This window comes from Clostridium lacusfryxellense (assembly GCF_018861735.1).
GTDB classification, from domain to species: domain Bacteria; phylum Bacillota; class Clostridia; order Clostridiales; family Clostridiaceae; genus Clostridium_AD; species Clostridium_AD lacusfryxellense.
This window is the reverse complement of sequence record NZ_JAHLEB010000021.1, coordinates 1-57,671: the sequence shown is the minus strand read 5'-3', so window position 1 is coordinate 57,671 and position 57,671 is coordinate 1. Positions and strand designations below refer to the sequence as shown.

Annotated in this window: 55 protein-coding genes (1 of these 55 running past the window's edge); 51 read left to right on the top strand and 4 right to left on the bottom strand. The window is 31.4% G+C overall.

Annotated elements, in window-relative coordinates; translation table 11 throughout:
* From mmsA (KPL55_RS13380) to KPL55_RS13260, 25 genes are all read left to right on the top strand, one after another.
* Positions 1-96: the final stretch of a multiple monosaccharide ABC transporter ATP-binding protein gene (gene mmsA, locus KPL55_RS13380; protein ID WP_216307237.1), read on the top strand. Its footprint begins 1,452 nt before the window's first position; the window shows 96 of its 1,548 coding nt (coding positions 1,453-1,548); the start codon falls outside the window, past its left edge; it ends in the stop codon at positions 94-96.
* The gene (gene mmsB / locus KPL55_RS13375; RefSeq protein ID WP_216307230.1) at positions 93-1,256 is read left to right on the top strand and encodes a multiple monosaccharide ABC transporter permease; all 1,164 of its coding nucleotides are present in this window, start codon (positions 93-95) and stop codon (positions 1,254-1,256) included. Before mmsA (KPL55_RS13380) ends, mmsB (KPL55_RS13375) begins: the two co-directional genes overlap by 4 nt.
* Positions 1,257-1,295: 39 nt before the next feature.
* Positions 1,296-3,008, top strand: a complete 1,713-nt coding sequence (locus KPL55_RS13370) for a methyl-accepting chemotaxis protein (protein WP_216307236.1) — start codon at positions 1,296-1,298, stop codon at positions 3,006-3,008.
* 218 nt (positions 3,009-3,226) lie between these two features.
* The gene (chvE, locus tag KPL55_RS13365) at positions 3,227-4,309 is read left to right on the top strand and encodes a multiple monosaccharide ABC transporter substrate-binding protein (protein WP_216307235.1); all 1,083 of its coding nucleotides are present in this window, start codon (positions 3,227-3,229) and stop codon (positions 4,307-4,309) included.
* 373 nt (positions 4,310-4,682) lie between these two features.
* Complete coding sequence (gene araB, locus KPL55_RS13360) at positions 4,683-6,353, top strand: ribulokinase (RefSeq protein ID WP_216307234.1); 1,671 nt, start codon at positions 4,683-4,685, stop codon at positions 6,351-6,353.
* A gap of 25 nt (positions 6,354-6,378) precedes the next feature.
* A complete protein-coding gene (gene araD, locus KPL55_RS13355; protein WP_216307233.1) occupies positions 6,379-7,068 on the top strand; it encodes an L-ribulose-5-phosphate 4-epimerase in 690 nt (229 codons plus the stop codon).
* 45 nt (positions 7,069-7,113) lie between these two features.
* Positions 7,114-8,604 (top strand): L-arabinose isomerase, encoded by a 1,491-nt coding sequence (araA, locus tag KPL55_RS13350; RefSeq protein ID WP_216307232.1) that lies wholly within the window; start codon positions 7,114-7,116, stop codon positions 8,602-8,604.
* 335 nt (positions 8,605-8,939) lie between these two features.
* Positions 8,940-10,487 (top strand): multiple monosaccharide ABC transporter ATP-binding protein, encoded by a 1,548-nt coding sequence (gene mmsA / locus KPL55_RS13345; protein WP_216307231.1) that lies wholly within the window; start codon positions 8,940-8,942, stop codon positions 10,485-10,487.
* Positions 10,484-11,647 (top strand): multiple monosaccharide ABC transporter permease, encoded by a 1,164-nt coding sequence (gene mmsB / locus KPL55_RS13340; RefSeq protein WP_216307230.1) that lies wholly within the window; start codon positions 10,484-10,486, stop codon positions 11,645-11,647. The genes mmsA (KPL55_RS13345) and mmsB (KPL55_RS13340) overlap by 4 nt, the downstream gene beginning before the upstream one ends.
* Positions 11,648-11,703: 56 nt before the next feature.
* Positions 11,704-11,976 (top strand): hypothetical protein, encoded by a 273-nt coding sequence (locus KPL55_RS13335; protein ID WP_216307229.1) that lies wholly within the window; start codon positions 11,704-11,706, stop codon positions 11,974-11,976.
* Positions 11,977-12,009: 33 nt separating this feature from the next.
* Positions 12,010-12,657 carry a fructose-6-phosphate aldolase gene (gene fsa / locus KPL55_RS13330; protein WP_216307228.1) on the top strand — a complete coding sequence of 216 codons (648 nt, stop codon included), beginning with the start codon at positions 12,010-12,012 and terminating at the stop codon, positions 12,655-12,657.
* Between the two features lie 33 nt (positions 12,658-12,690).
* Entirely contained in the window at positions 12,691-14,673 is a 1,983-nt protein-coding gene (gene tkt / locus KPL55_RS13325) for a transketolase (RefSeq protein ID WP_216307227.1), read from the top strand.
* 71 nt (positions 14,674-14,744) lie between these two features.
* Positions 14,745-15,797, top strand: coding sequence for an aldose epimerase family protein (locus tag KPL55_RS13320; protein ID WP_216307226.1), 1,053 nt, complete (start codon positions 14,745-14,747; stop codon positions 15,795-15,797).
* A 278-nt stretch (positions 15,798-16,075) separates the two neighbouring features.
* A complete protein-coding gene (locus tag KPL55_RS13315; RefSeq protein WP_216307225.1) occupies positions 16,076-16,630 on the top strand; it encodes a DUF7010 family protein in 555 nt (184 codons plus the stop codon).
* A 291-nt stretch (positions 16,631-16,921) separates the two neighbouring features.
* On the top strand, positions 16,922-18,082 hold the full coding sequence (locus tag KPL55_RS13310; RefSeq protein WP_216307224.1) for a galactokinase: 1,161 nt from the start codon (positions 16,922-16,924) through the stop codon (positions 18,080-18,082).
* 63 nt (positions 18,083-18,145) lie between these two features.
* The gene (galT, locus tag KPL55_RS13305; RefSeq protein ID WP_216307223.1) at positions 18,146-19,657 is read left to right on the top strand and encodes a UDP-glucose--hexose-1-phosphate uridylyltransferase; all 1,512 of its coding nucleotides are present in this window, start codon (positions 18,146-18,148) and stop codon (positions 19,655-19,657) included.
* 124 nt (positions 19,658-19,781) lie between these two features.
* Complete coding sequence (locus KPL55_RS13300; RefSeq protein ID WP_216307222.1) at positions 19,782-20,786, top strand: LacI family DNA-binding transcriptional regulator; 1,005 nt, start codon at positions 19,782-19,784, stop codon at positions 20,784-20,786.
* A gap of 208 nt (positions 20,787-20,994) precedes the next feature.
* Entirely contained in the window at positions 20,995-21,633 is a 639-nt protein-coding gene (locus KPL55_RS13295; RefSeq protein WP_216307221.1) for an ABC transporter permease, read from the top strand.
* A gap of 27 nt (positions 21,634-21,660) precedes the next feature.
* Complete coding sequence (locus KPL55_RS13290) at positions 21,661-22,596, top strand: glycine betaine ABC transporter substrate-binding protein (RefSeq protein ID WP_216307220.1); 936 nt, start codon at positions 21,661-21,663, stop codon at positions 22,594-22,596.
* A gap of 32 nt (positions 22,597-22,628) precedes the next feature.
* The gene (locus KPL55_RS13285) at positions 22,629-23,603 is read left to right on the top strand and encodes an ABC transporter ATP-binding protein (protein WP_216307219.1); all 975 of its coding nucleotides are present in this window, start codon (positions 22,629-22,631) and stop codon (positions 23,601-23,603) included.
* Positions 23,600-24,238, top strand: a complete 639-nt coding sequence (locus tag KPL55_RS13280; RefSeq protein ID WP_216307218.1) for an ABC transporter permease — start codon at positions 23,600-23,602, stop codon at positions 24,236-24,238. The genes KPL55_RS13285 and KPL55_RS13280 overlap by 4 nt, the downstream gene beginning before the upstream one ends.
* 171 nt (positions 24,239-24,409) lie before the next feature.
* On the top strand, positions 24,410-24,886 hold the full coding sequence (locus tag KPL55_RS13275; protein WP_216307217.1) for a complex I 24 kDa subunit family protein: 477 nt from the start codon (positions 24,410-24,412) through the stop codon (positions 24,884-24,886).
* A 1-nt stretch (position 24,887) separates the two neighbouring features.
* Positions 24,888-26,762 carry an NADH-quinone oxidoreductase subunit NuoF gene (gene nuoF, locus KPL55_RS13270; RefSeq protein ID WP_216307216.1) on the top strand — a complete coding sequence of 625 codons (1,875 nt, stop codon included), beginning with the start codon at positions 24,888-24,890 and terminating at the stop codon, positions 26,760-26,762.
* 3 nt (positions 26,763-26,765) lie between these two features.
* A complete protein-coding gene (locus tag KPL55_RS13265; protein ID WP_216307215.1) occupies positions 26,766-28,463 on the top strand; it encodes a [FeFe] hydrogenase, group A in 1,698 nt (565 codons plus the stop codon).
* 244 nt (positions 28,464-28,707) lie between these two features.
* Entirely contained in the window at positions 28,708-29,463 is a 756-nt protein-coding gene (locus KPL55_RS13260; RefSeq protein ID WP_216307214.1) for a carbonic anhydrase, read from the top strand.
* 67 nt (positions 29,464-29,530) lie between these two features.
* Here the strand turns inward: KPL55_RS13260 and KPL55_RS13255 are convergent, their stop codons facing one another.
* On the bottom strand, positions 29,531-30,751 hold the full coding sequence (locus KPL55_RS13255; protein WP_246599476.1) for a hypothetical protein: 1,221 nt from the start codon (positions 30,749-30,751) through the stop codon (positions 29,531-29,533).
* Between the two features lie 645 nt (positions 30,752-31,396).
* Between KPL55_RS13255 and KPL55_RS13250 the strand changes: the two genes are divergently transcribed.
* The 16 genes from KPL55_RS13250 to KPL55_RS13175 all read left to right on the top strand — a co-directional run bounded on the left by KPL55_RS13250 (position 31,397) and on the right by KPL55_RS13175 (position 48,217).
* Positions 31,397-31,594 carry an aspartyl-phosphate phosphatase Spo0E family protein gene (locus tag KPL55_RS13250; RefSeq protein WP_246599475.1) on the top strand — a complete coding sequence of 66 codons (198 nt, stop codon included), beginning with the start codon at positions 31,397-31,399 and terminating at the stop codon, positions 31,592-31,594.
* A 378-nt stretch (positions 31,595-31,972) separates the two neighbouring features.
* A complete protein-coding gene (locus KPL55_RS13245; RefSeq protein ID WP_216307213.1) occupies positions 31,973-32,659 on the top strand; it encodes an ABC transporter ATP-binding protein in 687 nt (228 codons plus the stop codon).
* 14 nt (positions 32,660-32,673) lie between these two features.
* A complete protein-coding gene (locus KPL55_RS13240; RefSeq protein WP_216307212.1) occupies positions 32,674-35,181 on the top strand; it encodes an ABC transporter permease in 2,508 nt (835 codons plus the stop codon).
* 153 nt (positions 35,182-35,334) lie between these two features.
* The gene (locus KPL55_RS13235; RefSeq protein WP_216307211.1) at positions 35,335-36,075 is read left to right on the top strand and encodes a response regulator transcription factor; all 741 of its coding nucleotides are present in this window, start codon (positions 35,335-35,337) and stop codon (positions 36,073-36,075) included.
* Positions 36,072-37,322, top strand: a complete 1,251-nt coding sequence (locus tag KPL55_RS13230; protein WP_216307210.1) for a HAMP domain-containing sensor histidine kinase — start codon at positions 36,072-36,074, stop codon at positions 37,320-37,322. Before KPL55_RS13235 ends, KPL55_RS13230 begins: the two co-directional genes overlap by 4 nt.
* Positions 37,323-37,410: 88 nt before the next feature.
* Positions 37,411-37,788 (top strand): GntR family transcriptional regulator, encoded by a 378-nt coding sequence (locus KPL55_RS13225; protein WP_216307209.1) that lies wholly within the window; start codon positions 37,411-37,413, stop codon positions 37,786-37,788.
* A complete protein-coding gene (locus KPL55_RS13220) occupies positions 37,781-38,476 on the top strand; it encodes an ABC transporter ATP-binding protein (protein ID WP_216307208.1) in 696 nt (231 codons plus the stop codon). Before KPL55_RS13225 ends, KPL55_RS13220 begins: the two co-directional genes overlap by 8 nt.
* Entirely contained in the window at positions 38,476-39,237 is a 762-nt protein-coding gene (locus tag KPL55_RS13215; RefSeq protein WP_216307207.1) for a hypothetical protein, read from the top strand. Before KPL55_RS13220 ends, KPL55_RS13215 begins: the two co-directional genes overlap by 1 nt.
* A 234-nt stretch (positions 39,238-39,471) precedes the next feature.
* Positions 39,472-40,848, top strand: a complete 1,377-nt coding sequence (locus KPL55_RS13210) for an oxaloacetate decarboxylase subunit alpha (RefSeq protein ID WP_216307206.1) — start codon at positions 39,472-39,474, stop codon at positions 40,846-40,848.
* A gap of 12 nt (positions 40,849-40,860) precedes the next feature.
* Entirely contained in the window at positions 40,861-41,205 is a 345-nt protein-coding gene (locus KPL55_RS13205; RefSeq protein WP_216307205.1) for an OadG family protein, read from the top strand.
* 34 nt (positions 41,206-41,239) lie between these two features.
* Positions 41,240-41,626, top strand: a complete 387-nt coding sequence (locus KPL55_RS26570; protein ID WP_216307204.1) for a biotin/lipoyl-containing protein — start codon at positions 41,240-41,242, stop codon at positions 41,624-41,626.
* 15 nt (positions 41,627-41,641) lie between these two features.
* Entirely contained in the window at positions 41,642-42,790 is a 1,149-nt protein-coding gene (locus KPL55_RS13195; RefSeq protein WP_216307203.1) for a sodium ion-translocating decarboxylase subunit beta, read from the top strand.
* 64 nt (positions 42,791-42,854) lie between these two features.
* On the top strand, positions 42,855-43,565 hold the full coding sequence (treR, locus tag KPL55_RS13190; protein WP_216307202.1) for a trehalose operon repressor: 711 nt from the start codon (positions 42,855-42,857) through the stop codon (positions 43,563-43,565).
* Positions 43,566-43,752: 187 nt separating this feature from the next.
* Entirely contained in the window at positions 43,753-45,189 is a 1,437-nt protein-coding gene (treP, locus tag KPL55_RS13185) for a PTS system trehalose-specific EIIBC component (protein ID WP_216307201.1), read from the top strand.
* Between the two features lie 112 nt (positions 45,190-45,301).
* The gene (treC, locus tag KPL55_RS13180; protein ID WP_216307200.1) at positions 45,302-46,960 is read left to right on the top strand and encodes an alpha,alpha-phosphotrehalase; all 1,659 of its coding nucleotides are present in this window, start codon (positions 45,302-45,304) and stop codon (positions 46,958-46,960) included.
* Positions 46,961-47,119: 159 nt separating this feature from the next.
* Complete coding sequence (locus KPL55_RS13175) at positions 47,120-48,217, top strand: GerMN domain-containing protein (RefSeq protein WP_216307199.1); 1,098 nt, start codon at positions 47,120-47,122, stop codon at positions 48,215-48,217.
* Between the two features lie 429 nt (positions 48,218-48,646).
* On the opposite strand, the gene KPL55_RS13170 is transcribed toward KPL55_RS13175, so the two are convergent.
* From KPL55_RS13170 to KPL55_RS13160, 3 genes are read right to left on the bottom strand one after another with little or no spacing between them, the layout of a single operon-like run.
* Positions 48,647-49,132 (bottom strand): flavodoxin domain-containing protein, encoded by a 486-nt coding sequence (locus KPL55_RS13170; RefSeq protein WP_216307198.1) that lies wholly within the window; start codon positions 49,130-49,132, stop codon positions 48,647-48,649.
* 19 nt (positions 49,133-49,151) lie between these two features.
* Positions 49,152-49,589: a hypothetical protein gene (locus KPL55_RS13165; protein WP_216307197.1), complete on the bottom strand. Its 438-nt coding sequence runs from the start codon at positions 49,587-49,589 to the stop codon at positions 49,152-49,154.
* A gap of 25 nt (positions 49,590-49,614) precedes the next feature.
* A complete protein-coding gene (locus KPL55_RS13160; RefSeq protein ID WP_216307196.1) occupies positions 49,615-50,229 on the bottom strand; it encodes a TetR/AcrR family transcriptional regulator in 615 nt (204 codons plus the stop codon).
* Between the two features lie 217 nt (positions 50,230-50,446).
* Here KPL55_RS13160 and KPL55_RS13155 point away from each other — a divergent pair, with 217 nt between their 5' ends.
* The 10 genes from KPL55_RS13155 to KPL55_RS13115 all read left to right on the top strand — a co-directional run bounded on the left by KPL55_RS13155 (position 50,447) and on the right by KPL55_RS13115 (position 57,525).
* The gene (locus KPL55_RS13155) at positions 50,447-50,650 is read left to right on the top strand and encodes a hypothetical protein (protein ID WP_216307195.1); all 204 of its coding nucleotides are present in this window, start codon (positions 50,447-50,449) and stop codon (positions 50,648-50,650) included.
* Positions 50,651-50,707: 57 nt separating this feature from the next.
* Positions 50,708-50,860 carry a hypothetical protein gene (locus tag KPL55_RS13150; RefSeq protein WP_216307194.1) on the top strand — a complete coding sequence of 51 codons (153 nt, stop codon included), beginning with the start codon at positions 50,708-50,710 and terminating at the stop codon, positions 50,858-50,860.
* Between the two features lie 85 nt (positions 50,861-50,945).
* Positions 50,946-52,289: an MATE family efflux transporter gene (locus KPL55_RS13145; RefSeq protein WP_216307193.1), complete on the top strand. Its 1,344-nt coding sequence runs from the start codon at positions 50,946-50,948 to the stop codon at positions 52,287-52,289.
* Between the two features lie 137 nt (positions 52,290-52,426).
* Positions 52,427-53,341: an ABC transporter ATP-binding protein gene (locus tag KPL55_RS13140; RefSeq protein WP_216307192.1), complete on the top strand. Its 915-nt coding sequence runs from the start codon at positions 52,427-52,429 to the stop codon at positions 53,339-53,341.
* The gene (locus tag KPL55_RS13135; protein WP_216307191.1) at positions 53,338-54,549 is read left to right on the top strand and encodes an ABC transporter permease; all 1,212 of its coding nucleotides are present in this window, start codon (positions 53,338-53,340) and stop codon (positions 54,547-54,549) included. Before KPL55_RS13140 ends, KPL55_RS13135 begins: the two co-directional genes overlap by 4 nt.
* A gap of 254 nt (positions 54,550-54,803) precedes the next feature.
* A complete protein-coding gene (locus KPL55_RS26380) occupies positions 54,804-54,926 on the top strand; it encodes a hypothetical protein (RefSeq protein ID WP_281418854.1) in 123 nt (40 codons plus the stop codon).
* Positions 54,919-55,209, top strand: a complete 291-nt coding sequence (locus tag KPL55_RS13130; RefSeq protein WP_216307190.1) for a hypothetical protein — start codon at positions 54,919-54,921, stop codon at positions 55,207-55,209. The genes KPL55_RS26380 and KPL55_RS13130 overlap by 8 nt, the downstream gene beginning before the upstream one ends.
* 28 nt (positions 55,210-55,237) lie before the next feature.
* Positions 55,238-55,675: a VOC family protein gene (locus KPL55_RS13125; protein WP_216307189.1), complete on the top strand. Its 438-nt coding sequence runs from the start codon at positions 55,238-55,240 to the stop codon at positions 55,673-55,675.
* A gap of 272 nt (positions 55,676-55,947) precedes the next feature.
* Positions 55,948-56,628 (top strand): DUF5680 domain-containing protein, encoded by a 681-nt coding sequence (locus KPL55_RS13120; RefSeq protein WP_216307188.1) that lies wholly within the window; start codon positions 55,948-55,950, stop codon positions 56,626-56,628.
* 27 nt (positions 56,629-56,655) lie between these two features.
* Positions 56,656-57,525: a methionyl aminopeptidase gene (locus KPL55_RS13115; RefSeq protein WP_216307187.1), complete on the top strand. Its 870-nt coding sequence runs from the start codon at positions 56,656-56,658 to the stop codon at positions 57,523-57,525.
* Positions 57,526-57,671 lie beyond the last annotated feature (146 nt).

Genomic DNA, 57,671 nt, shown 5'->3' with positions numbered 1-57,671 from the left:
AAAATACTTGGAGAGATGAGTGCTAAGGACGCATCTCAAGAGAAAATAATGAAAATGATACTTAAACAAGATCTTGAAGAGGAGGCACAATTATGAAATCTTTAATGAAGGTATTTAAGGAGAATGTAACTCAATATAGCATGATAATTGCTCTAGTAGGAATTATGGTATTTTTTCAAATTGCATCAGGCGGTATTTTATTAAAACCATTAAATATTACTAATTTGATATTGCAGAATAGTTATATATTAATACTTGCAATTGGAATGCTCCTTGTAATTGTAGCTTTTCAAATTGATTTATCGGTAGGTTCAGTAGCTGCAGTAGTTGGAGCATTGGCCGGAATAATGATAATTAACAATAAAATGTCTACACCACTTGGAATTGCAATTGTACTTATAATTGGTGCTATTGTAGGAGCTTGGCAAGGATTTTGGGTTGCTTATGTAAAAATACCAGCATTTATAACTACACTAGCTGGTATGATGGTATTTAGAGGATTAACTTATGTTTCTCTAGATGGTACATCTATAGCACCTTTCCCTAAATCATTTCAATTAATGAGTACTGGTTTTATTCCGGATTTCTTTAATGGTAATGGAATTCATATTACAACAATTGTTATTGGTTTAATTTTAACTGTATTCTATGTATTGTCAGAAATGAAAAAAAGAGCTGCTCAAAAGAAGTACAAATTTGAAGTTACTAGCCCAGTAATTCTAGGACTTAAAATGGGAACTCTTATAATACTTATAAATGCATTTTGTTATATAATGGCTTCATATAAAGGGTTACCAAATGTGTTAGTATTATTAGCAGTTTTAGTAGCTATTTATACTTTTATAACTAAAAAAACTACACTTGGAAGACATATTTATGCACTTGGAGGAAATGAAAAAGCTGCAAGACTTTCTGGAGTAAAAACGAAATGGGTAATATTTTTAGTATTTGTTAATATGGGAGTATTAAGTGCTCTAGCAGGACTTGTTTTTGCTGCAAGACTTAATTCAGCAACTCCAAATGCTGGTGTTGGATTTGAACTTGATGCAATTGCTGCTTGCTTTATTGGTGGAGCATCAACGGCTGGTGGTATAGGTACAATTATGGGAGCTATGATTGGTGGTCTATTCATGGGAGTTATGAATAATGGAATGTCTCTTATGGGAGTTGGAATTGATTGGCAACAAACTATTAAAGGCTTAGTATTATTATTTGCTGTAGCTTTTGATGTGTATTCGAAATCTAAAACTGCTTAAAAAGTTTTATTTATAGAATTTCGTTGAGGAGGTAAGATTATGGGGTGGATAATCAATTTAAATACAAAAGCAAAATTAATTAGTTGTTTCGTTGTTATTTCGATTTTTGTAAGTATAGTAGGACTTTTTGGGATTTATAATATTAAGAGAACTAATGACAACATGACATCTATGTATGAGGATAGCTTGTTACCTATTCAAATTCTAGGGAAAGTAGCCCAAAATGAAATGTCAGGTCGTGCAGATCTTGAACATATGCTACATTTAACAGATAAAAATGAAATAGCCGCTAATATAAAGGTAATTGAAACATTGGCATTTCAAAATTTAAGATTAATAGAGGAATATAAGGCTTCAAATCTTGAGAACGCGCAAAAATTATTACTTACAACTTATAAAACAAATAATGAGATATTTACAAATTCAAGAGCTAATATAGTAAACTTAATATCTCTTAATAGGCAGGATGAAGCAGTATATTTATTTGAGAAAGTAGAAGAAGCAAGGAATGTATCGCTAAAAGATTTGGACAATATGATTGAATTAAATAAAAAACTCGCTCAAAATGTGAATAAAGAAAGTCATAATGCCTATATTAATTCTTTTAAAGTGATGATAATGTTGATAGTTTTATCATTGGTTATTGCTATAGGGTTAGGACTTATTTTAAGCAATTATATAACTAAGTCATTAAAAAAGGGAGTGGATTTCGCAAAATCGCTAGCTTTAGGTGACTTAACGCACAAAGTTAATATTAAGTCAAAAGATGAATTTGGAATATTAGGTGGTGCGCTTAATACAGCATCAAGTAATACCTTAATGCTTGTACAAAAGTTGAATAATATTATACAACAACTCACATATTCAAGTGAGGAGTTGGAAAGTGTAAGTGAGGGCGTATCAGATAAAGTTATGGGTATAAATTCTGCTATTTCTCAAATAACAGTAGGAATGCAAGATAGTAGTGCTTCAACGCTTGAAGTAGGGGAATCAGGCGTAAAAATACAAGATGTGGTAGTTGAAATTGCACATGAATCTGAAGAGGCAGATCTAGAATCTAGGAAAATTGAAGAAAGAGCAAATAAAATTAATATACAAGCAGAAGAGGCAATACAATTTGCAAAAAAAGTATATATTGAAAAAGAGGCAAAAATTATAAAAGCTATTAAAGATGGAGAAGTAGTTGAAGAAATACGGAAAATGGTTGATATAATAGCTCAAATTGCAAGTCAAACTAATTTGCTTTCGCTTAATGCAACTATAGAAGCGGCAAGAGCTGGGGAGCAAGGCAAGGGTTTTGCAGTTGTTGCAGATGAAGTGAGGAAACTTGCGGAAAAATCTACACAAACCGCAAAAAATATCGAACAAATAACAAATAAGGTTCAAATTGCTTTTAAGAACTTATCAAATGAATCAAATGATATATTAGTATTTATTGATGATAGTGTAGCGAAAACCTATAAAGATTATTTAGAAACTGGGTTACAATATAAAAAAGATGCAAGTACAATAAGTCAATTATCATATACAATTGCTGAAAAAACTAAAGATGTATCACCATCCATAAAACAAGTGAATATAGCAATTGATACAATAGCAGCAACACTTCAAGAAATATCTGCAGGTTCAGAAGAAATATCAAGTAATGTAGCTGAAGTTGCAAATGCAATGAGTGACCTATCTAAATCATCACAATGTCAAACTTATTTGGTCAAAGACCTTAATGATTTGATTGAAAAATTTAGGATTTAGAAGGTAATTATTTATATAACTTTTGACTAGTGATAAAAATTTAAATAAAATGGAATTACCTATATATAGGGTTAATTCCATTTTATTTTTTTTGGGAGATAAAACTTTTTAAAATAACTTTATAAAATGACTTGAAGAAGTTTGCAAAAAGGATTATAATATAGTTATAAACATATATCCCAGTACTTAAAATTAATAACTTCGAGGGGGAAATAAAAATGAAAAAAGCATTAGCTGGATTATTATTAATATCAATGGTGTTTGGACTTACTGCATGTGGTAAAGCAAAAACAACATCAGGAGTCAAATCAAATGGTAAAAGTGTAGGTATATCAATGCCTGAAAAGACATTGCAAAGGTGGATAAACGATGGAAATAATATGGTTGATTCGTTAGATAAATTAGGGTATAAAACTGATTTGCAGTATGCTGACAATAGTGTATCTAATCAAATATCTCAAATAGAAAATATGATTACGAAAGGTGTAAACGTTTTGGTTGTTGCTTCAGTTGATGGTACTGCACTTACTGATGTATTAAAGCAAGCGCATGATGCAAAAATTCCAGTAATATCTTATGATCGTTTGATTACAAAGACTGATTTTGTAGATTATTATGCAACATTTGATAATTTTAAAGTTGGGGTTCTTCAAGCTGGATATATTGAGACTTCTTTAGGATTAAAGGATGGAAAAGGCCCGTTCAACATTGAATTATTCGCTGGTTCACCAGATGACAATAACGCAAAATTTTTCTTTGATGGAGCAATGTCAATTCTACAACCATACATTACTTCAGGAAAGTTAGTTGTTAAGAGTGGACAGGTTGGTTATGCTCAGATTGGTATTTTAGGATGGGATGGTGCTAAGGCTCAATCAAGAATGGATAATTTATTAAGTAAGAATTATACTACAGATAAGGTTGATGCAGTATTATGTCCAAATGATGCAATTAGTATCGGTGTAATATCGTCTTTAAAAGGTGTTGGATACGGCTCAGCAACTCAAAAAATGCCAGTAACAACGGGTCAAGATTGTGAAATAGCTTCAGTTAAATCTATAATTGCAGGAGAACAAACATCTTCAATATTTAAAGATACAAGAGTATTAGCAGCAAAGGCTGCCGAAATGGCTGATTCCGTTTTAAATGGAAAAACTCCTACAGTTAATAATACAAAAACATATACAACTGGAAGTAAAATTGTACCTTCATTCTTATGTGATCCAGTTGTTGTTGATAAAACAAACTATCAAAAGGTAGTAGTAGATAGTGGATACATTACTGCTGACAAACTAAAATAAAAAGTATTAATAATATTTAGGAAAGGAATTCCCGCTCTATAAGCGGAAATTCCTTTTTTACATATAAAAAGAAAATATGTAAAGTAAATACTGCTATAATGTTGTAAAAAAAGATTTTATGAAAACATTTACTTTATTTTAAAAAAAATAAAGGAATTATTAAAATTGCGTAGAATATATATATAATGACTTGTACGTACAATTTAATTATGTTGTACAAGTAAATGTAAAATATAAGACCAGGATATAATTAATAAAAACCATATAATTCAAATAATTAAAAAGTTAAAAAGTTAAAAAGTTAAAAAGTTAAAAAGTTAAAAAGTTAAAAAGTTAAAAAGTTAAAAATATAAATAAGAGGGGAAGGTACATTATGAATAAAAAGTATACCATTGGAGTAGATTATGGTACCCAATCGGGACGAGCAGTCCTTGTTGAAGTAGCATCAGGAAAAGAAATTGCTATGGCTGTTAAAGAATATCCTCATGGAGTAATGGATCAGTATTTGCCAGATGGAAAAACAAAACTAGGACATGATTGGGCGCTTCAACATCCACAAGATTATCTTGATGTATTGTCTGAAACAATCCCAGCGGTTATTAGGGATGCGAAAATAAAAAGTGACGATGTTATTGGAATAGGAATAGATTTTACTGCATGTACAATTCTGCCAACTGATAAAACAGGTAAACCACTTTGTTTTTATGATGAATATAAATCGAATCCTCACTCATACGTTAAATTGTGGAAACATCATGCGGCGCAAGATGAAGCAAACAAGTTAAATAAGATTGCAGAGGAAAGAGGAGAAGATTTTCTTAAGAACTATGGTGGTAAAATTTCTTCAGAATGGATGATACCAAAAATTTGGCAAGTTCTTGATGAAGCACCTGATGTATATGAAAAAGCAGACAGATTTATGGAAGCTACCGATTGGGTAATATTTCAACTCACTGGAAAAGAAACAAGAAACAGTTGTACTGCAGGATACAAAGCAATGTGGAATAAACAAACTGGGTATCCTTCTAAGGAATTTTTTAAAGCATTAGATCCTAGACTTGAAAACGTTGTAGCTGAAAAATTAAGCACAGATATATATCCGATTGGATCAAAAGCAGGAGAAATAACAGAGACTGCAGCAGCATTAACAGGTCTATCACTTGGAACAGCTGTGGCTGTTGGAAATGTAGATGCGCATGTTGCTGTTCCAGCTGTAGGAATGACTGAGGCTGGGAAAATGCTTATGATTATGGGAACTTCAACTTGCCATGTAATGCTTGGGGACATGGAAAAAATTGTACCTGGTATGTGTGGCGTAGTAGAAGATGGAATTATTCCAGGATTGCTTGGATATGAAGCAGGTCAGAGTTGTGTTGGAGATCATTTTGAATGGTTTGTTAAAAACTGTGTTCCAGAGACTTATATGAAGGAAGCCAACGATAAAGGAATTGACATACATGTACTTCTTACAGAAAAAGCAGAAAAGCTTGCTGTAGGTGAAAGTGGACTTGTTGCTCTAGATTGGTGGAATGGAAATAGATCTGTTCTTGTTGATGTAGACCTAACAGGAATGATTCTTGGATGTACACTTCAAACCAAACCGGAAGAAATATATAGAGCATTAATAGAAGCTACGGCATATGGAACAAGAAAAATTATTGAGACTTTTGAAAAAAGTGGAGTTCCTATTGAAGAGTTGTTTGCTGCAGGTGGTATTGCTGAGAAAAACAAGTTAATGATGCAAATATACTCTGATGTAACAAATAAGGAAATAAGAATTGCAGCATCTTCTCAAGCACCAGCTCTTGGTTCAGCAATATTTGCAGCAGTTGTAGCAGGAAAAGAGAATGGCGGATATGATTCAATTATTGAGGCAGCAAAAAATATGGGTAAGGTGAAAAAAGAATATTATACTCCAATTGCTAAAAATGTAGAAGTTTATAATAAAATTTTTGCAGAATATGATATACTTCATGATTATTTTGGACGCGGTGAAAATAATGTAATGAAGAGATTAAAAACTATAAAGTCTTTGGCTAAATAGTAGTAATTATAAGGAGGTTTTATATATGTTAGAAGAATTAAAGCGGGTTGTACTTAAGGCCAATTTAGAATTACCTAAAAGGGGACTTGTAACTTTTACTTGGGGAAATGTGAGTGGAATAGATAGAAAGAGCAACTTGATTGTAATTAAGCCAAGTGGAGTAGCTTACGACGAACTTAAACTAGAAGATCTTGTTGTGGTGGATATTGATGGAAACCAAGTTGAAGGTAAACTTAATCCATCTTCAGATACAGCTACTCACCTTGTTATTTATAGGAATTTTAAAGACGTAGGAGGAGTTGTTCATACACATTCTAGGTGGGCAACTAGTTGGGCCCAGAGCGGAAAAGGAATTCCAGCATTTGGAACAACACATGCAGATTATTTTTACGGTGAAATACCATGTACTCGCAAAATGATTGCTAAAGAAATTAAAGATAATTATGAAGAAGAAACAGGAAATGTAATAGTTGAAACATTTAAAGATATTAATCCAAATTATGTTCCAGGGGTACTTGTAAATAATCATGGTCCTTTTACTTGGGGAAAAGATGCAGATGAAGCTGTTCATAATTCAGTAGTGCTTGAAGAAGTATCTATGATGGCATTTAATACAACTAGGCTTACACCAGAAATTAAAGCTATAGACAAAACATTACTCGATAAACATTTTTTAAGGAAACACGGAACAAACGCATATTATGGCCAAAAGTAAGAGGCTTATTAAAAAAAATATTTAATTAAAAGGAGAAATGAAAAAATGGTAAATATGAAAAAATCAGAAATTTGGTTTGTTACTGGAAGCCAAGACCTATATGGCCAAGATGTAATTAAACAAATAGAGGAACATTCAGAGATTATGGTGAAAGCATTAGATTCAGATTCAATAATACCATGTAAAATTGTATTTAAATCTGTTTTAAAAACATCAGATGCTATTAGAAAGTTATTTGCAGAGGCTAATAGTGCGGACGATTGCGCTGGAGTTATTACTTGGATGCATACTTTTTCACCAGCTAAAATGTGGATTGCAGGTTTATCAGAACTTCGTAAACCATTACTACACCTTCACACCCAGTTTAATTGTAACCTTCCTTGGGATAGCATTGATATGGACTTTATGAATTTAAATCAATCTGCTCATGGTGATCGAGAATATGGATTTATTGGTGCACGTATGAAAATTGAAAGAAAAGTTATTGTTGGACATTGGGAAGATGAAGAGGTTAGAGCTCGTATGGGATCATGGATGCGTGTAGCTGTTGCTTTCACAAAGGGACAACATCTAAAGGTTGCTCGTTTTGGTGACAATATGCGTGATGTAGCTGTTACTGAAGGTGATAAAGTTGAAGCACAAATCAAGTTCGGTTGGGCTGTAGACGGATATGGTGTAGGTGATTTAGTAACATATATAAATAAGGTATCAGATGAGGATATAGATAAACTAATGAAAGAATATGAACTCCTTTATGAATTTGCAGATGAAGCAAAAGTTGATGGTGCTGCAAGGGAATCAGTTAAAGAACAGGCAAGAATTGAAATTGCAATGAAGACCTTTATGGAAGAAGGAAATTTTACAGCATTTACAAACAATTTTCAAGATTTAAATGGAATGAAACAACTTCCAGGACTTGCAACTCAAAGACTTATGGCAGCTGGTTATGGTTTTGGAGCAGAAGGAGATTGGAAAACTGCTGCGCTAGTTCGTATTATGAAGATTATAGCTGAAGGCAAAGGTACTTCTCTTATGGAGGATTACACATATAATTTTGAAAAAGGAAATGAAATGGTTTTAGGATCACATATGCTTGAAATTTGTCCTTCGCTTGCTGCAAACCGTCCACGTATTGAAGTACATCCACTTTCTATTGGTGGAAAAGAAGATCCAGCAAGACTAGTATTTGACGGATGTGATGGCCCAGCAGTTTGTGCATCACTCGTAGATATGGGAGGAAGATTTCGTTTAATTGTAAGTGAAGTAGATGCTGTAAAACCTGAACATGATATGCCAAATCTGCCAGTTGCAAGAGTTTTGTGGAAACTACAACCAAGTCTTAGAGATTCAGCAGAAGCATGGATACATGCCGGTGGAGCACATCATACTAGTTTCTCTTTTAATGTGTCACCTGAGCAATTAGCAGATTTTGCTGAAATGGCAGGAATCGAATGTTTATTTATAAATAAAGACACAAAGTTAAAAGAATTCAGAAATGAATTAAGATGGAATGACCTTGCTTATAGACTAAAATAGTTCCTTTATAAATTTAATGGAAATGGGATTATACATATAGGTACTCCCATTTCTGTTTTTTTATAAGATATATAACTTTGTGAAACGACTTTATAAAAGAACTTTATAAAACCACTTGAAAAAGTTACAAAAAAGAATTATAATAAAAATATAAACATGTATACGATTTTACAATCAAAATCAATGCAATTATAATAGTATAAAAAAGTATTCTATGAAAACATTTACTTTGTTCTTAAAAAAATAAAGGAATTTTAAAAAGCTTGTAGAATATATATAATTTGTACGTACAATTAATAGTAGGTTGAAACTAAATTTGAGGAGTTGAATACCATATGTCAGAGATCATTCTTGAAATGAAAAGTATCACAAAAACCTTTCCGGGTGTTAAGGCTCTTGATAATGTTAATCTTCAGGTCGTGCGAGGGGAAATTCATGCCTTAGTTGGGGAAAACGGTGCAGGTAAATCAACACTTATGAAGGTGCTAAGTGGAGTATATCCTCATGGAACTTATAGCGGAGACATTATATTTAATGGTGATTTATGTGAGTTTAAAGATATAAGGGATAGCGAACATTTAGGAATAGTAATCATTCATCAAGAGTTAGCATTAATACCAACATTATCTATTGCAGAAAACATATTCCTAGGAAATGAACAAGGTAAAAATGGAGTAGTAGATTGGAATCAAACTAAATTAAAAACAATAGAATTATTAAAAAAAGTAGGTTTAAATGAATCTCCAGATACTCTTATTGGTACCATAGGGGTAGGTAAACAGCAGTTAGTTGAAATAGCAAAAGCATTATCTAAAGAAGTTAAACTGCTAATTTTGGATGAACCAACAGCGGCACTTAATGAAGCAGATAGTGATAACTTATTAAAATTAATTAATGGACTTAGAAGTCATGGAATTACATCAATAATGATATCTCATAAATTGAATGAAATAAAAAAGATCTCAGATTCAATAACAATAATAAGAGATGGAGCAACTATTGAAACTCTTGATACAATCAAGGATAAAATTACAGAGGATAGAATAATTAAAGGTATGGTTGGAAGAGATCTAGTTCATAGATATCCACAAAGGGAACCTAAAATTGGGGATACCATATTTGAAGTTAAAAATTGGAATGTATATCATCCATCAATCAGTGATCGTAAAGTTAGTGATGATATAAATATTAATATTCATAAAGGAGAAGTTGTAGGAATTGCAGGCCTTATGGGAGCCGGAAGAACAGAACTTGCAATGAGTATTTTCGGAAAGTCTTATGGTAAAAAAATAACAGGACAAGTATACATTAACGGCAAGGAAGTACATCTAGATAATGTAAATAAAGCAATTGAAAGTGGACTTGCTTATGTTACAGAGGATAGAAAAGAATATGGATTAGTTTTAATAGATCACATAAAAGGTAACACAACCCTTGCAAATTTAAAGAAAATATCTAAAGCAGGAATAATAAATGAAAATGAAGAAATATTGGTTGCAGAAGATTTACGTAAACGGTTAAACATAAAATGTTCTGGAATACTTCAAAAGACTGGTAATTTAAGTGGAGGAAATCAGCAAAAGGTAATCTTGGCTAAATGGATTTTTGCAGAGCCAGAGGTTCTAATTTTGGACGAGCCCACTAGAGGCATCGATGTAGGTGCAAAATATGAGATATACACTATAATTAATAAATTAGCAGCAGAAGATAAGGGCGTAATGGTCATCTCATCAGAGCTTGCTGAACTATTAGGAATTTGTGATAGGATATATGTTATGAATGATGGGAAGATACTTGGAGAAATGAGCGCTAAGGAAGCATCTCAAGAGAAAATAATGAAAATGATATTAAAACAAGATCTTGAAGAGGAGGCAAAATTATGAAATCTTTAATGAAGGTATTCAAAGAGAATGTAACTCAATACAGCATGATAATAGCACTAGTAGGAATTATGGTATTTTTTCAAATTGCATCAGGCGGTATTTTATTAAAACCATTAAATATTACAAATTTAATATTGCAGAATAGTTATATATTAATACTTGCAATTGGAATGCTACTTGTAATAGTTGCTTTTCAAATTGATTTATCAGTAGGGTCAGTAGCTGCAGTAGTTGGAGCCCTAGCTGGAATAATGATAATTAACAATAAAATGTCTACTCCACTTGGAATTGCAATTGTACTAATAATTGGTGCTATTGTAGGAGCTTGGCAAGGATTTTGGGTTGCTTATGTAAAAATACCAGCATTTATAACTACTCTAGCTGGTATGATGGTATTTAGAGGATTAACTTATGTTTCTCTAGATGGTACATCTATAGCACCTTTCCCTAAATCATTTCAATTAATGAGTACTGGTTTTATTCCGGATTTCTTTAATGGTAATGGAATTCATATTACAACAATTGTTATTGGTTTAATTTTAACTGTATTCTATGTATTGTCAGAAATGAAAAAAAGAGCTGCTCAAAAGAAGTACAAATTTGAAGTTACTAGCCCAGTAATTCTAGGACTTAAAATGGGAACTCTTATAATACTTATAAATGCATTTTGTTATATAATGGCTTCATATAAAGGGTTACCAAATGTATTAGTGTTATTAGCAGTTTTAGTAGCTATTTATACTTTTATAACTAAAAAAACTACTCTTGGAAGACATATTTATGCACTTGGAGGAAATGAAAAAGCTGCAAGACTTTCTGGAGTAAAAACGAAATGGGTTATATTCTTAGTATTTGTTAATATGGGAGTATTAAGTGCTCTAGCAGGATTGGTATTCGCTGCAAGACTTAATTCAGCAACTCCAAATGCTGGTGTTGGATTTGAACTTGATGCAATTGCTGCTTGCTTTATTGGTGGAGCATCAACTGCTGGTGGTATAGGTACAATTATGGGAGCTATGATTGGTGGTCTCTTCATGGGAGTTATGAATAATGGAATGTCTCTTATGGGAGTTGGAATTGATTGGCAACAAACTATTAAAGGTTTAGTATTACTATTTGCTGTAGCTTTTGATGTATATTCGAAATCTAAAACTGCATAAGTTAATTTATTATTAAAGTATTTGTAACAAAATACTAGATAGAAGGAGAGTCGAATATGTCACCGTCTAATATTATATTAGGAATAATGATTATAGCTATTGGTATATATGCGATTGTATTTAATAAATATCCAGGCAAAGAAATGTCTTATGAAAATGCAAAAAAGAAATACAATGAAGCTAGTGAAAGAAAAGTAACTTTGTTTGATGGAATATTTTGCATACTATACGGTGTTGCATACGCGTCTTTGGGAGTGGTTTTTCTTGCGATATTACTGGTAGCATACTATCCAATAAGAATAATATGCTTAAAACAAAAGATAATATAGGTATTTAAATAAAATAACTTGGAGGAAATTAAAATGAAATTATTTATAGATACAGCGAATGTAGCCGAAATTAAAGAAGCAAATGATATGGGTGTTATTTGTGGTGTTACAACTAATCCATCACTTATAGCTAAAGAAGGTAGAGATTTTAATGAAGTAATTAAAGAAATTACTTCATTAGTTGATGGACCAATAAGTGGAGAAGTTATAAGTCTTGTGGCTGAGGAAATGGTAAAAGAAGGACGGCTAATAGCTAAAATTCATAATAATATGATTGTTAAAATTCCTATGACAGGTGATGGGCTTAAAGCTGTAAAGATTTTAACTAGTGAAGGAATAAAGACAAATGTTACTTTAATATTTACAGCAGCACAAGCATTACTTGCAGCTCGAGCAGGGGCTACATATGTTAGCCCGTTTCTAGGAAGACTTGAAGATATAGCAACAAATTCGTTAGAATTAATTGAAACAATTGTTGATATATTTGATATTCATAATATTGAAACAGAAATTATAGCCGCAAGTATAAGAAGTCCTTTGCACGTTGTAGCTGCGGCTAGAGCTGGAGCTCATATTGCAACTGTACCAGGAAGCGTAATTAAGGCTATGCTTAAACACCCATTAACAGATAGTGGAATTGAAAAATTTTTAAAGGACTATAATGACTCATTAAGCAAATAAATTTAAAAAAACAAATAAATCGGAGGCAAATACATGAATATAGATAACTTAGCTATAAACACCATAAGAGTACTTTCAGCAGAAGGTGTTCAAAAAGCAAATTCTGGACATCCAGGATTACCTCTAGGTTGTGCCCCTATGGCATACACTTTGTGGGCAAAACAAATGAAACACAATCCGAAGAATCCAATGTGGGAAGATAGAGATAGATTTGTATTATCAGCAGGACATGGTTCCATGCTTATATATTCATTACTTAATATTTTCGGATACGATCTTAGTGTTGAAGATATTAAACAATTTAGACAATATGGAAGTAAGACTCCAGGCCACCCAGAATATAAACATACAGACGGAGTTGAAACTACCACAGGACCACTTGGACAAGGAATTTGTAATGCTGTAGGTATGGCAATTTCAGAATCGCACCTTGCTGAAAAATTCAACAAACCAGATTTTAAGGTAATAGATCATTATACTTATGTTATAGCTGGTGATGGCTGCCTTATGGAGGGAATATCATCAGAGGCATCATCACTTGCAGGAACGTTAGGACTTGGAAAACTTATAATGATGTATGATTCTAATAATATATCTATTGAAGGAAGCACAGACATTTCATTTCGCGAAGACGTTGCTAAAAGATATGAAGCTTATAACTGGCAAGTAATTAAAGTTGCTGATGGAACTAATATGCAAGAGATAAATGCGGCTATAACTTTGGCTAAAAAGGAAGAGAAAAAACCAACTATTATTATAGTGAAAAATATAATAGGATTTGGATGTTTAGCAAAACAAGGAACAGCTGGTGCTCATGGAGAGCCACTTGGAGAAGATAATATAATTGCCTTAAAGGATAACTTAGGATTTAATTATGAACCGTTCACTGTTCCAGAAGAAGTAAAAAAACACATGGATGAATTTAATGAAGAGGCGAAATCTAAGGAAGATAGCTGGAATAAATTATTTGAAAATTATAAGATAGCATGCCCTGAACTTGCAAAAGAATGGGAGCTTTGGTTTAGTGGTGAATTAGCTACAGATTTACTAAATGATGAAAGCTTTTGGAGTTTTGATAAACCAATGGCTACAAGACAATCTTCAGGAATTCTTATTAATAGACTTACAAAACTTGTTCCGAATATAATGGGAGGTTCAGCAGATCTTGCTCCTTCAAACAAAACTTATATGAATGATATGGGAGATTTCTCAGCGGAAGATAGATCAGGAGCAAATCTACATTTTGGAGTACGTGAACATGCTATGGCTGGTATTGCGAATGGTATATATCTACATGGTGGTTTAAAAGTATTTGTATCAACATTCTTCGTATTTAGTGATTATATGAAGGGTGCAATGAGACTTAGTGCTATAATGAAATTACCAATAGCTTATGTGTTAACTCACGATAGTATCGGAGTTGGAGAAGATGGTCCTACACATGAACCAATAGAGCAATTAGCAGCACTAAGAGCTACCCCTAATATGACAGTATTTAGACCAGCGGATTCTAGAGAAGCTGCAGCTGGTTGGTACTATACTTTAGCTAAGGCTAATGGACCAGTATCATTAGTATTAACAAGGCAGACATTGCCATTATATGAGGGTTCAGGAAAAGATGCTCTTAAGGGTGGATATATACTGAAGGATTCAGCTAAAGAAACTCCGGATGTAATCTTGATTGCATCGGGTTCGGAAGTTGAACTTATATATAATGCTTATGATGAACTAAAGAAGATAGGTATAGATGCAAGAGTTGTAAGTATGCCTTCATTTGAACTATTTGAGTCTCAAAGTGCTCAGTACAAAGAATCAGTAATTCCAGATTGTGTTAGAAAAAGAGTTGCTGTAGAAGCAGGTACATCGCTAGGTTGGCACAAATATGTTGGTCTTGATGGAGCGGTAATTTCAATAGATAGCTTTGGTGCATCAGGGAAAGCAGAAGTTCTGTTTGAAGAGTTTGGATTTACAGTAAAGAATGTTGTTGATACAGTATTAAGTTTAAAAAACAAGTAATTAAAGAAAGCGGTGGGTGGATTATTAATTTTAATTTCATCCACTCTTTTTTGAGAAAGGAAGAGTGAATTATGAGTATAAAAAAAGACTTTGGAACAGTAGATGGAAAAGCCGTATATCTTTTCACAATTAAAAATGATAAAGGTATGGTTGCAGAAATTACTAATTATGGAGGAACACTAGTATCTTTAAAAGTTCCAGATAGTAAAGGCAAATTTGATGATGTAGTATTAGGTTATGACAAATTAGAAGACTATGTAGAATACAAGTATTTCTTTGGAGCAACAATTGGACGATTTGCTAATAGAATTGCTAAATCAAGCTTTGATATTAATGGAGTTCAATATAAGGTACCTAAAAATGAAGGTGAAAATAGTCTGCATGGTGGGATAGTAGGATTTGATAAAAAAGTTTGGAATGAAGAACCAGCAGAAAATGGATCAAATGAAAGCATTGAATTTTCGTATCTAAGTGTTGATGTAGAAGAAGGATTCCCTGGAAATCTTAATGTTAAAGTTAAGTTTACTGTTACGCAAGATAATGAATTTAAAATAGAATATAATGCGATTTCAGATAAGGATACAATAGTTAATCTTACTAACCATTCTTATTTTAATCTTTCAGGACAAGGCTCAGGAGACGTTTTAAAACATAAAATAATGATTAATGCTGATAAATTTACAATCAATGATGAAAATTCTATCCCTACAGGTGTTATAGCATCTGTAGAAAACACTCCAATGGATTTTAGAAAACTTACTTATGTTGGAGAGAATATCTCAAGTAGTTATCAGCAAATTGTACAGGCTAGTGGATTCGACCATAATTGGGTAATTAATGATACAGGGAAAAAACTTAAAAAAGCTGCTGAAGTTTATGATGAGAAAAGTGGTCGTATTATGGAGGTTTATACTACAAAACCAGGAGTACAGTTCTACTCAGCAAATTTTCTTAGCGGTTTAGAAATAGGAAAAGGCGGTGCTACTTATGAAAAAAGAGCTGCACTATGCCTTGAAACACAATATTTTCCTGATTCCATGCACCATAATAATTTTTATTCACCACTTCTTAAAAAAGGTGATAAGTACGAACATATTACTATATATAAATTTTCGGTCAAATAAAATTTAACATCTATAGAAAAAAGTTTAACAATAGGAAAAGCAGAAGGCTATTAAAACAGGCTTCTGCTTTTTCTATTGTTTTAAAACTATTATACGAAACGTCGATAAGATAATAAGACATTTCCTATAATTTTTAATAATATCATAATAATACATTATATATGTTATTATTGGTATATAAGTGTAATATAGTATGAATATGTATAAAGAATTATTAGGTTAATTATATTATGCATGGGATAATTTGGTGATATTTACATTTGAAATGGGGGATGGATATGGATTTAGATGAATTGAGATTAGACATTGCTAAGAGGGGTAAGCGTGGATTACATTTTATTATTGCCTCGGTAATTATTTGGTGTGCTGTTATGGTTATATGGTTACTTCCGATTAAGGATATTTTAATGAAAAATTTGTTAACATTCTGTTTTACAGCACCACTTGTGCCAATAGCATATATGATTTCTAAGATAATAAAAGCAGAATTTTCAACTAAGGATAATCCTTTAAATAAATTAGGGATTTTGTTTTCATATAATCAATTCCTTTATATATTAATAGCTATGTGGGTTTATCCAACGGTACCAGATAAAATGGTAATGGTTCTGGCGATTATATTTGGAGCACATTTAATGCCTTTTGGATGGTTATATAAATCGAAAGCATATTCAGTGATGTCTGTACTTATATCATTTACGATTCTTATTATTGGTATTATGTTTAATGCAGTTATAGTTTCATTGGTGATGATATTATTTGAAGTTATATTTTGTATTTGGTTAATAGTTGAAAATAAATCATTAAATAAGAATTTAAATGTAAATTTGTGATAATAACACTCTTGAATAATCTAAATTATAATTAATAAGGAGGATTTTGTGGATAAAAAATTATTGGTTTGTTGTAAATAGACAAGCCAATTTTTTTATGTTTTAAACTATAAAAAATCTAATATGGATTTGCTTTATTAACATATAATCAACTTTTAGACTGATTATAAAAAAATATTAAGAATTAGTAAAAATATTTACTAAAAACATTGAAATTTTACTAAAATAATGATAACCTATACATATGAAGTTAATCAGAAATTAATATAATAAAAAATAGGGGGTTAAAATATGATCAACAAGTTAAAAGATATGTTTAAGAGAGTTTATGGTGAAGATTCAGAAAAGGTTTTTTTTGCGCCAGGAAGAGTGAATCTAATTGGAGAACATACAGATTATAACGGAGGTAATGTTTTCCCATGTGCATTAACTTTTGGAACCTATGCTTTAACTAAAAAGAGAAATGATAAAAAGATTAGATTTTATTCTGAAAACTTTGACGAGCTAGGAATAATGGAAATAGATATAGATGAGATGGTGTACAACAAAGAACACGATTGGGCGAATTATCCTAAGGGAGTAATTTGGGCTTTTGAAAAAAATGGAATGAAAATAGATAGTGGATTTGATATATTAATTTATGGAAATATACCTAATGGTGCAGGATTATCTTCTTCAGCATCAATTGAGGTACTTACAGGGGTTGTTCTAGCAGATTTATTTAATTTTGATATTAGTATGATTGATATTGTTAAGGCTAGTCAAATAGCTGAAAATCAATTTGTAGGTGTAAATTGTGGTATTATGGATCAATTTGCTATAGGGATGGGTAAAAAAGATAATGCAATACTTTTAGATACAAACACATTAAAATATCAATATTCAAGCATCAAGCTTGATGGAGCATCTATAGTTATAGCGAACACAAATAAAAGAAGAGGCCTTGCTGATTCTAAATATAATGAAAGAAGATCTGAATGCGAGACTGCTCTTAAAGATTTGAAAACTGAACTTCATATAAATTCTCTATGTGAACTAAATGAAGAGGAGTTTGAGAAAAATAGACATCTTATTAAAAATGAAGTTAATGCTAGACGTGCAAAACATGCTATTTATGAAAATCAAAGAACTTTAAAGGCTGTAAAAGCTCTTGAAAATAAAGATATAGAATTATTTGGAAAGCTTATGAATGCATCACATGTATCACTAAGGGATGACTACGAAGTTACAGGAATAGAACTTGATACTCTAGTTGAAATTGCATGGAGAATGCCTGGGGTAATTGGATCAAGAATGACTGGAGCAGGTTTCGGTGGATGCAGCGTTAGTATTGTTAAAGATGAATTTGTAGATGATTTTATTAAAAAAGTTGGGGATGAGTATAAAACAAAGATAGGACACGAGGCAGTCTTTTATGTAGCCCAAATAGGTGATGGTGCAAGAAAACTTTAGGAATATCGAAAATTATTATTTAACAACATCGAAGATAATAATTTAACTATGAGGAGGTTGGAAATGGAAGTAAATATTTCTATAGAGGTTCAAAAGATACTTTATTATGCAATTCAAAAGCATTTAATAACATCCGAAGATCTCATTTATACAAAAAACAGGATATTAGAAGTTTTATCTTTAGACGAGATTTCAAGTATATTAATTGAAAATAAAGAATATGAATTACAACCAGCTTTAGATAATATAATTGATTGGGCTTACTCAAATAAAAGAATAGAGGACAATGGCATAGTTTCTAGAGATCTATTCGATACTAAAATAATGGCTTGCCTAATAGGAAGACCATCTGAAATAATAAGGGAATTTAATAGGATTTATGATGATAGCCCTAGTAAAGCAACGGATTATTATTATGGTTTGAGTATTAATTCAAATTATATAAGATGGGATAGAGTACAAAAGGATCTAAAGTGGAAATCCCATACTAAGTATGGTGATATTGATATTACGATTAATTTATCTAAACCTGAAAAGGATCCTAAGGCTATTGCTATGGCTAAGAACTTAAAGTCAAGTGATTATCCATTGTGTTTGCTATGTAAAGAAAATGAGGGTTATGCTGGTAGAGTAAATCACCCAGCTAGAGGTAATCATAGAATAATACCTGTTGAATTGAATTCTGAGGAATGGTTTATTCAGTATTCTCCATATGTTTATTATAACGAGCATTGTATAGTTCTAAATGGTGAACATGTTCCAATGAAAATATGTAAAGAAACATTTAAAAGATTATTAGATTTTACTGGAAAGTTTCCACATTATATTATAGGCTCCAATGCTGACCTTCCAATTGTTGGTGGATCTATACTAAGTCATGATCATTTTCAAGGTGGACAGTATGAGTTTGCTATGGCAAAGGCAAAAGTTGAGGAAGAATTTCATGTAGAAGGTTTTGAAGGAGTAACACTTGGAAGAGTTAAATGGCCTATGAGTGTTGTTAGAATAAGTGGAACAGATAAAGATACACTTATCAATTTCGCAGATTATATTTTAAAATGTTGGAAGAAGTATTCTGATGAGAGTGTTAATATAGAAGCATTTACAGGTGATGTACCACATAATACAATAACACCAATAGCAAGGAGACGAGGGGATGATTATGAGATAGACTTAGTTCTAAGAAATAACAGAACTTCACAGGAGCACCCAGATGGAATTTTTCATCCTCATCAAGAATTACATCATATTAAGAAAGAAAATATTGGTCTTATAGAAGTTATGGGACTTGCTGTTTTACCTGCAAGACTTAAAACAGAAATTAAGGGACTTAGTTATTACTTAATAAATAAAAGTAAGATATATGAATTGGACAATAACGCCCAACTTAAAAAACATAAAGATTGGGCACTAGTATTAGCAAAGAAATATTCAGATATAAATGAAACAAATGTAGATGGAATTTTAAGAGATGAAATAGGTATGATTTTTTCAGAGGTTCTAGAACATTCTGGTGTATTTAAATGGGATGAAAATGGAATACTAGCCTTTAATAAATTCTTAAATAGTTTATAAAAAATCATATAAAAGATATACTTAAAAGAGTGGATTAAATATAATTCACTCTTTTAATCTAAGTTAAAAAACAAGTTTTTAGAGTATAATTAAACTAAAAATAAATAGAGTGAGTGTGAGGATTATGGTAACGATAAAGGATATTGCGAATGCAGCAGGGGTATCAATTGCTACAGTGTCCAGGGTGTTAAATTTTGATGAAACATTAAATGTAACGGATGCAACAAAACAAAAAATATTTGAGGTAGCAGAAAGTTTAAATTATGTAAAAAAGAAGGAAAGAAATACTAAAAAAAGTATTTATAAGTTAGCGATAGCAAACTGGTACACTGAAAAAGAAGAAGTATTAGATCCATATTATTTATCTATAAGAATAGCTATAGAGAAAAAATGTGCTAGTAAAAATATAGAAGTTGTAAAATTGTCACCATTTTTTACTGCAAAAATAAAAGATGTAGATGGAATTATAGCTATTGGAAAATTTGGAAGTAAAGAAGTGGAGAAACTTAGAACCGTATCGGAGCATATAGTTTTTGTTGATTCTTCACCAGTTAGTGAAGTCTATGATTCTGTAGTATGTGATTTAAAGTATGCGACTATAAATATATTAAATTACTTAGAGAAACTTGGTCATAAAAATATTGCATTTATTAGCGGCAAGGAATTTATTAATGAGGGCAAGGACGTTTTTGTTGATAGACGAGAGAGAACTTTTAAAGAAGAAATGATTGCTAGAGGCTTATACAACGATGCTAATTTGTACATTGGTAAGTTTACACCACAGAGTGGATATGAGCTTATGAAAATAGCATTAGAGAATAAAAATTACGTTACTGCATATATAATAGCAAATGATTCCATGGCAATAGGTGCGTATAGGGCTATAAGTGAAGCAGGGCTTACAATACCAGGTGACATAAGTGTTATCTCATATAATGATAATATCACATCACAATTTATAGTGCCTGCTTTAACTACGGTTAAAATACATATGGAGTTTATGGGAGAAACAGCTGTAGATCTAATTGTTGAAAGGTTGAAGAATGAAAGGGAAATAGCGAAAAAGATAGTTATACCAACACAACTTATAAAAAGAGATAGTTGTTCTGGCGTAAAAAAAGCATTATAATAAATAAATAGTAGCCAATTTATAGTTGTATATATAAATTGGCTACTATTATTTTTTTGAATTAAGTGTTATTAGTTTAAAGTATAATCATATACTAATATGTATGACTATATTTTTACTTTATTTTAATTAAAAAAAATCTTGTAATTAGTCTAATTAAAAGTTAAAGTTATAAGATAAAGTTTATTGTTAGAAAGGATAGATGTAGATGTTTGCCGAGGTTTTGGATTATCTATTAAAACACATTGATAAATACTATGAAGCAGTAAGGATTCATACTTATATTAGTGGTGCGGCGATTTTAATAAGTATTATTATAGCAGTGCCACTGGGGATTTTATGTGCTAAATATACTGTGGCGTCACAACCTATAATGAATTTATTTAATTTTTTTAGAGTTATTCCAAGTCTAGCTATCTTAGTGCTGGTTATGCCGATACTTGGAACTGGATTTCTTCCAGCACTTGTGGCACTTGTGGTTTTAGCCATACCTCCAATACTTATAAATACGTATTTAGGGATGAAAAATATTGATGTTTCTGTTCTTGAGAGTGCTAAAGGGATGGGAATGGATTACAAGAAAATGCTAATTAAAATTGAAATACCATTAGCTCTTCCTCTAATAATTACAGGAGTTAGAACTTCAGCGGTTGAAGTAATTGCTAGTGCTACATTAGCATCTTACATAGGAGCTGGAGGTCTTGGAGATTTTATTTTCACAGGTCTTGGAATGAATGATTTTAGAATATTAATTGTAGGTGGAGTCTCAGTAGCATTACTTTCTGTTATAGCAGAAATGTTGTTATTTATGGTGCAGCAAAATATTACAAAATATCAAAGAGACTAAAATATTATAATGGGAGAGTGAATAAATTTGAATAAAAAAATTAAAAGCATAGTTATAATTTCTATATTAACGACATTAGTTGCAGTTTCAGTTTTAACTGGTTGTTCGAAAAAAAGCACATTTAAAGATGCAAAAACAAACGTCTTAAATGGTAAACCTACAATAAAAGTTGGATCTAAAGATTTTACTGAATCTTTAATTTTAGGTGAATTATATGCAGTCGCTCTAGAAAAGGAAGGGTACACAATTGAGAGGAAATTTAATCTTAGTAGTGCAGTAGTTCATACATCACTGATAAACGGGGATATAGATTTCTACCCAGAATATACTGGTACTGGCTTAATTTCAATATTAAAGCAGGAGCCAAAGTTTGATTCAAAAGAAGTTTATGATGAGGTTGCGGCAAAGTACAAAGAAAAATTTAAATTGATTTGGCTTGAACCATCTTCTGCAAATGATGGGCAAGGGCTTGTAATTTCGAAAAAAGCATCAGATCAATATAATATCCATACTATAAGTGACCTTCAGAAAAATGCAGGTAAAATAAGATTTGCATCCCAAGGTGAGTTTAATGAAAGAACAGATGGTCTTCCAGCGCTTATAAAGACTTATGGAGATTTCAAATTTAAAAATGAAAAAATATATGATAATGGACTCAAATATGATGTCCTTCACAATGATAAAGCAGATGTTGCTGTAGCATATACAACAGAAGGACAATTAAGTAAAGGGGAATTTGTAATCCTTGAGGATGATAAACATGTATGGCCACCATATAATATAGCCCCAGTTATAAAACAAGATATTCTTGAGGCAAATCCGGATATTAAAGATATTTTAAATAAGGTTACAAAGAAAATTGATAATAAAACAATAATAAAATTAAATGCAGAAGTAGATATAGATAAAAAAGAGTACACGGAAGTAGCTAAGAATTTTTATGAATCTAATTTAGAAAAATAAAATTAGAAATTAAAATGAGGGAGGCATAGACTTTGAAAAGAATAGCAATTGAGTTTGATAAAGTAAGTAAAAAATTTTCTAGTTCAGAGCAATATGCTGTAACTGATGTAAGTGCTAGCATAGAGGAAGGTAGTTTTATAACAATTCTCGGGACTTCTGGCTCAGGTAAGACTACGCTTTTGAAAATGATTAATAGAATTCACGAATTAAGCTCGGGGGAAATATTATTCTTTGGCGAAAATATAAAAAAATTGCCTGCAGAAAAACATAGACAAAAGATTGGATATGTAATTCAGCAGGTGGGGTTGTTTCCTCATATGACAGTTGCGGAAAATATCGCGACTGTTCCAAATATTTTAAAGTGGAATAAAAAAGATACATCTCAAAGAGTTGATGCACTACTTGATCTAATGAAAATTCCTTCTAAGGAATATAAAAAAAGATATCCAAGACAATTATCAGGAGGCCAACAGCAAAGAGTTGGTATAGCAAGAGCTATGGCTGCTGATCCTGAGATTATGCTGATGGATGAACCTTTTGGAGCATTAGATGCCATAACAAGGTTAAATCTTCAAGATGAAATCTTAAAAATTCAAAAGGAACTAAATAAGACAATACTTTTTGTGACTCATGATGTAAATGAAGCTTTTAAATTAGGGGACAAAGTAATTATAATGGATAAAGGGGCAGTGCAACAATTTGATACTCCGCGAAATATATTATTTAATCCAGCTAATGAATTTGTTTCAAATTTGGTTTCCTCAGAGGACATTCTCCAAAAGCTTAAGTTCTTACATGCAAGGGACGTAATGATTCCTTTTGAATTAAAAGAAAAGAATGGCGACATAAGAGTTAATGAAAATATAGATTTGCAAAAGTTGCTAACATATTTCCTTACAGGAGACATTGACTACATAATTGTTGAAAAAGACAATCATGAAGTAGTTGGAATGATTACACCTAAAGAGTTAAAAATAAAGAAATCAATACAGGGGGATATCTCATGATTTCATACTTATTAAAGAATTATGATAGTATGTTACTTCTGATGTCAGAGCACCTTCAAATTGTAGCACTTAGTATTTCTATATCACTAGTGATTGCAATTCCTGTATCACTTCTAATTCTAAGATCAAAGGTTTTATCTACGATAGTGTTATCCTCGCTTGGAGTTATTTATTCAATTCCGAGCTTAGCATTGTTTGCTTTATTGATACCTATATTAGGACTTGGAAAAGGGACAGCAATTTTTGTTTTAGTAATATATAATCAGTATATATTAGTTAGAAACATATTTGCAGCATTTCAGGCTATAGACCCAGCAATTATTGAAGCTGGCATAGGTATGGGGTTTAATTCAATTGAGCTATTTTTGAAAATACAATTACCTTTGGCACTTCCTATAATACTCGGGGGAGTAAGGATTGCGACTATAACTACAATTGGTATAGCAACTATTGCCTCGGTAATAAATGCTGGTGGTCTAGGGGTTATTCTATTTGATGGTCTTAGGATGAATTATCTTCCCAAAATATTATGGGGAACTATAATGTCTGCAGGGCTGGCATTGGGTGCGAACCAAATATTATTATATTTAGAAAAGTTAGCTGGTTTAAAAGCAAATGGTAAATGCAAAGTTTAATATTTTTAGTATAAAATATTTTATTTTGCATTATCGCGTTGACAAACAAATATATTTTAACTACAATTAGAACAATTAAATAAATACATAGTTGGGAGGTTTACAACAAACGTTTTCAATGATCTATTGTTAAAAAAATATCAATTTCCTAAATTTACAAGGGGGAGAGAAATGAATACTACATTTGATTATAATAATCTTGATACTATATTACAAAATCATGAATTTAAGGCTAGTAATATTATTGCAATATTGCAGGATACACAAGAATGTTATAGGTATTTACCTAAGGAGGTATTTGCATATCTTTCAGAAAAGCTCGGTATGAGTCGCGCAAAAATATATAGTGTGGCAACTTTTTATGAAAACTTTTCGTTACAACCTAAAGGCAAGTTTATAATTAAAATATGTGATGGCACGGCCTGTCATGTTAGAAAATCGGTTCCTATTTTAGAGAAGTTAAGAAATCATTTACAACTTTCTGAAACTAAAACCACTACGGATGATTTTATGTTCACCTTGGAAACGGTTTCGTGTTTGGGTGTATGTGGACTAGCACCAGCTATAACTATTAATGAAAAGGTACATGGTTCTATGACACCTGATAAAGCTATGGAGCTTTTAAAAACTCTTAAGGAGGAAAAATAATATGCTTCTTAATAGAAATGATTTAATTGAAACTAGAAATATATATAAAAACAGGTTTGCAAAGGAAAAGAAAAAAATTCTAATATGTGCTGGTACTGGATGTATTGCAGGTGGTTCATTAGAAATTTATGATGAGCTAATAAGAATTATGAAGGAAAAGGGCATAAATTGTGAAGTAAACCTTGAGAAAGAACCACATGATGACACTGTTGGAATTAAAAAAAGTGGATGTCATGGATTTTGTGAAATGGGTCCTCTCGTTAGAATTGAACCATTTGGATATTTATATTTAAAAGTAAAGTTAGAAGATTGTCAAGAAATTGTTGATAAAACTATAGTTAAAGATGAATGTGTTGAGAGACTGGCATACACTAAAGATGGACAAATATATAGGAAACAGGAAGAAATTACTTTTTATAAAAAACAAACTAGAGTTGCGCTTGAACATTGCGGACATATTGATGCTACATCAATAGAAGAATATATAGCTGTAGGGGGGTATTCTGCACTTGAAAAGGTGTTATTTGAAATGAGTTCAATTGATATCATTAATGAAATAACAGAGTCAAAATTAAGAGGACGTGGAGGCGGTGGATTTCCTACTGGTAGTAAATGGAGCCAGGTTCAGCGCCAAAAGGAAAAGACTAAATATATTGTATGTAATGGTGACGAAGGTGACCCTGGAGCATTTATGGATAGGAGTTTAATGGAGGGAGATCCACATAGAGTGCTCGAGGGAATAATAATTGCAGCAGTTGCCTGTGGTGCACAAAAGGGATTTATCTATGTTCGCGCAGAATATCCACTTGCTGTAAATAGGCTTTCGGATGCTATTAAACAAGCAAAAGAATATGGTATTTTAGGAGAAAATATTCTTGGGACAAGTTTTAGTTTCGAAATTCAAATTAATAAAGGAGCAGGCGCATTTGTCTGTGGTGAGGGTAGCGCCTTAACAGCATCTATCGAAGGAAAAAGGGGTATGCCAAGAGTAAAACCTCCAAGAACAGTAGAACAAGGACTTTTTGGTAAACCAACAGTGCTAAATAATGTTGAAACTTTTGCTAATGTTCCTGTAATAATTAATAAAGGTGCAGCATGGTATAGCTCAATTGGACCTAAAAATAGTCCTGGTACAAAAGCCTTTGCACTAACTGGAAATATTGAAAACACAGGACTAATTGAGGTACCAATGGGAGCAACCTTAAGAGAGATAATATTTGATATTGGTGGAGGAATAAAAGATGGCAAAAAGTTTAAGGCAGTGCAAATAGGTGGACCATCTGGCGGATGCCTTATAACACAAAATCTAGATTTACCACTAGATTTTGATTCGCTCAAGAAGGCTGGTGCAATGATAGGTTCTGGTGGACTTGTAGTTATGGATGAGGATACCTGTATGGTTGAGATTGCAAGATTCTTTATGAGTTTTACAAAAAATGAATCTTGTGGCAAATGTGTTCCTTGCCGCGAGGGTACAAAAAGAATGCTTGAAATTCTTGAGGGTATAGTTGTAGGAAAAGGAAAACTTGAAGACATAGATATGCTATTAGAACTTGCAGATACAATATCTTCAACAGCATTATGTGGACTTGGAAAGACAGCTTCATTACCAGTTGTAAGTACAATTAAAAATTTTCGTGATGAGTACGAAGCTCATATTGTTGATAAAAAATGTCCATCTAAAACGTGTCAGAAGCTTAGGACAATATATATTGATACAAAGTTTTGCAAGGGATGCTCAAAATGTTCAAGGATTTGCCCGGTTGGAGCAATCTCAGGTAAAATTAAAGCATCATTTACAATTGATGATGATAAGTGCATAAGATGTGGTAGTTGTATTGATGCATGTGCATTTAAAGCTATAAAGGAGGCGTAATAGATGAATAGACAGTTTATGACTATAGACAATGTTCCTGTAGAAATAAAGGATGAAAAGAATATTCTTGAATTAGTTAGAAAAGCAGGTATTGAATTACCAACATTATGCTTCTATTCAGAGCTTTCAGTTTATGGCGCTTGCCGTATGTGTATGGTTGAAAACAAATATGGAGGCATTGAGGCTGCGTGTTCTACTCCTCCTAAAGCTGGCATGGAAATATATACAAATACCCCGAGACTTAGAAAGTATAGAAAAAATATTCTTGAATTATTGCTTGCAAATCACTGTAGAGATTGTACAACATGCGTAAAAAATACTCGATGTAAACTACAAGAACTTGCAAAACGTTTTGGAATAAAAGATGTAAGGTTTGAAAATACTTCAAAAACGCAAGAAATAGACGATTCATCAGTATGCATAGTAAGAAATCCTAGTAAATGTATTCTATGTGGTGATTGTGTAAGGGTGTGTGCGGAAGTACAAAATATTGGAGTAATTGATTTTGTTGGCAGAGGATCTAACATGACTGTGTCTACGGCGTTTAATGAACCTATAGGAGAATCAAATTGTGTTGGCTGTGGTCAGTGCGCGGCGGTATGTCCTACTGGGGCTATTGTTGTAAGGAGTACAACGGATAAACTTTGGGAAGAACTTAGTGATAAAAATACTTTGGTTGTAGTACAAATTGCGCCTGCTGTAAGAGTAGCTATAAGTAAGGAACTAGGACAAAATGATGGAGAGAATGTTATTGGTAAAATAGTCACTGCTCTTAGAAAAATGGGTTTTGATAAGGTGTTTGATACATCGGTAGGAGCAGATCTTACAGTTGTAGAGGAAACAAATGAATTTCTCAGAAAACATAAAAATAACGAAGAATTACCACTTTTTTCATCGTGTTGCCCTGCATGGGTTCAATATGCTGAAAATACTTATCCAGATTTAATGAAAAATGTTTCCACTTGTAGATCGCCTATGGAAATGTTTGCTTCTGTAATAAAGGAGCATTATAAAGATGGTGATAAAAAACTTGTAAGCGTAGCAATTATGCCTTGTTCAGCGAAGAAATATGAAGCTAGTAGGGAGGAATTTAAAAAAGATGGGGTCCCGAGTGTTGATTATGTAGTAACAACTCAGGAACTTATAAATATGATAAAAGAATCAGGCATAACATTTTCAGAATTAGAACCTGAGGCACTAGATATGCCATTTGGAATTAGTAGTGGAGCTGGAGTTATATTTGGAGTGACAGGAGGTGTAACTGAAGCGGTTATACGTAAAGTTTTATCGGATCAGCCTATTGCTGTGTTACGTGCTCTTGCCTTTGACGGCGTTAGGGGCATGGAGGGCGCTAAAGAGGCTAGTATTATTGTAAATGATCGTGAAATAAAATTTGCAATAGTAAGTGGACTCAAAAATGCAGATGACATTATAAAGAAAATAAAATCTGGTGAAGTTCATTATGATTTCGTAGAAGTTATGGCGTGCCCTGGTGGATGCGTAAGTGGTGCAGGTCAACCATTCGTAAAAGCAGAGGGTAAAACTAAACGAGGAATAGGGCTATATCAGGCAGATAAAATGAATAGTATTAATCGTACGGATGACAACCCGTTAATGGAGTCGTTATATTCAGGAATTCTAAAGGACAGGGTTCATGATTTGTTACATGTAAATTACAATACGAAACAAGATCAGAAATAATAGTATAAATGAAAAAAACAAAAACTATCTACATATAAACAGTACAAGTTTATATGTGGATGTTTTTTTTGAGCAAAAATAGGTTGATAGACTATAAAATAAACAGTATAGATTTGCAAAATAATTCGAACAATAAAGAAGCGGAATATATGTATAAATGTGTAATTCGTTATATACTCTTTTATGGTAAAATAAGAAGGTTAAGGTAGGAAATAGACATTTAAAAAACAAAGGAGACGATATTATGAAGAAGACATTTTTACGTGTTTCAATTATATTTATAATAACATTTAGCATTGTAAGCGGCTTAGGCGGAAGTAGCATTGGTATGTTTGCACCTGTTAATGGGGTGGAGACACAATCGAATAAACCTAATGAACTTACAGAAATAAAAAGACCGGATGTTTCTTTGAAAAGATTAAAAGCTGGGAATGAAAGGTTTCAAAAAAATAAACCAATAGAAGTCGATGTAAGTAGTGCTAAACGAGAAACTTTAGTTAATGGACAGAACCCTTGTGCTGTAATTATTACTTGCTCAGATTCCAGAGTACCGCCAGAACTTATTTTTAATCAAGGTCTCGGTGATTTGTTTGTTATCCGAGTTGCAGGAAATGTAATGGATAAAATTGAACTTGGAAGTGTTGAATATGCAGTGGAGCACTTAAATACATCTCTTATAGTTGTAATGGGGCATGAACACTGTGGCGCTGTTGGGGCGGCAGTAGAAAGTGATGGAAAAAAAGATGGAGGGAATATCGAAACTATAATAGAAAAAATACAACCTTCAATTGATAAGGTTAAATCAGATGAAAAAATAAAATCACAAAATCTTAAAGGTGAAAAATTAATTGAAGCAGTATGTGATGAGAACATTAATAATTCTACTCTTGAGATAGAAAAATCGGAAGTTATTAAAAAAGAATTGAAAAAGGGAAATATAAAAGTGGTAGAGGCTAAATATATGTTAGAAACAGGTAAAGTAAAGTGGTTTAATAAATAAAGAGAAGAGGCTATAAAATAATATATTGCAATATGCATATATTATTTTATAGCCTTTAAATATTAAATTAGTGCACAAGCGCACAGGTTTTTAAACAAGGATCTAAAACAACAATACTATTTCCGAGTTTCTGATTTTCCCAATTAAATACGATACAAGAATCTAATTTAGGATCATACATATTAACAGCTTCATCTTTAAGAAACATTTTAAGATTAAATGCTGCATATATAAATGCTGCTTTTTTCTTATTTACACTCGTATATTTTCTCATATTAATCAATCCAGAAGCAGTTCCTGCTAAATGAAATGAAGGATCATATAGGCTGTTACGACTATCAGATACAATTAACTTCACGTTTTTTCTGAGTTTTGACATAAGTTGTCTTATAAGACTCATGCCACGTCCTTGAGGAAGCTCTATGTCTGTTATCCCAAAGCTTAAGCTTTCACAAACTTTACTCCATAGTTCTCTATCGCATTCTTTATCAATTTCTAAACAATCTCCAAGGGTTATAGACTCAAGGTAGCGGAGATCATGAAAAACGTTGCAATCTGGTATAAGATCACAAAAATCAATTATTACAGGCTTGTCCTCAGTTATAATAATATTATCTCCTTGGAAATCTCCATGTGCGTATCCAGTAAGACACGTTACAGTTAAATCATCCCACATATTTTCATTATTAAAATAATAATAGGGATTAGGCAACAGTGTATCAGTTCCATCTAGAGAAATCCATTTTATATTTTTGTCTACACCTATAGATTCGAAAGCTTGTATGTATTTGCTATCCATATATCTATATGAAAGTTCACTCTTAACTATATGCATTGGAGACAAGTATTTTTTTATATGCTCCTTGTTCCAAGTAAACAAAAACTTAGTTATTGTTAATATTATGCTGTCCTTAAGTTCGTCTTCATGAAGAACTTTATCAAGAAATGTCTCACTGTTGTATATGTCATCACCAGCTAAGTCATATAAGTTAACGTATAACGTAGCCTTGTTTTTATCTTGAATTTTATAACTAGATATGAGTTTTGCAATATACTTTTGCATGTTGTTTTCAGATGCTAAGTTATAGGCTTCTTGAAAAACTTTGGCATCATTATTTTTTGTTACTTTTAGGATACCTACTTTATTAGCAGAGCCATATTCAACCATAAATACTCCGGCTTCAGATCTTCCACTTTTAAAGGTTTTCAATACTTGAAAAGGAGCAATTTTATCCTTAGACTCGTTACCTATCTTATTAATTTGTGCTATTACATCTACTATCTTCATATTTTATCTTTAGTGCGTAATAAAATTATTAATTTTAAACTCACTAAATCAGTCACTTCCTTTCTTTAGATACTTTTTTATAGAGAATTTCTTCTTTATATGACCTATATTATATTCTATTTAATAAATAATTTTGTATGCTTACATTATATTATAATCAATAAGAATACACAAACAATAAGTTATAAAAAATATAAAGGCAGGGTTGATTAAAACATCAACTCTGCCTTTGTAATAATTTCAAATTTGATAAAGTTTTGTATGAAATCATCCACAACTATTAGTGGATGGTACATGTATTAAAAATTTGAAAGTCTTATAAGATGATTTAAACTATTTCAATATCCTTATTATAAATTCATAGTATTATGTGGTTTAGCAGCAATCATCATCATGATGGTGGTGATGATGATGGTGGTGGTGGTGATGATGATGGTGATGGTGGTGATGATGGTGCTTTTTTTCACACTTTGGCATAATATCGCTCCTAACATTTGTTTAATATATTATATGTATATTAATTTAAAAAGGTACTATAAGTTCTTCATATTTACAATGTTTGCTATACATTTTAATGTAGAAACTTGTGATTTTATTTAATTTTGTTCATTTAGTAATGGTTTAAATTATCATTATATGTTGTATATGGATATAATATGTATTATAATTACAATTGTGAGCTTTGAAGAAAGGGTTGAAATTATGGGGATACAAATAGAATTACTTAGAACTAAGTTAGAAGAATTAGTAGAAGCTACTGAAGATCTGCTTGATAATGAGGTGGTTTCTTTGAGCCAAGAACTGGACAAGCTAATTTTTCAATATTATTTATATAAAGTTTAAATAAAAATGAGTTTAATATTATGATGCGTCTATAGATACATTAGTATCTATAAGTCTAGTAATTAATATGAATATACAAACACAAAAATACTGCATTTGGGGGGAACCCTATGCAGTATTTTTACCAATCTATTATTAATCAGAGTAAGATTGGTATATTTAAAGTATTTACTATTTCTAAAATCTTATTCATTTATTTATTAATTTAAATAATTATTAAAATACATAAATAAATATAATTCTAGTTATCTTACTAAACTGTAAGATAACTTTTTTATTTGTAAGTAGATCGACATGGAGTGCAAGTGGTTGACGTTATATAATATGTCTATAGGGTAAAGAAAACAAACACATTATATATTTAGAGGAGCGATATAAATGGAAATATTAAAGGTTGAAAATTTAAATAAAACTTACGGCAAAGGTGATAATAAAGTTGAGGCACTTAAAAATATAAATTTATCAGTTAATAAGGGTGAGTTTTTAGCAATTGTAGGAGCATCAGGATCTGGTAAAAGTACACTTCTTCATTTACTGGGTGGCCTTGATAGACCAACAGGCGGTAATGTGGTTATTGATGGAGAGAGTATTTATGATTATAAGGAAGAAAAACTTGCTGTGTTTAGAAGAAGAAAGATAGGATTTGTATTTCAATCTTATAACCTATTACCAATTTTAGATGTAGAAGAAAATATTGCACTACCCGCACTTTTAGATAATGATAAAGTTGATAAGGTTTATCTAGAGGAGCTTATTAATATCTTAGGACTAAATGATAGGAAAAAGCATCTCCCATCGGAATTATCAGGGGGACAACAACAAAGAGTATCTATTGGAAGAGCAGTATTTAATAAACCTTCAATAATACTAGCAGATGAGCCTACAGGGAATCTTGATACTAAGAGTTCTAAGGACGTTATAGAATTATTAAAGTTTACAGCTAAAAAATATAATCAGACTTTAATACTTATCACCCATGACGTTAACATAGCAACTATGGCAGACAGAGTTATTACCATAGAAGATGGTGAAATAATTTCTGATAAAAACTTAAAAGCGAACTAAGGGGAGGGAAAAAGATGATTACTAGTTATAAACAACTTACAGGAAAATATTTAAAGCGAAATAAGAAAAGAACAACGCTTACTATTATTGGAATAATGTTATCAGTTGCACTTATATCAACAATAGGACTTTTCTTTAAAGGAATGCAGGATGCACAGGTACAGAGTGCTAAAAATAATTATGGTTCATACCACTTAGTATTTACAAAAACCAATGATAAATTAGTATCAAAAATAGTTAATAACCCTAAAGTCTCTAGAAGTGGGTTATATTCTATTAGTAAAGAAATAAAGCTTGCTGATGTATCGGTTGCGAATGTAATAACGGCGACAGGCAAGGCATTAGAACTTTTACCTTATAAAACAAAGAGTGGAAGATTACCAGAAAAAGATAATGAACTAGCAATGCAAAAGTGGATGTTATCATATTTTAGTAAAAGCGCTATATTAGGAAATAAAATTAAAGTAAATAATAAACAATATACTCTTGTTGGCATTTTAGAAGACAACGTGGCGAGTCAGATGAATGGTAATGGAGTAATTTTGTCCAAAAGTAATAATATTAAAGCTCAAGATGCAACATTACTTGTAGAAATTAGCCCTAAAGTTAATTTAAAAGAGACAGTTGGGGAGTTAAAGCAGTTAGGGCAGAAGGATTCTGTTTTAGAAAATGATCTTTTGCTACAAATTCTAGGCGCAGGTAATGGTGCTTCTGGTATAGGGGGATTAATTGAGGCCCTAGCAATTATAATTGGTATAGTTGTAATTTCAACTATAGCTGTTATATATAATTCATTTCAAATAAGTGTTGTGGAAAGAATTAAGCAGTTTGGACTTTTAAGAGCAGTGGGAACAACTCCAAGGCAAATTAGAAATATTGTCCTAAGAGAAGCAACAATACTAGCAATAATTGCTATTCCACTAGGACTTATATGTAGCATTATAGCTATTAATGGAATAAGTTTAGCTTTTAAATTAATAGGTGCAGAGTCAGTTATGCCTATGAAAATTTCAATATCATCTATGGTTTTATGTTTAAGCGCAGCAATAGGTCTCCTAGCAATATACTTATCGGCACTAGTGCCAGCATATTTTGCAGGCAGAATATCACCACTCAGTGCAATAAGTGGTAGAAACTCCATAACAAAAGAAAAAATTAAGCGGAGAAAAAATAGAGTAATTCAAAGAATATTTGGGTTTGAGGGAGCAATGGCAGCTAAAAATATTAAGAGAAATAGAAAACGATATAGAATAACAGTTTTTTCTATAGTAATAAGTGTGGTGTTATTTATAACTTTTAAATCATTTATGGACATGTCACTAACTATATCATCAAATCTTAATGATTCAAAGAATATTCATTTTTCGGTTGTAGGAAATGATAGGAGCACAGAAAAAACTGTGATAGATAATAAAATAGAAACTGAAATTAAAAATATTAAAACAGTAGATAAAGTATATAAAATATACGATTCATATTTTTTCGATATGGCAATTAATAAAAATAGTGAAATTAAAGAGATTCAGGATATAGGTGATATATATAAAAAAGCAACTTTAAATGGAACGCAGAAAACGCTTATAGAAAGTTCTATAGTAGTTTATGATAAGGCATCCCTTGAGGTTTCCAAAAAATATTTAACATCAGGAAAGATTAATATAGAAGAAATGAATAATGAAAACGGAGTAATTTTGATTAAGAAAAATAGACTATACAATCAAAATACAAAGAAAACTTATTTCGGATCACTAGCAAATTTAAAAGTAGGGGATGAAATAGATTTTCAACTTAATGATAATCCAAGAGGGGATTCTGATAAAGTAAAGACGCAATTCGGAAAAGGCAAGGTAAAAAAAGTAAAGATTATGGCAATTCTTGAAAATGAACCTTTTAATTATAGAGGAATTTCAAATGGATTAAAAATAATCACAACTGAAGAGATGGGAAATAAATTATTAGATAAGAATAATGTTAAACCAGTTAATTTAAACATAATTCTTAAGGATGTAAAGAATGAAGATGCTGGTAAAATAGGGATAGAAAATGCCATAAAATCAAACTCATCTCTAGAGGTAATAAATTATATTGACAGCAATAGGCAGGAAAAGTCTTCAATACTAATGGTTCAAATATTACTATATGGTTTTGTATTGGTAGTTTCATTAATAGGTAGTGTTAATATTATTAATACATTAACAACCAATATTATATTAAGAAAAAAAGAATTTGCTACATTAAAAGCTATAGGGCTTACCCAAAAGGGATTAAGAAAAATGATTGTTCTAGAAGGACTTCTTTATGGCATCATTGGTGCTATATATGGCTCAATAGTGGGTTGCGGTATCTCTTTTCTATTATTCAAATCAATGGGAGATTTTAGAGAATTTGGATGGATGGTGCCCTGGGATGCAATGGCTATTGCTGCAGTAGCATCTATAATAATCGGATATATTTCAGTATTATCACCACTTGCAAGGATTAAAAAAGAAAATTTAATTGAAGCAGTTAGAGAAGATTATTAATAATCTTCTCTGTTTTTCATTTTTGAAATATTAGTCATATAGGATCTAAAAGTATAATTTAAGAAATTTATATAGGTTGACTTTAATTTAACCTAGAACTGAGGTATTATTAAAGTGTTAATAGTTTACAATATTTACTGTGAGGTGGAGGAAATGAATAGGTTATTATTAGTTGAAGATGATGAGTCATTGGCTCTTGGAATAGAATTTTCCCTAAAAGATGGTGGATACGAAGTTTCTACAACTTCGACAGTAGAAGGTGGGAAAAAACTATTCCATATGGAACAGTTTGATTTAGTCTTATTAGATGTTAATCTGCCAGATGGAAATGGATACGAATTATGCAAGTATATAAGAGAGATAAGTGATGTACCTATAATATTTTTAACAGCTCTAGATGATGAAGTTAATGTAGTTCAGGGGCTTGAAATAGGTGGAGATGATTATATAACAAAACCTTTTAGGGTAAGAGAGTTACTATCAAGAATAAATGCAATAATCAGGAGGAATTCCAATAATAATAGAAATACTAAAAATACCTTAGTAGAAAATATATTAAGAAGTGAAAGTATATTAAGAAGTGAAAATATAATCATTGATAATATTAAAGCAGTAGTAAAGAAAAATGGTGAAGTTATAAATCTTACAGCACAAGAATATAAGCTTTTATTAATATTTATGAATAAACCTAATGTATTAATGAAGAGAGATGAGATATTAAAAGAATTACTTGAGGGGGAAGACCCTTTCTTTGATGAAAACACATTGTCTGTTTATATTAAGAGAATAAGAGATAAAATAGAGGACAATCCAAGGGAACCACAATATATAGTCAATAAACGTGGATTAGGGTACAAGTGGAACAAAGAGACTATTAGTGAGGGAGATTTATGAAGAGGTATTTCATTAATTATGAACTTAAAATAAGCACGGTAACGCTTTTATTTATAATGACAATATTTTTACTTATAACATCTTTAAGTTTAAAAGTACATCATGATAACTTAAAGAATGATTACATAAAAAGCTTAGGTGCAATTGCTCTAAGGGTTGCTCAGAAAAATCCGGAAATGGAAAAGGAAATTATACCACTTATTACAAGGGAAGTTTCCAGCGAAGAAGCAATAAAAGGGAAAGCTTTTTTAAACCAATATGGATTAACACAAGATCTAGAGGATGAACTTTTTCCGTATGTAAGTAGAACTATTAAAAACAACAATTACATTACTATTTTAATATTTATTTGCATGTCAATTTTACTGCTCCTGCTCAATTACTTTCAATATGGTTTTTTCTATAATAGAATACGAAGATTAACTTATGCTGCTAAAAAAGTAGTTGAAGGTGATTATGAGATAGATATTAATGAAAGTAAAGAAGGGGATTTCTCAAAGCTGGCAACATCTTTTAACTCTATGAGAGGAATTATTAGAAATAATTTAAGTGATTTACGCAAAGAGAAGAAATTTTTAGTAGAGATATTATCAGACATATCTCATCAACTAAAAACTCCACTTTCATCAGTTATTTTATATAATGATATTATGGTTGGCAAGGAACTAACAATGAAGCAAAGATCTACATTTTTATTAAGTAATCAAAATCAACTAGAAAAGATGAACTGGTTAATTAAAAATATACTCAAACTTGCAAAACTAGATGCTAAAGCAATAGAGATTGTAAAGGAAAATCAGAGTTTAAATGAAACACTGCAAGACTCAGCAGATGCATTAGAAAGTAAAGCGATTGAATCCCGGGTAAAGATTGTTTTTAAAGAAAATGAAGAGATAAATTTCCAGCATGATAGATTGTGGCTTGAAGAGGCCTTTATAAATATTATAAAAAATTCTATAGAACATACACCACAGGGTGGAACTATAAATTTGGAGCTAGCAGAAAACCCTCTGTATACTAGAATTACTATAGAGGATACAGGAGAAGGTATAATAGATGAGGATTTACCAAATATATTTAAAAGGTTCTATAAAGCTAAAACATCTAAGAAAACAGAATCTGTTGGAATAGGGCTGGCCCTTGCAAAATCAATAATTGAAGCACATGATGGAATAATTGAAGTAAGAAGCACGGTTGGTATAGGAACAAAATTTATTATTACATTTCTTCACCACATAATAAGATAATAATTTTTATTGACACTACTAACGTTCTAGTGTACTATTAAGATAGTTCACTAGAACGTTAATATGCTTTCTGGAAGGAGTAAAAATAATGCATACAGAATTCAATGATAGAACGCCTATATATTTACAAATTATTGATCTTATAAAAATGGATATCGTAATAGGAAAGCTAAAATCAAAAGATAAATTACCATCAGTACGTGAGATGGCAACAAGTTTTAATGTTAACCCAAATACTCTTCAAAGATCATATCAAGAGCTAGAAAGGCTTGGGATAGTCTATACACAAAGGGGCCTTGGGACATTTGTTGGGGAGGGAAATGATATGGTAAATGACTTAAAAGATGAAATGGCAAGGGAAGTCATAGATTCATTTATTCTCAGAATGAAAAGTTTAGGATTTACGGATAATGAAATAATTAAATCTGTTTCTAAGGAAACTTTGGAGGTAAAACAAAATGGATAATATATTAAGATCACAAAAAATATGCAAGTCGTATTTAAATAAAAAGGCCTTACGAGGGGTAGACCTAGAAATAGAGACTGGAAAGATCGTAGGACTTCTTGGTCCTAACGGTAGTGGTAAAACTACTTTCTTAAAAATAGCAGCTGGTATTCTACATCCAACAAAAGGAGAATTACTAATTGATGGTCAAAAACCTGGTGTATACACAAAGTCTATAGTATCATATTTGCCAGATAATGAGTATCTTCTAAAGTGGATGAAAGTAAAAGATGCAGTAAATTATTTTAAGGATTTTTATATTGATTTTGATGAAAAGAAAGCAAAGGAATTGCTTGAATTTATGAACCTTGATGAGAATAGTTCTGTTAAAAGCCTTTCAAAGGGAATGAAGGAAAAGTTAAAACTTACATTGGTACTTTCAAGAAATGCAAAACTTTATATACTTGATGAGCCACTTGGTGGAGTAGATCCAACTGCTAGAGAAAAAATATTAAATGCTATAGTTAATAACTTTAGGGCAGATAGCTCTATGATAATTACTACTCATCTTGTAAATGATATAGAAAGAATTTTTGATGATGTAGCATTTATATCTGATGGAGAAATAGTGCTTAAGGGTAATGCAGAGGAATTAAGAATGGAAAGAAAAATGTCAATTGATGAATTGTATAGGGAGGTATTTAAGTAATGTTTAAGCTAATAAAATATGAATTAAGAGCAACTTTTTTGACCATAATTGGTATTTGTGCAACAGTTATAATTGCTAACCTGCTGCTTATGACAAAGAAAGGTACATGGGAACTGGCAGTACCTGCTTTATCTATAGTATTATTTGTTGGAGCAATAATAGTAATATTTATATCTTCATTAAAAATCATGAGTAAATATTTATACGATGACTCAGGTTATCTATTATTTACACTTCCACAATCTGGGGTATCAATAATAGGATCGAGGCTTATAACCGCTCTAATTCAAACCACCATTGTTGTTTTAGTATCATTTCTAATGTTTTATTTTAATGTAGCAGATGATATATCATTAGAATTTTTCTTTAAAAATCTTAAAATGAATTTAATACTATATGGAATATTTAATTATATATGTATGATTTTTTATTCTCTAACCATCATATACTTTTGTATGGTTATTGGAAAAGTAGCTTTAAAAGGTAAAAAAATAGGAAAAATAGGTTCTTTTATAATTTTTATAATATTGAGTATGGTAATAGGCTGGATTTCGGTTAAAATAACAACTTTATTTCCTCAAAACTTGGACCTCAGCAATTTTACAATAAATAAGACTGCCATATTAATTAATTCTGATTTTACAGCTTCAGGTGGGAATTTCAATATTAATATTGCTCAGACTATATTAGATATTATTATCTTTGCTGGCTTATTTATAGGCTCTTCAAAACTAATAGATAAAAAATTAGACCTTTCATAAGTTTAACTAAAATACTTCTGACGTATCAGGAGTGTTTTTTTGTGCGTCTAGTATTATTGTACAATTAATAAACTTAATACAATCTAAATGGGTATAATAATAGTTATTCCTTTTTTAATTAAAGATATTGATAATTGTATATTTTAAAGGAAATTAAGCTTATTTGTAGAATAATGGTATTAAGGAAGGTTAATGCAATTATTAGATAGATTTTAGCAGAAGGGGTTGAGAAACTTGAAAATAAATATAACAGAAACTGTACTCAGAGATGCACAACAGTCTCTTATTGCAACAAGAATGAATTATAATGAATTTGAAGCCATCCTAGAGAAGATGGATAGTGTGGGGTTTTATTCTATTGAGTGCTGGGGTGGTGCAACATTCGACTCCTGCCTTAGGTTTCTAAATGAAGATCCATGGGAAAGACTTAGGAAAATTAAGTCTATTGTTAAAAACACAAAACTACAAATGCTTTTAAGAGGTCAAAATATATTAGGATATAAACACTATCCAGATGATGTAGTAAGAAAATTTATTCAGTTATCTGTAAAAAATGGAATAGATATTATAAGAATATTTGATGCGCTAAATGATTATAGAAATATTAAAGTCTCAGTTGAGGAGACAGTGAAGTGTGGTGCACATGCTCAAGGATGTATTGTTTATACAACAAGTCCTATTCATAATTTAGATAAGTATGTGGAGCTAGCCAAGCAATTAGAGAGTATGGGTGTTAATTCAATATGTGTGAAGGATATGGCTGGAATTATGGGACCTGGTGAGGCTTACAATCTTATAAAAGCAATTAAAAATGTTGTGAAGCTACCTATATATTTACACACACATTCGACCACGGGACTCGCTCCAATGACTTATCTCAAGGCAATAGAGGCAGGTTGTGATGGAATTGATACAGCTATATCATCATTTTCTGGTGGGACTTCACAGCCAGCTACGGAGTCGATGAACTATGGACTTAAACAATTAGGTTTTACTACTGGACTAAATGAAAATATGCTGAAAGAGATTAATGACTTTTTTAAGCCGCTTAAGGACAAATATATTAAATCAGGATTACTTGATCCCTATGTGCTTGGAACAGAAACTGATGCGCTTGTATATCAGATTCCAGGAGGAATGCTCTCAAATCTTATATCACAGTTAAAACAACAAAATTCAATTAGTAGGCTTGATGAAGTTCTACTTGAAATGCCAAAAGTTAGAAAAGATTTAGGATACCCTCCACTTGTAACTCCTATGAGCCAAATGGTAGGTGTTCAATCAGTTACTAATGTGTTACTAGGTGAAAGATATAAGAATATATCAAAGGAAGTTAAAGCTTATGTAAGAGGAGAATATGGTTTGGCACCAGGAGACATAAACCCAGGGCTTATAAAAAAGATTTTGGGGGATGAAAAACCAATATTAACTAGGTTCGCTGATACATTATTACCTGAATTCAACAAGATAAAAAATGTAATAAAAGATATGGCTATGTCAGATGAAGATGTACTTTCATATATCTTATTTCCACAAATTACTGAGAAGTTCCTTAATGAGAAGGATGATAAAAAAGCAGTTAAGGTTAGTTATACTATTAGGAAAGTGTAAAGGAGGATTTCTATGTCAGTACCGAATAGCTTATTAGTAGCTCTAATTGTAATGAGTATAGTTTTTAGTTGCCTTATAGCGTTAAGTCTTTTGTTAAAAGTTCAGTCATTGATTTTTACCTATATTTATAAAAATAAAACGGTAAAAGATACTTATGAGGAAATCTTTATTGAAAGAGAGGAAGTTTCAAATGTTATTAATTCTCCAGAAAATAATATCGAATTATCAACTGGAGAATTAATCCTCAAAGGAGTAGATGAAAAGACTACTGCGTTAATTATGGCAATTGTAAGTGATGAATTAAAAATACCTTTGAATGAACTTCAATTCAAATCTATAAAATTAATTAACTCATAATTAAAATGTTTTTTAATAAGGAGGTTAAACCTGAGTGAAATATATTGTTACTATTAATGATAATAACTATGAAGTAGAGGTTGAAAGAGGAAAAGCTAGTATAGTAGGAACTAATGATGTTGCCAAGGTAGTAGTTCAAAAAGTAGAAACAACGAGAGTAGTAACTCCAGCGATAGCGGAGCAAGCTGTGACAACTATAGTTGGGGAAGGAGATCCTTTAAAAGCTCCAATGCCTGGTACTATTTTAAAAATTATTGTAACTGAGGGTGATAAAGTTAAAAAGGGAGATGTTCTTTTTATACTTGAAGCAATGAAAATGGAAAATGAAATTACGGCAACTAATGATGGAGTAGTGACACAGATTTTAGTGACAAAAGGTATGTTAGTCGCTACAAACGATGTTCTTGCGAGGATTCAATAGTAGGGAGGAGTGTATATGTCTACAACTTTTACAGATACAATAATGAAAATACTTAATGAATCTGGTTTTGCAGCACTTACATGGCAGCAAGCAGTTATGATTGCTTTGGCATGTGTTCTTATATACCTTGCAATAGTAAAAAAATTTGAACCACTTTTACTTTTACCTATAGCCTTTGGGGTACTCCTAGCTAATTTACCTTTAACTGAGATTATGAACCCGCCACCTAAAAACTCCACGGAACCAGGTGGGCTGCTATACTATTTATATATGGGTGTTAAATTAGGGATTTATCCTTCTTTAATATTTTTAGGTATTGGTGCTATGACAGACTTCGGACCACTTATAGCTAGGCCTTCAAGTTTGTTTTTAGGTGCGGCTGCGCAACTTGGCGTTGCTATTGCGTTTGTGATTGCAACTGCTTTGGGATTCTCACCTGCGCAGGCAGCTTCAATTGCTATTATTGGAGGAGCAGATGGTCCAACTGCAATTTTTGTGACTACAAGACTGGCTCCAGCATTATTACCAGCAATAGCTATTGCAGCTTATTCGTATATGGCTCTTATACCGCTTATTCAACCACCTATAATGAGACTTCTTACTACTAAGAAGGAAAGAAAAATTAAGATGGAGCAGCTTAGAGAAGTGTCTAAGCTTGAGAAGATAGTATTTCCTGTAGCAGTAACAATTATTACAGTTTTACTCCTTCCAACTGTAGCGCCTCTTATTGGAATGCTTATGCTTGGTAATCTATTTAAAGAGTCTGGAGTTGTTGAAAGACTTTCTAGCGAAGTACAAAATAGTATGATAAATATAGTAACAATTTTCCTTGGGACTACAGTAGGAGCTACAGCAGCAGCAGAAACATTCTTACGTCCTGAAACATTAAAAATTATAGCGCTAGGACTTATTGCTTTTGCGTTTAGCACAATAGGTGGGTTACTTCTTGGTAAACTCATGTGTGTTCTGTCAGGTGGAAAAATAAACCCTCTTATTGGTTCGGCAGGAGTATCAGCAGTTCCAATGGCGGCGAGAGTTTCCCAAACAGAAGGTCAAAAGGCCAACCCATCAAATTATCTTCTTATGCATGCAATGGGTCCTAATGTAGCAGGAGTTATAGGTTCCGCAATTGCGGCAGGAGTATTACTAGCTATGTTTGGGTGAAAAAATCGGGGTATTTATATGTTATAATAGTGGATGCTAAGAGTTCGTGTTATGGAGGATGAAAATGAAAAAGCTATATACAGATATATATGATAATATAAAAAATGATATTGTAAAAGGTATTTACAAGTCAGGAGAGAAACTCCCATCAGAAAATGAATTTTGTAAAGAGTATGGCGTAAGTCGTGGTACAGTAAGAAAAGCTTTAGAAATTCTTGCTGAGGAGGGCCTTGTAAATAGCCTTCATGGAAAAGGGGTGTATGTTTTAGAAAATAACTATATTACTTTTTCTGTTGGTGGCCTTGTTAGTTTTAAGGAAGCCAGTGAAATTAATAAAAAAGGATTTATTACCTTTGTACCTAAATTTGAGGAAGTTATAATTGACGAAGTTATAAATAAGAAAACTAATTTAGCTCTGGGAAAAGAAGCTTATAAATTATATAGAGTTCGTAGTTTAGAAAATGAGAGAATAATTTTTGATATTAATTATTTTCTAAAAGATACAGTTAAAGGGTTAACAAGAGATATTGCAGAAAAATCTATTTATGAATATATAGAAGAAACATTAAATATAAAAATAGGATTTGCGAATAAAGTCATTCAAGTTGAAACGGCAACTACTAGAGATAAATTGAATTTAGATATGAAATTTTATGATTTTGTTGTAGTTGTTAGAAATTATGTACATTTAAATGATGGAACTCAATTTGAATACACGGAATCACGCCATCGTCCTGATCGATTTATGTTTTCAGATTTTGCTCGTCGCCGTTAAGGCGATTTTTTTATGTCTTAAGCTAAATATAAAAATTTTATAACCGTTTACATTATTTATTGAAAAGCTATTGACTAACTTGTATATATAAGTTAGTATAAACATATAAGGAACTTGTATAGACAAGTTAATGAGATCATTTAGATAACTAGTTTGTGTAAGTTGTAATTAAAGGGGGCATTTTTATATGAGTAAATTTACAGATGATTCAAAACAATTATTAGAATATATTGGTGGAAAAGAAAATATTGTAGCAGTATCCCATTGTGCAACCCGTATGAGATTTGTACTAAAGGATGATAAAAAAGCAGATACTAAAAAAATTAAAAGCATAAAATCAGTTAAAGGTACTTTTGCACAAGCGGGGCAATTCCAGGTTATTATAGGAAATGAAGTACCTGATTTTTATAATGAGTTTGTAATCGTTTCAGGAGTTGATGGGGTTAGTAAAGATAAAGCAAAGGTTGCAGCAAAAGGTAATATGAATTTTATTCAAAGACTGCTTGCTAATTTAGCAGAAATATTTACACCACTTATTCCAGCACTTGTAGTTGGAGGACTAATATTGGGTTTTCGTAATGTAATTGGAGATATAAAATTACTTGAAGATGGAACTAAAACAATAACACAGATGTATCCATTTTGGGCTGGAGTCCATTCTTTCTTGTGGCTAATTGGTGAGGCTATATTTTTCTACTTACCAGTAGGGATAACCTGGTCTATTTCTAAAAAGATGGGGACAACTCAAATACTTGGTATTGTATTAGGACTTACTCTAGTATCCCCTCAGCTATTAAATGCATATGATGTAGCAAAGACCGCTGCGGATAAGATTCCATTTTGGGATTTTGGATCATTCCACATTCAGATGATAGGATATCAAGCACAAGTTATACCCGCAATTATGGCAGGATTTGTTTTAGCAATCCTGGAGAAAAATGTACGTAAGATTGTTCCAGAGTATTTATCAATGATATTAGTACCGTTCTTCGCATTAGTGCCAACGGTAATAATAGCACATACTGTTTTAGGACCAATAGGTTGGATAATAGGTTCAGCTATATCTGGCGCTGTGTATACTGGGTTAACTTCCGCTTTTGGGTGGTTATTCGCAGCAGTGTTTGGATTCTTTTATGCACCACTAGTAATTACTGGACTTCATCATATGACAAATGCTATTGATCTACAGCTTATGGCAGAATTTAACGGAACAAATTTATGGCCAATGATAGCACTTTCAAATATAGCTCAAGGTTCTGCAGTTATGGCAATGATACGTATAAATAGAAAGACAAAACCTGAAGAAGAACAGGTATCAATACCAGCAGCTATTTCCTGTTACCTTGGAGTAACAGAACCTGCTATGTTTGGTATTAACTTAAAATACGTATATCCATTCCTTGCAGCTATGGTAGGATCGGCGTTAGCAGGAGTAATATCAGTAGCTTCGGGAGTTATGGCTAATTCAATTGGTGTTGGAGGAATCCCAGGTATATTATCTATTAAACCAAAATTCATGTTGATTTTTTCAGTAGCAATGGTTGTGGCAATTGTGGTTCCATTTGTATTAACTATAATTCTTTCTAAAACAAAATTTGCGGCAAAATTTGCACCTGAGGATTAGTTGTAATAATTAAAATTATTATATTGAAAAGATGTATAAAATATATAGTGTGCATAAAAGGGACTTTTAATATAAGTCCTTTTATGTGCATTAATTTAAAGGAGAGTAGGGTATGAAAGATTTTAAGAAAAGTGTAGTTTATCAAATATATCCTAAATCATTTAAAGATTCTGACGGAGATGGAATTGGCGACTTAAAGGGTGTTACGCAGAAATTAAATTATTTAAAAAACTTAGGAGTAGACTATATATGGTTAACCCCATTTTACAATTCTCCACAAATAGACAACGGGTATGATGTATCAGATTATTGTAGTATAGATAACGTCTTTGGATCAATGCAAGATTTTGAGGAAATGGTAGTCGAAGCTAAAAAATTAGAGATTGATGTTATGCTAGATATGGTTTTTAACCATACATCTATAGAGCATAATTGGTTTAAAAAAGCTATGGCTGGTGATGAAAAATATAAAAATTATTACATATTTAAGGAGCCTAAAAATGGTGATAAACCAACAAATTGGGTTTCAAAGTTTGGTGGTTCAACTTGGGAATATGCTAAAGAATTTGATGAATACTATTTACATTTGTTTGATAAAACTCAAGCAGACCTTAATTGGAAAAATGAAGAACTAAAGCAAGAAGTGTTTGATGTGGTTAATTTTTGGATCGAAAAAGGAGTTAAAGGATTTCGTTTTGATGTAATAAATTTAATTTCAAAACCTGATATATATGAAGATGATTACAAGGGCGATGGACGCCGTTTCTATACAGATGGACCCAAAATTCATGAATATTTAAAAGAACTTAATAGTGAAACGTTTGGTAAATGTGAAGACATAATTACAGTAGGCGAAATGTCTTCTACAACTTTAGAAAATTGTAGTAAGTATTCAAATCCTACAGAAAAAGAATTATCAATGGTATTTAATTTTCATCATCTTAAGGTTGATTATAAAAATGGTGATAAATGGAGTTTGATGGATTTTGATTTTAAACAGCTAAAACAAATTCTTAATGATTGGCAAGTTGGAATTGAAGAAGGTAATGGTTGGAATGCTGTATTCTGGTGCAATCATGACCAGCCACGTATTGTGTCTCGTTTTGGTGATGATAAGAAATACCGTGAGGAATCTGCAAAAATGTTGGCAACAACAATCCATATGTTAAGAGGTACACCTTATATATATCAAGGAGAAGAATTTGGCATGACAAATGCTTACTTTGATAAAATTGAGTTATACAAAGATGTAGAATCAATTAATTATTACAATATTTTAAAAGATAAGGGAATAGAAGATAAAGATATAATTAAGATTTTACAATCAAAATCACGAGATAATGCACGAACCCCAGTTCAATGGAATGATAGTGGAAATGCTGGATTCACTACGGGTTCGCCCCATATATCAGTAAGTGAAAATTACAAGGAAATAAATACGCAGAAGGCTTTAGAGGATAAAAATTCAATTTTTTATCATTACAAAAATCTTATAGCACTTAGAAAAAAATATGATGTAATTGCGTATGGTGATTTTAAAATCATTCTTGAAGATAATTCTCAAATATTTGCCTATATTCGATCTTTTAAGGATGAGAAACTTTTAGTTGTAAATAATTTTTATGGTAAGGAAACTATATTTAATCTACCAGAAGGGTTATCACTTAATGGACTGTCAACTATATTAATATCGAATTATAAAGATACATTAAATAATATTGAGAAATTAACTTTAAGGCCATATGAATCAATTGTTTTTCATGTGAAATAGTGCTTAAGTGAGAAGGGAATATTTAAATTCAAAAATTTTAATAACCTGCTTTGGTTAAGCAGGTTATTTTGGATTCTGTAAGAAAAACAAGTGTAGTAAGAAGTTAAAAAAAAGGATATACTAATATTAAAACAAGGCAAACTAAAGGAGTTGGGGAAAATGAAAAAGATGATGTTAATTACTAGCTTAACCCTTTCACTTGTACTTCTTAGCGGTTGCGCAGCTAAAAGTATTGTTAACTCTGATGATAAAAAAAATACAGTCCCAAAAGTTACTACTCCAAGTGTTGTAAAGACAGTTCCGAAAGAAACTAAGGCACTACCAACTATTAAAGACTATTTTGACTATAAAGAAAACACAAAATATGTGTATGAGGGAAAAGGGAATGAGTATGCTGCAAAGGACGTATCAGTTGACTATTTAACTGGAAACCGTGTTCAACTAAGATCTAGTAATGGAGGAACAGTAATGGGGCAGGTTCTTGAAAATAAAAATGGACAGATTATAATGATGTTATCTAAAGAAGAGTTTTATTATAGAGAGAATTTAACTCAAAAACCTAGTAGTAAAGAAGAAATTTTGCTTAAAGAGCCATTAGTAAAAGGAACAGCATGGACACTGGCTGACAACAGGAAACGATATATTTCGAATGTAGATATCGAAGTAACCACTCCTTTGGGAAAATATAAAACACTTGAAGTTACCACTCAAAGTAAAGATAGCAAGACCTTAGATTATTATGCACAAAATGTTGGTTTAGTTAAATCATTATATATTGCAGAAGGGATGGAGGTTTCCACAACATTAAGTAGGATAGAGAAAAATGTTAAATTTACTCAAGATGTAAACTTTTATTATCCAAATGTTGATGAAGATAAATTATATTTCGTAAATAAGAAGCTTTCATTTAATACTAATGATATAACAAAGATTGTTATAGAAAAAGCTTTTAAAGAGCTTCCTAAAGGAAATTTTGGGAAGGTACTTAGTCCAAACACCAAAATTAAAAGCCTTTATTTAAATAAGGATAATATTGTTTATGTGGATTTTACAAAAGAATTGACTAGTGAAATGAATGCAGGCTCTGGTTATGAGAGTATGATACTACAAAGTATTACGAACACACTTGGAACATATTATGGAGTGAATAAAGTCTATATAACGATAGAAGGTAGCCCGTATTCTTCAGGACATATATTAATGAAAAAAGGTGAATACTTCACGGTAAACACGAAAAATAGTATTGAATTAAAATGAAAATTAAAAATTATCTGAATATTTAAAAAATATCTTTACAACCAAGTTTTATTATGTTAGTATGTAAACAAGAAGAAGATATTTCTTCTAGCAAATCCTAATTCATTAATATAGATTAAAAACAATTTTTATTTAGGAAATTAGGTAAGTAAAAAGATTCAACATGTAAGATTTAATGTTTAAAATTTAAGTCAAAGATTCAAGATTCAAGATTCAAGATTCAAGATTCAAGATTCAAGATAAAAGAATGATATTTGAGTTGTTTTAATTATAGTCAAAAAGAAAATCACTATTAATGTAAATGTAATTTAAACGATGGTATGGAATAGAAGGGAAGGTGCGTTATAACAGACATAATAAATGAATTAGGGTTTGCTTAGCAGTCAATTTATAGAATTTATATAAATTGGCTGCTATAATTTTTTGACCCTATATTGTCTTCTTTAATCTTTCTGCAAAAGCATAAATTTTTTCTTCAGATAATTCGTATACACTAGTTTTTACACCTTTTACTTTACTCATAATAAATTTTTCGAAGAAATTTAGTTTATTTATATCTATCTCGAATCCGAAAATATCTTTAACTAAAGCATGCTCAAATAGAACTGGTGGAAAAGCTGATATTAATTCTTTTGTCTTTAAGGTTTCATCTTTTTCACCAGCACAGAGAAATAATCCTATTCTCTTTTCTAGAAGGGTTGATAGACTTTCAGTTATGAAATCTATAAGTTTTTTTTGAACTTTACCTATATAAATAGAGCCACCTAAAATTATGTTATCATATTTATCAAGGTTAGTAGGGGGAAAAAGCATAATATTTACTACATCTACATCACCTGTAAGCTTAGACTTTAGAATATTAGCTGATTTTTCAGCTGTGCCATGTTTAGACGAATAAACGATTAATGTTTTCATATGAATTCTCCTTTTATATTTATAGTTTTAATTTTTTATAAAAACTTAAAGCAAGATTTGTAGGAAAAAGACGTTTCTCAAATAAAATTATTATTGATAAACTAGCTTGAATTAACCCAATGATAAAAAATAAAATATGAAGGAAAACAACATCATTAATCATTAAACATTGTACAACAATAAATATGACTAAAGCCCAACTAAAAACACAACTTATATAACCTTGAAATCCTAATTTAAAACGAAATGTTAAAGCACTAACAATGTTGCCCAGACCGATTATAGTAAATAAGATAACCCCAGGCATAAGATAATTACTAAATGGAGAATTTTTTAAAACATCGACTGACATTCCCATTGGCGATTGCGGACTAATAATAGCAGCAAGTCCTCCAAACATGGCTCCTATTCCTACAAATAAATGCAAGGAAGATAGTATACTATATACTTTCCTCATTTTTACATACCCCCTATAAAATACTTTAAGATACAATTGCCTTTATTAGTATATTCACATGATGTTCAATTAATATTTCTTTCTGAGATTCATTTATATCGTCTTCTATAATAATGCGAATTATTAAACCAAAAATGGAGGACCACAGAACTTGTGCGGTAAGCTCTATATAACTTTCATCCTTAGGGTTATCAGTGTAAACATCCCTAAGTTGTTGACAGAGTATACTTAAAGCCTCTCTTTTTTGAGATGCACCTTTAAACAAAACTGAAGTATAGTGAAGTATACTTTGAGAAGTACTAAGCATTATGGTTTTATATTCTAAAGGGATTTTTAACGCCATTAAAATATAAGTTTTAAGCCCTTCCTTAAGTTTTTCAGTGGGAACTTTATTTGATTGTGTTATGGAAGTCAAAGTGGATAAAATAGTTTTATAACCCTTAATCATTAGGCAATTTATTATTTCTTCCTTATCCTTGAAATAATAATATATAATAGCGGGTGAATATTCTATTTTGCTTGCAATCTTCCTTATCGAAACATTAACTATACCCTCAGAGGATATAATTTCCTGAGCTGTATTTAAAATTAGTTCTCTTCGAATTTCTCTTTCTTTTTCTTTTCTTTCATTAGTTCCCATAAAAGTCTCCCTATTAAATATGTTAAAATATTAAACATGTTCAATTATTAAACAGTGTTCAACATTATAATAATACTTAGAAACTACACTGTCAATAGCTATTACATTTTATTATTTGTTGTAGGTTAAGTGAAAATTTAACTTTTTTCTTAATGAATAACATGGAATTAACATATATATGATATAATTTTAGTAGAATATTAAAGGATGTGTTAACATGGTTAATGAAATAAACATGGTAGAAAAAAGTAGAGAAATATTTTTTACTAATGAATTTGAAAAAATAAAAACTCATTATAAAGAATTAAAAAATCTAGCTATAAAATCTAATCCAAGTGACAAAGATTATATTGAATATCTAGAACTAGACTTTAATAGAGCAATAGAACAATTTATTAAAGAAGCTACTTCAATTGATTAAGATATGCAAGTTTAGGATTTACTAATGTAGTTTTTAATATTGAGAGGAAGGCAAACAATGAAATTAATTTGTAAATGTGGTAACATAGAAGATTTAACAACAGATAATAAAACAGAAAACTTTGAATTTAAAAATTGTGATGATGGTACTATATTAGCAGTTTGTAAGAAGTGTAATGAAGTCATTTTTATAAAATTAAAGAATAGATAATATGCATTATATATGCTGGATAAGATGGTTGGGTAAAATCAACTGTCTTACCCAGCATTTTTGTTTTTAGGAGGTTTATATATTTATGGAACAACATAACGATTTAACGCAGGGAAAGGTTACTTTCACATTATTAAAATTTGCATTACCATTTCTACTAGCGAGTTTGCTTCAAGCACTTTATGGGGCGGCGGATTTGCTAGTTGTTGGTCAGTTTGGTGATTCAGCGCAAGTTTCTGCTGTGGCCACAGGTAGTCAGATTATGCAAACAATAACAAGTGTTATTCTTGGATTAACTACGGGAGGTACTATTTTAATTGGTAACTATTTGGGTGCGAAGAAATTCAAGGATATTGCTGAGTCAGTTGGAACTATCATTTGTATTTTTGGTATAATAGCTGCTATTTTGACTGTGATCATGATGATACTTACAGGTAATATTACAAAGTTAATGAACACACCAATTGAGGCAATTGAAGACACAAAACAGTATATTTTTATATGTTCTTGTGGTATTCCATTTATTATTGGTTATAATGCATTAAGCGGCATTCTACGAGGTTTAGGCAATTCAAAAGCTCCGTTATTATTTATTATGGTAGCTTGCCTAACTAACATTGCCATAGATTTAATATTAGTGGGTGGGTTCCATATGGGAGCACCAGGAGCCGCAATTGCGACTATAGTCGCACAAGCCATAAGCTTCATAATTGGAGCCTTTTATATAAAAAAGGTTGGATTTAACTTTGATTTTAATCGTAGTGATATTAGGATTGAAGCAGGAAAAGCGAAAAAAATTTTTAAGCTAGGATTACCAATTTCCATGCAGGATGGTCTAATAAATATATCTTTTATAATAATTACAGCAGTTATTAATGTAATGGGACTTACTGCTTCTGCATCAGTAGGTGTTGTGGAAAAAATCATTGTATTTACAATGCTTCCAACCATTGCATTTGCATCAGCAATTGCAGTAATGACGGCTCAGAATATGGGTGCAAGAAAAGAAGAAAGGGCAAAACAATGCTTGTATGTAGGGGTGGCCTCTTCTTTAATAATGGGTATAACATGCTTTGCATATGCACAATGGAATCCAACATCGCTTACAGCGTTGTTTTCCAGGGATACGACAGTGATACAAACAGCATCGTTGTATCTGAAATCATACAGCTTCGACTGTATTTTGGTATGCTTTGTGTTTTGTATGAATTCTTTTTTCAGTGGCTGTGGGAATTCTTTGTTCCCGATGATTCACAGTTTGATTACTACATTTATTATTCGCATTCCTGTATCCTTTGCTTTAAGTAAAATGTCAGGGGTTACACTATATGAGATTGGGTTTGCGTCGCCTCTAGCAACATTCGCATCACTCATAATGTGCATATTCTACATGAGGTCTGAAAAATGGAATAATAATATTGGATTTTGAAGAAATGATTTATACAACTATTTAGAAAGAATCTTAAGTATTTATTACGAATTACAAATTCAATTGAACTTTGGAAAAATATAGTATAATATTAACTTGTTCGAGGTATATAACAGAAAAGACAGGGGGGATATATAGTGAATGTATTAGAAGTAAAAGATGTGTACAAGCATCTTGGCAAAAGAGAAATTATTAAAGGAATAACTTTTTCAGTAGAAGAAGGAGAAATATTTGGATTTTTAGGACCCAATGGAGCTGGTAAAACAACTACTATTAGAATGATGGTAGGTTTAATAGCAGCGAACAAAGGGACTATAACAATTATGGGACATGAGATAAGTAGCGCTAGAGAAAAAGCACTAAGTTGCATAGGGGCAGTAGTAGAGAACCCGGAATTATATACATATTTAACTGGAAGACAAAACTTAATGCAGATTGCAGCCATAAGAAAGATTTCTAAAAAAGATGTAGAGGAAGTAATCGGACTCGTAAATTTAAAGGATAGAATAGATGACAAGGTGAAAAAGTATTCCCTTGGAATGAAGCAGAGATTAGGTCTTGCAGCGGCGCTAATCTCAAAACCTAAACTACTTATTTTGGATGAGCCAACAAATGGTCTTGACCCAACGGGTATAATGGATTTTAGGGATATAGTTAAACATGCTGCAAAGGAATTAAAAACAGCTGTGTTCATATCATCTCATATGTTAAGCGAAGTTCAGCAACTCTGCGATACAGTTGCATTTATAAATGGGGGAGTAATAAAATCAATAGAGAGTATAACCGGTGGAGATATAAAGCAAGACATGGATACTGTAGTAGTTGTTACTAAGGATATTGAAAAGTGTGAGGAGATACTCAAAAATTTAAGTTTCGTTCATAAAACACATAGAAATGAGGATGACTTAGTTGTAGAGCTTGATGTAGATTCAACTCCAGAATTGATTTTTTCGCTTTCGGAAAACAAAATTAGAGTAACCGAAGTATATAAGAAATATAAGGGACTTGAGCAAAGGTACATGGAGCTTGTTGAGGGAGGAATGAGAGAATGATGATATTTACGCTTATTTCAAATGAGATAAAAAAGCTTATGATGAGGAAAAAGACAATTATAGTATTTGCAGCATTTATATTATTAACAATTGCAATAGGATATGGAGTTTATAGGGACGAGCAAAACAGAAAGCAATGGTCAAGTCCAGAATTTAGGATGGCAAATTTAGAGGAATCTATAAAAATGCGTAAGCAAGATATGGATAATCCAAATGCTTCTGCGGAAAACAAGAGTTCTGGGAAAGAAGAAATCGCTAATATGGAGCAAGAGTTAGCTAATATTAAACTTGAGAAAAGTGGAAAAACTGTTGATTGGAAAAGCCAATTAAAGGAGAACATAGATAGCTCACAGAAAATTCTAAATGATAATAATTCGGGTATGGTGAATAATGAAAAAGATAGAATGAAATTGGAATTACAGAAGTCTAAATATCTATATGATAATAATATAAAGCCTGAAGAAGGAAATAAACTAAATGCACTTAATTTTATTCAAACGCTATTTGGTGTTCTAGGCACTATATTTATAGCTTTAGGCGTTATGGTGTTTACGGGTGATATGGTTTCTGGTGAATTTACACCTCCTACCATGAAGATATTGCTTACTCAGCCGGTTTCAAGGGCTAAAGTGCTAGCATCTAAATTCATAGCAGTAGCTGGAGTAGCAACGCTATTAATATTAGTAGTGGAGATTTTATCATTTGTGATAATGGGATTGATATTTGGTTTTGGAAATGCAGGCTACCCAGTAATAGCCGGAACAATATATAAATGGGACTTAACTCAAAGTATTTATGGTGGGCATCCTATTATAGCAGTTGCAGGATCATCATATATAATGACCACTGGGAACTTTGTAATTAGAATGTTTTTAATGCAAACATTATTTATAATTACATGTGTATCAGTTGGATTTATGTTATCATCCATTGTAAAGAGCAGTATGGTTTCTGTAAGTTTGAGTATAGTTATTGTAGTTGCTCTTACAATACTAGTTCAAATGCCAGCACTTAATAAGGTAGCACAATATATGTTTACCTCATATGGAGACATAGGATCAGTACTTTCGGGTGATGCTGTAATGAGATTCGCAAACCCTAATCCTAATGTAACCACGGCATTCGGAATAGCGACTTTAATAGTTACAAGTGTAGTTAGTTATCTAATAGCGCATATTGTTTTTACGAAAAAAGATATTTTGATATAGAATTAAATAAAGAACAAAACATAAAGCTCTGGGGGTAACCTCAGGGTTTTATTTTGTTTGATTTAAAAAGTTAGATTTAAATTAATAAATATAAACTTAAAATATATTTTCATAAATATTGAAGGAATAGAAATAATTATGTTGAATTTGTATTTATATAGTAATGATTATTTGAATAGGTAAAATATTCTGATTAATAGATATACAAAGGAGAGTATAATCATAAAAAAGAGGACGGAGGGGGGAATGTAGAAATGAATGAGTATACTTTTACAATGAGTTTACGGGAGGATGAGTCCTATAGAAAAAGTTTCAATGAACTCGCATACAAAACATTTGGAATTTCATTTGTTCTATTGTTGTTCTTTTATGAGTGATAACATTTTTTATATACCTGATTTAGATATCGCCGTTGTTGCAGAATATGAGGATGATACTCTTTATTTACAAGATATTTTTAGCTTACATGAATTTAAATTGGAAAATATAATTAATATTTTGATCGATCATGACATGAAAGTCGTATTAGGATTTACTCCACTTTTAAGTGGGAAATTTAATTGTAAATTACATGATAATTCAAATGACATTCTTTTTGTGAAATCTAATTCTGATTTAAATTTGGATAAATGTAGGTTTCCTGTTTTGTCACACGCATAATAAAAACAAAAATAAGGAGAGATATATAATGCCAGAAGATAAAGTGAGATTAATAAATGTATGTCCTGTTTTTATTTCGCAAGATGTAAAAAGAACTGTTACTTTTTATGTTGAAAAACTTGGATTTAAATTTGCAACACATTATGATAAAATTGATAACTTTGCAACTATTTATAGGGATTCGATTGAATTAGTAATTGTAAAATCTAAATTTGGGAAAATAGAATCAAATACAAGAAGATATGGTGCTGGATATGATGCTTACATAGATCCTAATACAGTTGCTGGAGTAGATGTAATATATAAAGAATTTTTATCTAAAGGTGTGAAAATAGTATCTAAACCAATGGAAACGGACTATGGTAGTTATGAATTTGTTATTGAAGATATTGATGGAAGATATATTGGTATAGGACTTATTTATGATAAAAAAGTTTATTTCAAGAATTCGGATATAGATATCTAATAAATACAGGGGAGTGTATGAAAAAAACTGATTAGATCTAGCAGCAAAGCTAATCAGACTCATTAGCATACTTAGAAATGCTTAAAACAATAAAACCCAATTCAAATTTTATTGTTGATGGTTCGTTACCGGCTGATGTTATTGTTAATGAGATTTATGATACAATTAATACGATATCTAAGTGAATGCAACTTTTAGTTGACATATATGTTATCTTTAATTGGTAGCAATATGAATGTTTTATTAGTAAACTTATCAAGGGGTGATTAAAAATGAGTTTTCGGGAACAATTGCAAATGCTTAGAAAAGGAAAAGGATTATCACAAGAAAAATTAGCTGAAACGTTAGGTATATCAAGACAGGCGGTTGCAAAGTGGGAAGTTGGACACTCATATCCTGATATTTCAAGGTTAATTGCATTGAGTGAGTTCTTTAAAGTAAGCATTGATAAATTAGTTAATGATTATGAAGAAAATTGTCGTTTAAATGTAGAGGAAAATAAAGCTTATTCTATAAATGAAAAAATAATAGAATTTCTACGTATAGCTAAAAGAGCAACGTATGCAGGAAAGGGTGCGGAAATTCAATCTTCAAGACCTAATTCACATGATTTAGAGTATGTAGAAGGAAATTTAAAGTATATTGATACCTATTTAGGGGGAGAACGATTCGCGGGAGAAGAAGCTTTATGGAAGAATGATATTCCGTTTTGGTCTATGAATTATACAGGTAGAATCATAGGAGAAGGATTTTCAGGAAACTTTTTAAAAGAAGTTTTAAGTTTAGTACCAAAAGAGAACCCATATCGTGGGCCTATGGTATATCAAAATGGACAATATAAATATCATAATATTGTTAATGGTGAATTTGAATGGTTTCAAGGATTTGAAGAAATTTATTTTGATAATACGAAAGTATATGAGGGTTTCTTTCATGGTGGAACTATTAAATAATAGATTAGTAGAAAAGGAGAATTTATAATGATTCTAAGTAGAAATGATAGCTGCTGGTGTGGAAGTGGACTAAAATATAAGACTTGCCATTTTGAGTTTGATAAGAAAATAAAAATATTAAAGAAGCAAGGATACATAGTTCCAACAAAAAAACTTATTAAAAATAAAGAGCAAATTGATGGAATAAGGAAAAGTGCTAAAATTAATAATGGTCTTTTAGATTTAGTTGGTGAGAAAATTAAAGAAGGAATGACTACAGAGGAAATTGATATATTGGCTTATGAATATACAATAGCACGTGGTGGAATTCCAGCTACTCTTAATTATGATGGGTTTCCTAAAAGTATTTGTACATCGGTTAATGATGAAGTTTGTCATGGTATACCAAGTAAGGATGTAGTACTTAAAAATGGAGATATTATAAATGTCGATGCAACTACTATGCTTAATGGATATTATTCGGATGCATCAAGAATGTTTATGATTGGAGCAGTAATTGATGAGGCTAAGAAGATAGTAACAATAGCCAAGGAGTGCTTAAGTAAGGGTATCGAAGCAATAAAACCTTGGGGGTTTTTAGGCGATATTGGTGCTGCTATTCAAGAATATGCACAGAGTAATGGATATAGCGTAGTTTGGGATTTTGGAGGACATGGAGTTGGACTCCAAATGCATGAGGATCCTTTTGTTTTTCATATTGGGACTAAAGGAACAGGTATGATTTTAGTGCCAGGAATGGTATTTACTATAGAGCCAATGATAAATGAAGGAAGTCATGAAATATTAGTAGATGAGGATGATGGGTGGACGGCGTTTACAGCTGATGGATCTTTATCAGCACAGTGGGAGCACACAATTCTTGTAACAGAGGATGGTATAGAGATAATAGCAAAATAGATAATAATAAGAATTTAATAATAGATATAGTATAGTAGGGGCTTGTGAAATGCTAAAATAAAAATTGTGGATAACTTTTGGGAAAACCTCCAAAAAGTGCAAAAAAAAGAGTACTCAAAGAACCCTTGAAAAAATGTAATGCGGAG

Excerpts from the sequence above, each read along its gene's own strand:
- mmsB (WP_216307230.1), top strand. The coding sequence starts at position 93 with ATGAAATCTTTAATGAAGGTATTTAAGGAGAATGTAACTCAATATAGC.
- KPL55_RS13370 (WP_216307236.1), top strand. The coding sequence starts at position 1,296 with ATGGGGTGGATAATCAATTTAAATACAAAAGCAAAATTAATTAGTTGT.
- chvE (WP_216307235.1), top strand. The coding sequence starts at position 3,227 with ATGAAAAAAGCATTAGCTGGATTATTATTAATATCAATGGTGTTTGGA.
- araB (WP_216307234.1), top strand. The coding sequence starts at position 4,683 with ATGAATAAAAAGTATACCATTGGAGTAGATTATGGTACCCAATCGGGA.
- araD (WP_216307233.1), top strand. The coding sequence starts at position 6,379 with ATGTTAGAAGAATTAAAGCGGGTTGTACTTAAGGCCAATTTAGAATTA.
- araA (WP_216307232.1), top strand. The coding sequence starts at position 7,114 with ATGGTAAATATGAAAAAATCAGAAATTTGGTTTGTTACTGGAAGCCAA.
- mmsA (WP_216307231.1), top strand. The coding sequence starts at position 8,940 with ATGTCAGAGATCATTCTTGAAATGAAAAGTATCACAAAAACCTTTCCG.
- mmsB (WP_216307230.1), top strand. The coding sequence starts at position 10,484 with ATGAAATCTTTAATGAAGGTATTCAAAGAGAATGTAACTCAATACAGC.
- KPL55_RS13335 (WP_216307229.1), top strand. The coding sequence starts at position 11,704 with ATGTCACCGTCTAATATTATATTAGGAATAATGATTATAGCTATTGGT.
- fsa (WP_216307228.1), top strand. The coding sequence starts at position 12,010 with ATGAAATTATTTATAGATACAGCGAATGTAGCCGAAATTAAAGAAGCA.
- tkt (WP_216307227.1), top strand. The coding sequence starts at position 12,691 with ATGAATATAGATAACTTAGCTATAAACACCATAAGAGTACTTTCAGCA.
- KPL55_RS13320 (WP_216307226.1), top strand. The coding sequence starts at position 14,745 with ATGAGTATAAAAAAAGACTTTGGAACAGTAGATGGAAAAGCCGTATAT.
- KPL55_RS13315 (WP_216307225.1), top strand. The coding sequence starts at position 16,076 with ATGGATTTAGATGAATTGAGATTAGACATTGCTAAGAGGGGTAAGCGT.
- KPL55_RS13310 (WP_216307224.1), top strand. The coding sequence starts at position 16,922 with ATGATCAACAAGTTAAAAGATATGTTTAAGAGAGTTTATGGTGAAGAT.
- galT (WP_216307223.1), top strand. The coding sequence starts at position 18,146 with ATGGAAGTAAATATTTCTATAGAGGTTCAAAAGATACTTTATTATGCA.
- KPL55_RS13300 (WP_216307222.1), top strand. The coding sequence starts at position 19,782 with ATGGTAACGATAAAGGATATTGCGAATGCAGCAGGGGTATCAATTGCT.
- KPL55_RS13295 (WP_216307221.1), top strand. The coding sequence starts at position 20,995 with ATGTTTGCCGAGGTTTTGGATTATCTATTAAAACACATTGATAAATAC.
- KPL55_RS13280 (WP_216307218.1), top strand. The coding sequence starts at position 23,600 with ATGATTTCATACTTATTAAAGAATTATGATAGTATGTTACTTCTGATG.
- KPL55_RS13275 (WP_216307217.1), top strand. The coding sequence starts at position 24,410 with ATGAATACTACATTTGATTATAATAATCTTGATACTATATTACAAAAT.
- nuoF (WP_216307216.1), top strand. The coding sequence starts at position 24,888 with ATGCTTCTTAATAGAAATGATTTAATTGAAACTAGAAATATATATAAA.
- KPL55_RS13265 (WP_216307215.1), top strand. The coding sequence starts at position 26,766 with ATGAATAGACAGTTTATGACTATAGACAATGTTCCTGTAGAAATAAAG.
- KPL55_RS13260 (WP_216307214.1), top strand. The coding sequence starts at position 28,708 with ATGAAGAAGACATTTTTACGTGTTTCAATTATATTTATAATAACATTT.
- KPL55_RS13255 (WP_246599476.1), bottom strand. The coding sequence starts at position 30,751 with ATGAAGATAGTAGATGTAATAGCACAAATTAATAAGATAGGTAACGAG.
- KPL55_RS13250 (WP_246599475.1), top strand. The coding sequence starts at position 31,397 with ATGGATATAATATGTATTATAATTACAATTGTGAGCTTTGAAGAAAGG.
- KPL55_RS13245 (WP_216307213.1), top strand. The coding sequence starts at position 31,973 with ATGGAAATATTAAAGGTTGAAAATTTAAATAAAACTTACGGCAAAGGT.
- KPL55_RS13240 (WP_216307212.1), top strand. The coding sequence starts at position 32,674 with ATGATTACTAGTTATAAACAACTTACAGGAAAATATTTAAAGCGAAAT.
- KPL55_RS13235 (WP_216307211.1), top strand. The coding sequence starts at position 35,335 with ATGAATAGGTTATTATTAGTTGAAGATGATGAGTCATTGGCTCTTGGA.
- KPL55_RS13230 (WP_216307210.1), top strand. The coding sequence starts at position 36,072 with ATGAAGAGGTATTTCATTAATTATGAACTTAAAATAAGCACGGTAACG.
- KPL55_RS13225 (WP_216307209.1), top strand. The coding sequence starts at position 37,411 with ATGCATACAGAATTCAATGATAGAACGCCTATATATTTACAAATTATT.
- KPL55_RS13220 (WP_216307208.1), top strand. The coding sequence starts at position 37,781 with ATGGATAATATATTAAGATCACAAAAAATATGCAAGTCGTATTTAAAT.
- KPL55_RS13215 (WP_216307207.1), top strand. The coding sequence starts at position 38,476 with ATGTTTAAGCTAATAAAATATGAATTAAGAGCAACTTTTTTGACCATA.
- KPL55_RS13205 (WP_216307205.1), top strand. The coding sequence starts at position 40,861 with ATGTCAGTACCGAATAGCTTATTAGTAGCTCTAATTGTAATGAGTATA.
- KPL55_RS13195 (WP_216307203.1), top strand. The coding sequence starts at position 41,642 with ATGTCTACAACTTTTACAGATACAATAATGAAAATACTTAATGAATCT.
- treR (WP_216307202.1), top strand. The coding sequence starts at position 42,855 with ATGAAAAAGCTATATACAGATATATATGATAATATAAAAAATGATATT.
- treP (WP_216307201.1), top strand. The coding sequence starts at position 43,753 with ATGAGTAAATTTACAGATGATTCAAAACAATTATTAGAATATATTGGT.
- treC (WP_216307200.1), top strand. The coding sequence starts at position 45,302 with ATGAAAGATTTTAAGAAAAGTGTAGTTTATCAAATATATCCTAAATCA.
- KPL55_RS13175 (WP_216307199.1), top strand. The coding sequence starts at position 47,120 with ATGAAAAAGATGATGTTAATTACTAGCTTAACCCTTTCACTTGTACTT.
- KPL55_RS13170 (WP_216307198.1), bottom strand. The coding sequence starts at position 49,132 with ATGAAAACATTAATCGTTTATTCGTCTAAACATGGCACAGCTGAAAAA.
- KPL55_RS13165 (WP_216307197.1), bottom strand. The coding sequence starts at position 49,589 with ATGAGGAAAGTATATAGTATACTATCTTCCTTGCATTTATTTGTAGGA.
- KPL55_RS13160 (WP_216307196.1), bottom strand. The coding sequence starts at position 50,229 with ATGGGAACTAATGAAAGAAAAGAAAAAGAAAGAGAAATTCGAAGAGAA.
- KPL55_RS13155 (WP_216307195.1), top strand. The coding sequence starts at position 50,447 with ATGGTTAATGAAATAAACATGGTAGAAAAAAGTAGAGAAATATTTTTT.
- KPL55_RS13150 (WP_216307194.1), top strand. The coding sequence starts at position 50,708 with ATGAAATTAATTTGTAAATGTGGTAACATAGAAGATTTAACAACAGAT.
- KPL55_RS13145 (WP_216307193.1), top strand. The coding sequence starts at position 50,946 with ATGGAACAACATAACGATTTAACGCAGGGAAAGGTTACTTTCACATTA.
- KPL55_RS13135 (WP_216307191.1), top strand. The coding sequence starts at position 53,338 with ATGATGATATTTACGCTTATTTCAAATGAGATAAAAAAGCTTATGATG.
- KPL55_RS26380 (WP_281418854.1), top strand. The coding sequence starts at position 54,804 with ATGAATGAGTATACTTTTACAATGAGTTTACGGGAGGATGAGTCCTAT.
- KPL55_RS13130 (WP_216307190.1), top strand. The coding sequence starts at position 54,919 with ATGAGTGATAACATTTTTTATATACCTGATTTAGATATCGCCGTTGTT.
- KPL55_RS13125 (WP_216307189.1), top strand. The coding sequence starts at position 55,238 with ATGCCAGAAGATAAAGTGAGATTAATAAATGTATGTCCTGTTTTTATT.
- KPL55_RS13120 (WP_216307188.1), top strand. The coding sequence starts at position 55,948 with ATGAGTTTTCGGGAACAATTGCAAATGCTTAGAAAAGGAAAAGGATTA.
- KPL55_RS13115 (WP_216307187.1), top strand. The coding sequence starts at position 56,656 with ATGATTCTAAGTAGAAATGATAGCTGCTGGTGTGGAAGTGGACTAAAA.